Below are 56,035 nucleotides of genomic sequence, written 5' to 3'. Positions count from 1 at the left end.
ACCACGGAGGTGCCGCCGGCGCCGACCTCCCAGCAGCGCCAACCGGGGCCGACGCCGAGGGCCTCGAAGTGCCGGAAGGTGGTGGGATCGAAGAGGGCGGCGAAGGCGTCGAAACGCTCGCCGGCTTCACTCTGCCGGTTGTCCAGGAGGTACCCGTCGGTTCGCGTCATGCGGAGATCATCCCAGTTGCCCGTCTTGTCCGTAGCGGTCGACGCGCTCGGGACCCCGTTCGCGGCACGGACGCGCAACGACTTGTCCACAGCCGGGAACCAAGCGGAACGGCTTGCTCCCACAGGGCCGCCCGGCTCCCGCGGCGAACTGGCAGACTGGCGCGACCAGCGCGGGAAGGCGGCGCGAGGAGATCCACCCGAGGAGATCCACATGTCCATGGCAGGAAATCTGCGGAAGGTCACGAGCCTCCGTACGGTCGGCGGGCTGCGCAGGATGGCGCGGCTGGCCCGGCGCGGCCGCCGGCGGGTCGACCTGAGTCACCCGGCGCGCTCCCCGCTGGGTTCCTCCGTGGTGAACTGCGTGAGTTATCGCGAGGGTGTCCGGGTCCCCGCGAGAGGCGATCTGGTCGACACCGTGGAACGGGTGCGCAAGCACGGTGACGGTTTCGTCTGGCTCGGCCTGCACGAGCCCACGGTCGAGGAGTTCGCGGGCATCGCCGAGCTCTTCGAACTGCATCCGCTGGCCGTCGAGGACGCGATCGAGGCCCATCAGCGTCCGAAGCTGGAGCGCTACGACGACACCCTGTTCGCGGTGTTCAAGACGGTCTGCTACGTCGAGCACGAGGAGCTCACGGCGACCAGCGAGGTGGTCGACACCGGCGAGATCATGGTCTTCACCGGCCAGGACTTCGTGATCACCGTGCGGCACGGACGGCACGGCTCACTGGGACCGCTGCGCGAGGAGCTGGAGTCGGCGCCCGAGCAGCTGGCGAAGGGCCCGGCCGCGGTGCTGCACGCCATCGCGGACCATGTGGTGGACGAGTACCTGAGTGTCACGGACTCGGTGCACGCGGACATCGACCAGGTGGAGACGGAGGTGTTCGCCCAGGGGGGCGCCCGGGTCGATCCGGGCCGGATCTACCAGCTCAAGCGTGAACTGCTGGAGCTGAAGCGGGCGGTGGCCCCGCTGGCCCGGCCCCTGGAGGACCTCGCCGCCCGGCCGATACGGGTGATCGACCCCGAGATCCAGGCGTACTTCCGTGATGTCTCCGACCACCTGCTGCGGGTCAGGGAGCAGATATCGTCCTTCGACGAGCTGCTCAACTCCATCCTCCAGGCGCACCTCGCGCAGGTCACGGTCGCGCAGAACGAGGACATGCGGAAGATCACCGCGTGGGCGGCGCTGGTGGCCGTACCGACGATGGTGTGCGGGCTCTACGGGATGAACTTCGACCATATGCCGGAGCTGCACTGGAAGTTCGGCTACCCGATGGTCATAGGCGTGATCGCGGTGGCGTGCGGGACGCTGTACCGGGGCTTCCGGCGCAACGGCTGGCTCTGAGTGCGCCGCTCCCGCCCCGCCGGCACGGGCCGACGGGGCGGGAGCGGGCGGTCAGCGTGCCGCGGTCCGGGCGTAGACGCCCTCGACCCAGGCCGCGATCTGGTCGTCCGTCAGATGCTGGGCCAGGTCGGCCTCGCTGATCATGCCGACCAGGCGCTTGTTCTCGATGACGGGGAGCCGGCGGATCTGGAACTCCTGCATCTCCCGGAGGACGTCGCCGACGTCCGCGTCCGCCGCGATCCAGCGCGGAGTGCCCTGGGCCATCTCCCCGGCGGTGACCTTCGCCGGGTCGTGCCCCATGGCCACACAGCCGACAACGATGTCGCGGTCGGTGAGGATGCCGCAGAGCCGGTCGTTCGAATCGCCGATGGGCAGGGCCCCGACGCCGAGGTCACGCATCAGCTGAGCGGCGCGGTCCAGGGTCTCGTGGGCCGGGATCCACTGGGCGCCGCGATGCATGATGTCTCCGGCAGTGGTCATGAAGTACCTCCCGGTGCCGGACGGCCGGCGCGGCGCAGGACGCACCGCTAGTCCCGGCGCCCTACATTCTCGCCGCGCCGGACAGCGGCCGCACCTCAGAGGGCGAGGCGCCGACGGCGGCTCAGACGGAGAAGCCCACGACCTTGCGCGGGACGATCCGGACGATCACCCGGACCTCGTCCTCCTTCTCGGACGGCGGGTCGATGCCGAGGTACTTGTGGGAGAGCTCGCGGGGAAGCCGCTTGCCCTCGTCGGGGAGGATCTCGGCGACGCCGCGGATCTCGACGGAGGAGTAGGGGTTGGCGAGGTCGTAGACGGAGACGCTGACGCGGGGGTCGCGGCGCAGGTTGCGCACCTTCTGGCGGTCGGCGAGGGAGGAGAAGAGCACGGTGTCGCCGTCGCGTTTGAACCAGACCACCGAGTTCTGCGGGGAGCCGTCGGGACCGAGGGTGGCGACGCTGGCGAAGTTCTTGCCGTCGAGGAGGGCGCGGGTGGAGTCGTCGAAGGAGAGGTCGCTGGTGCCGGTCGAAGTCGTCATGCGGACCACCCTAGTTACATGCACGCGCATATAAAAGGGTTTTGGTGATCCCAATCCGAGATCCTCGTCCGTGATCCGATGCCGTGACCCCGATCCGAGATCCCGACCCCGACCCCGATCCCGAACGCGTGATCAGCCGTTCCAGGCGGGGTGCCGGGGGTCGTCCGCGCGGACCAGGACGTCCGCGGTGGCGGCGGGGTCGGTCTCGTCCTCGTAGCGCGCGAAGGCGGGGAGCGTCCAGTGGTCGGCCTCGGGGGTGTGGCGGCGCAGGGCGCCCGGGGAGAGACGGACGTGGACGGCCAGGTCGAAGGGGAACCAGTGCCGCAGCAGGAACGGGCCGTGCATCAGCAGGGCTCCGCCGGGCGGGAGTTGCACATAGGGGCTGCGGGTGGCGCGGTCGGCGACGGGGTCCCACAGGTCGGGCAGGACGCGGCCGTCGCCGTCGGGGTCGAGGGGGCCGAGGACCTCCCGCCATACGGCACCGGTGTCCAGCCAGCCGTCGTAGTAGGCCTCCACGTCCCGGCGGCCGTGTTCCAGGCGGATCGAGGCGGGGCGCAGGAAGCCCTCGGCGCCGACGACCAGGGAGGGGCGGCCGCGGGTCCGCAGGGCCTCACCGACGCGTTCGGCGAGGTCTCCGGGGCGGGCGGCGGGGGCGCCGTCGAAGGCGACACGCGGCCACGGGCCGCCGTCGGCGGGCTCCAGGTCGAGCAGTCGCTCGGCCAGGAGGTCGCCGAGCCGGTCCCAGGTGATCGCTTGGAGTCGCACAGGGCCCATGATGCGCCAGGGACCGGTCGGGAGGTGGTGCGGGTGCGCGCCGGAGGGAATGAACCGCGTATGGCACAGTCGGCAACTCCCGCGCGCGGCGGCGGACTTCTCGCCGTGCAGCCGCTGCGGCGGCGGTACTGCGCGGAGTGCCGGGTGGGGCCGCTGTCGCTGGTCGTGCCGGCGGACGGGACGGCCCGCTGTCCGGACTGCGCGGATCTCGGGCATCTGGTGTTCCTGCCGCGCGGGGACACCGCGCTGACCCGCCGGGCCCGGGAGGAGAGCGGTCTGTCGGCGCTGGTGGTGCGCTTCAACCGGCGCAAGGGGCGCTACGAGCGGCAGGGGGTGCTGGTCGAGGAGGCGGGGCTGGCCCGGGCCGAGGCGCGGTGCCTGGCGGATGCCGAGGCCCGGCGGCGCCGACGACTGCGGGACGCCCGGCGCAGGGCGGCCGAGGACGCGCGGTTCACGGAGGCGTTCGCCGCGGAGATACGGCGACTGTTCCCGGGCTGCCCGCCGGACCGGGCGGCCGCGACCGCAGCCCACGCCTCGGTGCGGGGCAGCGGACGGGTGGGCCGGAGCGCGGCGGGCCGGGCGCTGTCCGAGACCGCGGTGACCTCGGCGGTATCGGCGTCGGTACGGCATCTGGACACGCCGTACGACCGGTTGCTGATGAGCGGGGTGCCGCGCAACGAGGCCCGGCGGCGGATCGCGGCGACGGTGACGGCGGTCCTGGAGGGCTGGCGCGAGGGCGCGGCGGAGGCGGGCTGAGCCGGACCCTGCCGGGGGCGGCACCCACCGCAACCGGACCCACCAAGGCTGGACCCACCGCAACCGGCCCCACCGAGGCTGGACGCCCGCTTATGCGGCCGCGTCGATCGGCCATGGGATCCGGTCGCTCGGGGGAATTGACTTGTGGTGACAGGCGGGGCGGGGCAATGATCCCGGCGGCGATGAGGAGTTGACGTTCCGATGATCGATGGGCCGTACTTCGTACTGACCGTGCTGGGCGTACTGGGGACCGGGGTGGTCGCCGGGGTGTTCTGCGCGTTCTCGACCTTCGTGATGAGGGGGCTCGCCGCGCTGCCGCCCGCCCAGGGCGTCGCGGCCATGCAGGCGGTCAACGTGGCCGCGCTGGCCCCCGCCTTCATGATCGCGTTCATGGGCACCGCCCTGCTGTGCGCCGTGCTCGCCGTGGTGACGTTCGTGCTGTGGCCGGACGAGGGCGCCGTGGAACTGCTGCTGGGCAGCGCGCTCCACCTGTTCGGTTCGTTCGGGGTGACCGTGGTCGCCAACGTGCCCCGCAACGAGGCGCTGATGAAGCAGGAGCCGGGCACCCCCGAGGCCGCCGCGTACTGGACGACGTACGTCCGCGAGTGGACGGCCTGGAACCACGTCCGCATGATCGCCTCGGCCGCGGCCGCCGTCTGCTACGCGCTGGCCCTTCGCTGAGGGAAAGCGCAAGGGGCTGATGAGACGTATCGTGGCCGGAAGAGTGCCGCCCGATGACGCACGGCCCCGCCCCGCACACGAGGGAGACGGCCATGGCCGATCCCAAGGGATTCATGACCACCCCCCGCCGGGACTGGCCCCGTCGGCCCGTGGAGGAGCGGGTGCGGGACTGGGACGAGGTGTACGTGCCCGGGGCGCTGCTGCCCATCGTCAGCAGGCAGGCCGACCGGTGCATGGACTGCGGCATCCCGTTCTGCCACGATGCCTGTCCGCTGGGCAATCTGATCCCCGAGTGGAACGACCTGGTGAGCCGGGAGGACTGGCGGGCCGCCGCCGACCGGCTGCACGCCACCAACAACTTCCCCGAGTTCACCGGGCGGTTGTGTCCGGCGCCCTGCGAGGCGGGGTGCGTGCTGGCCATCAACCAGCCCGCGGTGACCATCAAGAACGTGGAGTGCGCCGTCGCCGACCGGGCGTGGGAGCTGGGGTTCAGTCCGCCGCGGCCGCCGGACCGGCTGTCCGGGCGGACGGTCGGGGTCATCGGGTCGGGGCCCACCGGGCTCGCGGCGGCACAGCAGCTGACCCGGGCCGGGCACACGGTCGTCGTGTACGAGCGGGACGACCGGATCGGCGGCCTGATGCGGTACGGCATCCCCGAGTTCAAGATGGAGAAGCGGCATCTGGAGCGGCGGGTCGAGCAGATGCGGGCCGAGGGCACCAAGTTCCGTACGTCCGTGGCGGTCGGCCGGGACGTCGGGGCGGCGGAGCTGCGGTCGCGGCACGACGCCGTGGTCGTCGCGACCGGGGCCACGGCGTGGCGCGAACTCCATGTGCCCGGCCGCGAGTTGGCAGGGATCGAGCAGGCGATGGCCTATCTGCCGCTGGCCAACCGGGTGTGCGAGGGCGACATCGAGGCGTCGCCGATGTCCGCCGCCGGGAGGCATGTCGTCATCGTGGGCGGCGGTGACACCGGCGCCGACTGTCTGGGCACGGCCGTCCGGGAGGGCGCCGCGTCGGTGACGCAGCTCGACATCTACGCCCAGCCCGGCGCCGAGCGCGACGAGGAGAACGACCCCTGGCCGACGTACCCGAAGGTCTACCGGCTCTCGGCGGCGCACGAGGAGGCGCGGGATCTGGAGAGCGCGCCGCTGGCGGACTCGGACGCCCGGCTGTTCGCCGCCTCGACGCTCCGCTTCACCGGGGACGCGGCGGGGCGGGTGCGGTTCCTGCACCTGGTCGAGGTCGACTCGGACCGCCGGCCGCGGCCGGGGACCGGGCGGGCGATCCCGGCCGATCTGGTGCTGCTCGCGCTCGGCTTCTCGGGTCCGGACCGGGAGGACGGCCTGATCGGACAGTTGGGGCTGGAACTGGAGCCCCGGGGGACGATCGCCCGGGACGCCGGCTTCGCCACGAACGTGCCCGGCGTGTTCGCCGCCGGTGACGCGGCCCGGGGGCAGTCGCTCGTCGTGTGGGCCATCGCCGAGGGCCGGGCGGTCGCCGCGGCGGTCGACCGCCATCTGACGGGCAGCTCCCGCCTGCCGGCGCCGATCTCCCCGTACGACCGCCCGATGACCGTCTGATCGGCCTGCCCGCCCGTCTGAACAGCCCGGCCGCCGATGACCGTCTGATCGGCCCGGCCGGGCAATACGCCTAGCGTTCGTCCGTGCCCGCCACCTTGCCCGTCGCCAGGGCCACCCGGTTCCAGGTGTTGATCGTGAGGATCAGGGCCAGCACCCGGCTCAGTTCCTCCTCGTCGAAGTGGGCCGCCGCCTCGGTGTAGACGGTGTCCGGGACGCCGCCGTCGGAGACCAGGGTCACGGCCTCGGTCAGGGCCAGCGCGGCCTGCTCGCGCTCGGTGAAGAAGTGACGGGCCTCGCGCCAGACCGCGACCATGTGCAGCCGGTCCTCGGTCTCACCGGCCTTGCGGGCGTCGTTGGTGTGCATGTGCAGGCAGTACGCGCAGTTGTTCAGGAGCGAGGCGCGGATCTGGACGAGTTCGACGAGCGTGGGGTCCAGACCCTCACGGGCGGCGGCGTCGAAGGCGATGAGCGCGCGGAACGCCTTGGGCGCGCTCTTGGCGAAGTTCGTCCGGGGGGCCTTGGCATCTACCAGCGTGTTCGTCGTCATGCCTCATAACCTACGGGCCCGAAAGACCCCCTGTAGGGTGCATTTTCATGGCGGATTTATGGGTCAATTCCGCGGAGCGGATCGGCGCCGATCTGCATCTGGAGCTGTCGGGGCCGGGCGGCAGACGGGCCGCGCTGATCCGTGCTCTGCGCGAGGCCGTGCGCGGCGGCCGGCTCGCCCCGGGCACCCGCCTGCCGCCGTACCGGTCGCTCGCCGCCGACCTCGGCGTCGCCCGGAACACGGTGGCCGACGCCTACGCGGAACTGGTCGCCGAGGGCTGGCTCACCGCCCGCCAGGGCTCGGGCACCCGGGTCGCCGAGCGCGCCCTGCCGCCGCGGCCCGCCGGGAACCCGCCCGTGCGGACACCGCCACGCGCCCGTGGACCGCTGCACGACCTGCGCCAGGGCACACCCGACGTGTCGGGCTTCCCGCGCGCGGACTGGCTCGCCTCCTACCGCCGGGCCCTCCAGCAGGCACCCTCGGAGGCCTTCGGGCCGGGCGATCCGGCCGGGCGCGCCGAGCTGCGCGAGGCGCTGGCCGAGTACCTCGCCCGCGCGCGCGGCGTGCGCTGCGAACCGGACCGCATCGTCGTCTGCTCCGGCTTCGGCCACGCGCTGCGGCTGCTCTTCGAGGGGCGGGTGCTGCGCGGCCCACTGGCGGTGGAGGCGTACGGGCTGCCCTTCCACCGCGAGCTGCTGGGCGGCGCCGGCGTGCGGACCGTACCGCTGCCGCTGGACGAGGACGGCGCCCGGGTCGACCGGCTGACCCGCGAACGGGGTGTACTGCTCACCCCCGCGCACCAGTTCCCGACCGGCGGTCCGCTGCACGCCGGCCGGCGCGCGGCGGTGATCGACTGGGCACGCGCGCGGGACGCGGTGGTCGTGGAGGACGACTACGACGGCGAGTTCCGCTACGACCGCAGGCCCGTCGGGGCCGTGCAGGGGCTCGACCCCGAGCGGGTGATCCTCGTCGGCTCGGTGAGCAAGAGCCTGTCCCCCGCGGTGCGGCTGGGCTGGATGGTGCTGCCCGAGCGGTACATGGCGGACGTGCTCGCGGCCAAGGGCGAGCGGGAGGCGTGGGCGGGCGTCCTGGACCAGCTGTGCCTGGCGGACTTCGTCGCGAGCGGGTCGTACGACCGTCATGTGCGGCGGATGCGGCAGCGGTACCGCGGCCGCCGGGACCGGCTCGTCGCGGCGCTCGCCCGGCGGGCGCCGCACATCGAGGTCACCGGGGTGGCGGCGGGCCTGCACGCGGTGCTGCGGCTGCCGCCGGGCACCGAGGCGGCCACCGTGGAGCGGGCCCGGCGGCTCGGGGTGGCGCTGGACGGGCTCGCCGCGTTCCGCCATCCCCAGCACCCGGAGTCGGCCGCGCCCGCCCCCGACGGCCTGGTGGTGGGGTACGCGACCCCGCCCGAACACGCCTACGCGGCGGCGCTGGACGCGCTCTGCGGGGTCTTCCCCGATCCGTGAACACCACGGGAGGCGTGCCCCGGAGCGGTGCCGGCCCGAAAGCCGTGCCGACCCGGGACACGGAGCGGCAGAATCGATGGAGCAGGGGGCGGGGCAAGGGCCTCAGGAGAGCAGGAAGTCCGCCGCTCCCGCCTTGGCGCCTTCGATGAAGGCCGTCATCTCGTCGGTGGTGTAGATCAGGGCCGGCCCGTCCGGGTCGGTCGACTGGCGGACCGCGATCCGGCCGTCGGCCAGTTTCATCGCTTCCAGGCAGTTGCCGCCGTTGCCGCCGCTCCACGGCTTGTGCCAGCCCTCGCTGCCAAACTCCCGCGCGGGCATGCCGTTGTAGACCTGCGGACGCGGCTTGATGCGATCCATTCACAGCTCCTTGCGGAGATCCATCAGGATCTCCTTCGTGCGATGTGCCGTAGCGGCCTGCGCCGCCATGCGGTCCATGACCTCGAGGTAGGTGGCCACCTCGGGGCGCGCGTCGAGATAGACGGCGCCGGTCAGGTACTCGCTGTAGACCATGTCCGGCAGTTCTGACATGGCGAATCGGAACAGCACGAAGGGCCCGTACGTGCCGGGGTGCGGTCCGCTCTCGAACGGAGCGACCTGCAGCGTCACGTTGGGCAGCTTCGTCACGTCGAGCAGCCGGTCGATCTGGGCACGCATCACCTCCGGACCGCCGATCGGGCGGCGCAGCACGGTCTCGTCCATCACGACCCACATACGGGGGGCGTCGGGCCGGGTGAGCAGGTCCTGGCGTTGCATGCGCAGCGCCACATGGCGCTCGATGTCGTCGGGTCTGGTCTGGCCGATGGCGCCGGACCTGAGCACACCGCGCGCGTAGTCCTCGGTCTGCATCAGACCGGGTACGAAGTGGGGGTCGTAGGACCGGATGAGGCTGGCCGCGCCCTCCAGGCTGACGTACATGGAGAACCAGCCCGGCAGGATGTCGTGGAACCGCTGCCACCAGCCGGGCTTGTTGGCCTCCTCGGCCAGCTGTACGAAGGCCTCGGCCTCGTCGTCCGCGACGCCGTACGCCTTCAGCAGCAGCTGGAGGTACGGGATCTTGAGGGAGACCTCGGCCATCTCCATCCGGCGGACGGTGGCGGGGGCGACCCGCAGGACGCGGGCGGCCTCCTCGCGCTTGAGCCCGGCGCGCTCGCGCAGGTCCAGCAGGCGCCGGCCGAGGACGACCTGGCCGACCGTCGGCGCGGACCGCGGCTCGCTCACCCTCCACCTCCACCCATGGTTCCCGACAGCGTTGCGACTCCTGACAGCCCTACGGCGCCATTCGAAGACCTGTTCGAAGATCCGGACGGATCTCCCTCGATCCCAATTGGCGCCGTTCCACATGCTGTTGCGAGCAGTGTGCCACGGCCATCCACCGCGTCACACAGCACTCTGCAATTTTCAGAGTGACACTTGCCAAGTGTTCACGGCGGGGAGATAGTGGCAAGCGTGATTCCGTCCGCGCCCTTAGGAACAGACGCCGCAGGCCCCTTCGGCCTCGGCGCCGCCACGGCCGTCGGCCCCCAGCGGGGGCCGTCCGAGCGCCGGTTCCGCTTCGAGCTGGCCGCACATCCGGGTTCCCCCGCACAGGCCAGACGCCTGACGAGGGCCCGGCTGACCGGCTGGTCGATCTGCGAGGACACCTGTGACACGGCGGCCCTGGTGGTCTCCGAACTCGTCACCAACGCCATCGTGCACACCGCGAGCAGGCACATCGTCTGCGAGCTGCACGACGGCGACGATCTGGTGCGCATAGCCGTGCGCGACCAGGGGTGCGCCCCGGGCGAGCCGCATCCGGCCGGGCAGCGCGGGGACGAGGAGCACGGGAGGGGATTGCTCCTCGTCGACGCCCTCTGCCACGCCTGGGGCGCCCACGAGCACGGGCCCGGACTGCTGGTCTGGGCGGAACTGCCGCGCGGGGCGGACCAGCCCCGCGAGGACGTCCCGCCCGACGGCGCCGGACCGCGGGCCGACCTGGGCTGGGGAGCCCGGCCGAAGCCCGGACCCGCCGGGGACTCCGACGGCGACGACGAGGACGGGGGGCCCGCGTGAGCGTCGCGTCCGGCAGGGGCCAGGTGCTGAGCCTGGACACACTGGTCCGGCTCCGCCGCGGGACGCGTCCCGAGGACGCCCCGCTGCGGCTGGCGGTACCGGACGGCATGACCGCGCCGCTGGGATGCGACGCCGTGGCCGTCCCCGCTCATCTCGGAGCACTGATCCTGCCCCGGCTGCCGCACGTCGGATGCGTGTACGCCGACGAGGCCCGCTGGTGGTGGATCGTCCCGTCCGACTCCGACTACGCCCTGAAGTGGCCCGAGCCGGCCCGCTACGCGACGGGCGCGGTGGTCCCCGACGAGGTGCGGCTGATCCACCGGCCGGACGGCGCCGTGCCGTACACCCCGCCGATACCCCTGTACCTGGCGATGTGCCGACTGACCGGCACGACACCTTCCTGGTCCCGGCAGGTCAGCGCGTAACCGGCGGCGCTCGCTACGCGCTCCAGGTCGAGCAGTTCACCTCACCGGCGCCCGCCCCGGACACCCGCCGCCCCGCGCTCACGCGGCCACGTCGACGGCGGCCAGGTCACCGCGCACGATGACGAGGAAGGTGTCCGTCGCGAGGTCCATCACGACCTCGGCGGGCAGGCCCTCCCCGCGCCGCGCCTGCGCGAACTCCTCCGCCGGCCACGAACCCCGCGGACCGCCGGCCGGAAAACGCCCCAGCACTGTTCGCCCGTTCACCCTGCACCTCCATGTAGCGCCGTACTCGAAGAGTTAAACGCCAACAACGGGGTGAACGCCTCGCCAAGTGACGGTACTGAGACGTAGTTGACATCCCGCCACGGCAGAGTGTGAGGCGGGTCTCAATTTTGTCCGGTTTTCCGTTACTTTCCGCCTCAGTCCTCGTACTCGTCGTGATACCGGACGCGTTCGGTTCCCGCGAGCGCCCCCAGGGTCGACGCGCGCCCCTCGGGTTTCTCCCACTCCTCCTGCCGGCCCAGCGCGGTGAGGTCCAGGAGGCTGGTGGCCGATCCCAGACCGTCCAGTCCGCGCCCGAACGTCGAGTAGGTGTGGAAGACCCGGTCGCGGTCCCTGAGAAAGCAGCTCACACCGGGTCTCTCCTCGGGTACCCCGTCACGCTCCAGGGTCACCTCGAAATCGCGGTCGAAGTCGTTGCCGTGGGAGGAGAGCCAGGGCACCGTCCAGCCCATCCTCGCCTTGAACGGCAGGATCCTGGTGTACGGCGCCCGGGAGACGGCCACCAACGAGGTGGAGCGGGACCACAGATGGGCCAGGTGCCCGATCTGGTCGAGGAAGGCCGAGCAGCGAGGGCAGCCCGCCTCCCACTCGGGCGCGAACACGAAGTGGTGGACGACGAGTTGGTGCCGTCCCTCGAAGAGGTCGAGCAACGTGGCCTTGCCGTCGCCCCCTTCGAAGACGTACTCCGTGTCGACCTCGACCATCGGCAGGCCGCGCCGCTCGGCGTTGAGCGCGTCACGCGCACGCGTGGCCGCCTTCTCCCTGACCAGTAACTCCTCGCGCGCCGCGCGCCATTGAGCACGCGAGACGATCTCCGGTAGCGCCATGGGCCCCTCCTGTACGGCGGTCCGTTCGGGGTTCTGACCGCAGCGGGGGACACAACTCATCGCCGGGCGCCAAGATTTTTTTCAGGCGTACTCGCGCACGCCCTGTTCCCGCTCCCGCAGCGCCGCGAGTTCGTCCAGCAGGCCGGTGAGCTGCCGGGTGCAGCGGGGGGTGATCCGGCCCGAGTCGTCGAGGTGGACGGCGCAGGCGGTGGTGGTGTCGACGAGCCGTTCGAGGGTGCCGGCCACCTTCTCGGTGCCCGCCGAGTGCCGTGCGAGCGCGGGGAGTTCGGCGGCGGCCAGGCCGATGGCGGCGCGGGCCTCGGCGAGCGTGCGGTACGCCTCGCGGCGCAGGGTCCAGCGGGTGGCGCGGTGGACGGTGCCGTCAGCCTCGCGCAGTACGTGCGCGAGGTACGCCCGCGCGGCGCGCTCCGCCGTCGTGAGGCGGGCCCGCACTCCCCCGCCCCGCTGTCCCGGCATCGGCAGATGCCCCACGACCAGGACGATCGCGCAGGCCAGCAGGGTCTCCCCGATACGGCTGACGGAGGCCTGCGGCTCGCCCCCGACCATGACCAGCGCCAGGACGAGGACCGTCACGACCCCGGTCTGGGCCGCGAAGTGCCGGGTGGCCACGGGAATGAGGGCGCCGCACACGGCGACGAGCGCGACGAGCCCCTCCGGCCGGGGCAGTACGGCGGCGAACCCGGCGAAGAGCACGGCCCCGAGGACGGTGCCGGCGGCCCGGCACAGCACCCGGGACACCAGCGGCCCGAGGTCCGGCTTGACCAGGAAGACGGCGGTGGCGGGCAGCCAGTACCAGTGGGTGTGCGGCCCGTACCAGCCGGAGCCGTGCAGCAGCCGCGCGAAGCCCACGGCGGCCCCGAAGCAGAGGGCGACCCGCAGCCCGTACTCCCGTCCGCCGCCACCGAGCACCGTCCGCAGGATCGTGCCGGGTGACCGCCGCCGGGTGTGCAGGTCCCCGCCGTCGGCCCGGTCGAACGCCTCGGCGGCCCGCAGCAGGGCGTCGTCGAGGGCCCGCAGCTCGGGCGCGCTCCGGGAGGGCGCCGGCAGCGGCCCGGTGACCGTGTTCGCCCGTACGGCGGCGGCGAGCCGGCGGGGTCCCTCGGCGGCCCGTTCCGGCACCGGCTCCCCGGCCCAGGCCAGCGCGGTGGCGGCCTCCGCGAGCGGGAGCGCGGCCGCGTACTGGGCGTGCAGCCGGCGTTCCGCGGAGGAGGAGGCGTACCGCCGCAGCCGGGGTCCGTCGAGGGCGTCCTGCGCGTGGTCGAGGGCGGCGGTGAGCGCGGCGCGCCGGGCGGGGGCGCCGTCCGTGCCCGCGGCGTCGAGGAGCGCGGCGATCGCGTCGTGGACGGCGGCGACGGCCTGCCGTTCCCCGTCGAAGCGGAAGTCTCCGGCGAAGGATCCCGGGCCGGGCAGCGCCAGCCGCAGCGCGAGCAGCCATCCGGCGCCGGCCAGATAGGCGAGCCCGCGCTGCCATTCCGTGCCGGGCAGTGGCATCCCGGCGCCGATCGCGGAGGCGACGAGCAGCTGGGTGCCCGCGGTGGAGGCGACGGGGCCGACGGCGCTGACGCTCCCGGCGACCAGTGCGACCAGGGTGAGCAGCAGGGTCAGGGCGACCGCTCCGAGCCGCTCCCCGCCCCAGGTCCCGATCGCCAGTCCGGCCGCCCCGGCGACCGCGGGCACTCCGAGCCGTGTGACGGCGGCCCGCCGGCTGCCGGGCCGGTCGGCGACCCCGGCGAGCATGGCGGCGATGGCCGCGACCACCCCGAAGGCGGGTTGACCTGCGAGGACGGCGCCGAGCAGGAGCGGCCCGCCGGCCAGCCCGCCGCGTATCACGGCGCTCCACGGCACGGGCCCGCGCTGGGCGCGGAAGGCGTGGGTGAGCCAGAGAGGCAGTACGGACGGGGAACGCGTCACGGGGCTCCTGTCGGGGCGAGGGCGGGATGCCTTCGGGCGACGGTGGCCGGGCGTTGATGTCCTCCCAGGGTAGATCGCACACCGGGCGATCAAGGAACGGGCGTATTTCCCGTGCGTGACATCGCCCGCGGCGGCGAGCGGTTCAGGACGGCGGTCCTCGCGCGCCGGGGACGGCGAGGGTGTCCCCGGCTAGGAAGGACCCGCCCCAGCCCCCGTCATCGCCCGCTCGAACAGTCGTCCCGCGTCCGCCACCGCGCGTGTCAGCAGCTCGGGCGATCCCTCCCCCAGGGATCCGATGATGTCGTCGACGCCGCGCAGCCCGGCGCGCTCCAGCAGCCGCTTCTCGTTGGTCACCCACTCCCCGCGCGCCGCGAGCACCGCGTGCCCGGTCTGGGCCGCCGCGGTGGCGAGGGCCCCGGCCAGCTCGGTGCGCCGGCCCGCGCGGGCGTGGTGGGCCCCGGCGTAGGCGAGGGTGGCCCGGGCGGTGCCGTACCAGCGCTCCGCCGCCGTACGCCGCAGCTCGCCCGGGTACCCGGCCGGCCGGGGCAGGTCCCCGCGCAGCACACGGTTGATCGCCAGCTCGGCGACGACCAGGTAGCTGGGGATACCGGCCAGGTGGAACAGCAGGGCTTCCACCCGGAACCGCCCCTCGGCGGCCTCGGCCAGTTCGTGTTCCACGACGTCGAGGTCGCGGTAGTGCACGTCCACCCGCCGGCCCTCGACGGTCAGCCACGCGCCCCCGTTGAAGACGCCCCCGCCCCAGCCGCCGACCTCGGAGACCTCCCCGTCCCAGCCGAGGGCACGCAGGTCGGCGGGGGCGAAGGGACCGCGGTAGTAGACCGCGAGGTCCCAGTCGCTGTCGGGCCGCTCGGTGCCCTGCGCACGCGACCCGCCGAGGGCCACCGCCCGCACCGTGGGCAGCCCGGCGAGCCGGTCGGCGACACGTTCGAGGAAGTCGGACACGGGGGCTCCCGGCTGGGTCGGAGGGGGACCTGGCGCCGTCGGGCGAGACGGGTCAGCATTCCCAGAGGTCGCGGTGGCGGTGGCGGGTCGGTGGGTGATCGAGTTCCTCGGCCACCGCGTCGAGCGCGCCCGGCGGGGCCGCGCGCAGCCGCCGCAGCGCCGCGCTCCGGAACGCCCGCAGTTCCGCCCTCGCCCGTGTCTCGTACGGGCCGCCCGGACGCTGCCCGAGCGCGCGGGGCCAGGTGTACGCGGCGAAGCTCCGTTCGATCCGCCGGGGGCGGGGGCGGCGGCCCTCGCGTGCGGCGCGGGTCGTCTCGGCGTGGGAGTGGCGCAGGTCCACGAGGGTGTGGGCGGTGCAGGGGCCCGCTGTGCCCCACGGCCAGTAGGGCGGGGCGGTCCGGTGACGGTTCGGGACGTGGTGCGCGGTGTGCGACATGAGTGGGTCCAGGGTCGCGGCGGCGCACGCCGGTGTCGACCGGATTACCGAATCCGCGAGGGTCAGCACGGGTCCGCGCGGGTCCGCGCTTCCCGCGTCGCCCTCCGGTGCGGGAAATTCGGATGCGCCGCCGCCGACCGCGGTCGAAGATCGGTGGGTTGTCCGCCGTTCGTCACCTCGTCCCGGGAGCCGCCGTGATCCAGCGTGTCATCAACCCCGCGCTCTTCCCTCCGCCCACCTACGCGCACGCCTCCGTCGTCGAGGCGGGCACGAAGATCGCGTTCCTGGCCGGTTCCGTACCGCTGGACGCCGAGGGGAAGATCGTCGGCGAGGGTGACCCGGTGCGGCAGGCGGAGCAGGTGATCGCCAATCTGCGGGAGCAGCTCGCCGGGATCGGCAGCGACCTGGCGCACGTCCTGTCCACCGACGTGTACGTGGTGAGCGCCGAGACCTCGGTGCTGTCCTCCGTGTGGGAGGTGGTCGAGGCGTCCGGACTGAGCGTCGGCCCGCACTCCTCGACCCTCCTCGGGGTCGCCTGCCTCGGCTACACCGGCCAGTTGGTGGAGATCACGGCCACCGCGGTCGTCCCGAAGACCCCGGCCTCATGAGCGAGGTACGGCTCAGGCGGGCCGCCTCCGCCGACGCGGCAGGCGTGGCCGACGTCTGGCTGCGGTCCTTCGCCGCGGCGCTGCCGACCGTGGTCCGGCCCCACTCCGACGACGAAGTGCGCGACCACTTCCGGGAGTTCGTCATCCCCCGCCAGGAGACCTGGGTCGCGGAGGCGGCCGAGGGGCTGGTCGGGGTGATGGTCCTGCACGGCGAGCGGGTCTCCCAGCTGTACCTGGACCCGGACTGGCGCGGGCGCGGCATCGGCGACCGGTTCCTGGAGCTGGCCAAGGAGCGCAGCCCGCAGGGGCTGAACCTGTGGACGTTCCAGGTCAACAAGCCGGCCCATCGCTTCTACGAGCGTCACGGCTTCGTCGCCGTCGAGCGCACCGACGGCAGCGCGAACGAGGAGCGCGAGCCGGACGTGCGGTACGTCTGGCGCCCCTGATGGCCCGCGGCGGCCCACCGGAAAAGGCCGGGTCGTCGCCGAGGGCCAGGGGCTAAGGTCGGAGCATGGCTTCCCCGGCTCCCCAGGCTTCCCCGGCAGACGACCACGAGCGCACCGCGCCGACACCCGACGCCGCGGAGGCACCCGACACGGCCGCCGCCGACACGGCCGCCGCGGAGGCGGCCGGGCCGCGGTCCGGTGAGAGCGTGCGCATCGACAGCTGGATCTGGGCGGTACGGCTGATCAAGACCCGTTCGATGGGCGCCACCGCCTGCAAGGGCGGCCATGTGCGGGTCAACGGCGAGCGGGTCAAGCCCGCGTACGCCGTGCGCGTCGGCGACGAGGTCCGGCTGCGGCACGAGGGCCGGGAGCGGGTCGTCGTGGTCAAGCGCCTGATCCGCAAGCGGGTCGGCGCCCCCGTGGCGGTGCAGTGCTACGTCGACAACTCCCCGCCGCCCCCGCCCCGCGAGGCCGTCGCCCCGGCCGGTATCCGCGACCGCGGCACCGGCCGCCCGACCAAGCGGGACCGGCGTGACCTGGAGCGTCTGCGGGCGCTGGAGAAGGGCAGCAGCCGCCCCGGCCCCCGCTGACGGCACCCGGCGTACGTCGGTCACGCCCGGCGCAGCAGCCGCAGCAGGTCCGCGTTGTGGCCGCGCCGGGCCCAGGCGACGAGCGCGAGCGGGACGATCAGGATGAGCGGCGTGGCCGCGTTCTCCCCGCCGAACACGGCGACCTGCACGACGAACGCGCCGAGCATCAGCGCGCCGAGCGCGATGCCCGCCACCGACTGGAGCACCGGGATCAACAGGGCGACGGCTCCGGCGAGTTCGAGGGCGCCGATGGTGTACATGCCCGCGCTCCCCCAGCCCAGTTCGTCGAAGGCGTCGGCGGCGCTGGAGTGCGCGATCAGCTTCGGCAGGGCGCTGGCCACGGCGAAGAACAGCGCGAGCAGGATCTGGAGCCCGCGCAGCGCGATCCGGGCGCGGCGCCCCCGCGCGGTCGCGGACTCGGCGATGACGGGAGCGGAGGCGGGGCCGGCGAGGGGGGCGGTGGTCTCGGACATGAGGTTCTCCCGGTTGCGGCGGTGTGGGTCGCGGTCAGGGATACAGACCGCCGCCCGCGCCCGAACTCATCGCCGTCACGCGGGTTTCGGCTCCTGGAGCGGAAACCAGCCGTGCCCGATGTACCAGTGCCCGCCGGCCCTGAGATGGTCGCCCACCGCCCGTTCCACGGCCGTCCGCCGGGGCAGGCCCTCGACGGGCAGATCGGGGTCGCCGAACACGAACCGCACCGGTTCGGTGTCGGACTCGTCGGTGTCCTCGCGCCCGGTCCGGAACCGTTCCTGGAAGCGGACGATGTTGGAGTCGGCCGGGAGGTACCGCTTGAGCTGCGGATCGAGCAGCCAGGAGTGGCAGACCGCGACCGGGTGTTCCTCCTCGGGGAAGTGCCGCGGAAAGAACTCCCGGGCCAGCTCCAGGGACCGGTCGCAGGCGGCCGGGGTGAGCGGTCCGTGGAAGTCGGGGATGTGCAGGTTCAGGCAGAGCGCGTCCGGCGCCAGGTCGAGCCCCGCAGCGGCGAGCACCCGCCCGGTGCGCGCCCCGGGCCGGGCCCGCTCGAACTGCAGCCGCCCCAGCTGGTACAGCTCCCCGCGGAAGTGACGGACGAGCCACCGCGGGGCCTGGACCCCGGTGCGCCCGTACCGGCGGCGGTGCCCGGCCATGTTCCGGCCGAGGTCGGCGAGGGTGCGCCGGCTCACGTCGTCCGGGATTCCGCGCTCGCGGTGGTGGGCGCGGGTGTGCGGCAGGGCGGCGACGAACACGTACACGGGGAAGCAGCGCTGGAGGGGTCCCGCGGGCCAGTCCAGCTCGGGCAGTTCGACGTCCGCGCCGACCGTCCCCGGGTCCCGGAGCAGTTCCTCCACGGAGGCGCCGAGGAACCGGCTCAGCTCGGGGTCGTCGGTGACCCGGCGGCGCATGCGGACCAGGACCTCGATGTCCTCATGGGGCACGGCGAGGTCGATCAGGGTCTCGGGCAGCTCGTCGGCGTCCGGCAACTCCATGGCACACCCCTCTTTGTGTACGCGCCTTCGGAGAGTACGTTCCGAAGGAGGAGGCCTGGTCCCTCATGCGTACGGGCAGTGAACCCACGACCGCGCGCAGTGCGCTGCGGACGCGGTTCTGGCTGAGCGTGTGGGGGCTGGTGTGGGCGGTGTTCGGCACGGTGGCGTTCGCGCTCGCGGACCGCGTCGGCTGGGCCGTCGCCTGCGGGGTGCTGACGCTGGTCGTCGCCGTGGACCTGTCCCTCATCGTCCGGCACATCCGGCAGGGCCCGCACTACCAGCCGGGCCCGGACATCCCGCCGTACCTGCCCCCGGAGGACCGCCCCTGAGGCTCAGGACTCGAACCGGGCCGCCTTCACGTACTGCGGGTTGGGGTCGAGGGCGGCCGCCAGCCGGAAGTGCCGCAGCGCCTGCTCCCCGCGCCCCTGCCGCTCGTAGGTGCGGGCGAGCGCGAAGTGGGCGAAGGCGTTGTCCGGCTCGCGCTCCAGGACGATGGTGAACTCCAGCTCCGCGGGCCGCAGTTGCGCGGCGGCGAAGAAGGCTCGGGCGCGCAGCAGGCGCGCGGCGGTGTTCTCGGGGTGCGCGGCGATGACACCGTCGAGCAGTTTCACCGCGCCCCGCGGGTCCCGTGCGGCGAGCAGGTGCTCGGCGGCACGGAAGTCGATGACATGCGTCTCCGGAGTACGTCCGGTCCATCCGCTGGTCTCGGGCACGGCACATCCCTTCCCTCACTGAAGGGCTTCAACGCCCCGGCGGGGGGCCGCTATTCCTGGGGCGCCCGGGACGCGCGGGTTTCGAGCCCGGCCCACACCTCCCGCACCCGCCGCCGGAGGCTCTCCAGGGGTACGTCGTTGTCGATGACGACGTCGGCGATCTCGCGGCGCTGTTCCCGGGTCGCCTGGGCGGCCATGCGGGCCCGGGCGTCCTGCTCGGTCATCCCGCGCAGCCGTACCAGCCGGTCGAGCTGGGTCTCGGGGCTCGCGTCGACGACGATCACCAGGTCGTACAGTCCGGCCAGGCCGTTCTCGGTGAGCAGCGGTACGTCGTGCACGACGACGGCGTCCTGGGCGGCGGCCGCCTCCAGTTCGCGGGAGCGGGTGCCGACGAGGGGGTGCACGATCGAGTTCAGTACGGCGAGCCGGTCGGGGTCGGCGAAGACGATGGAGCCGAGCCGGGGCCGGTCCAGGCTGCCGTCCGCGGCGAGGATGTCCTCGCCGAAGGCCGCCACGACGGCGGCGAGCCCGGGGGTGCCGGGCGCCACGACCTCACGCGCGATCCGGTCGGCGTCGACCAGTACGGCCCCGCACTCCACGAGCAGCCGCGACACCTCGCTCTTGCCGGCCCCGATCCCACCGGTCAGACCCACTTTCAGCATGCCCCGAGCTTAGGGCCTGCCGCCCGGAGGTCAGTTGTCGCCTTCCCGTTCCGCGAGGAACCGCTCGAACTCCAGGCCGATCTCGTCCGCGGAGGGGATCTCCACGGGCTCGGCGAGCATGTTGCCGCGCGATTCGGCGCCGGCCGCCGCGTCGTACTGGTGCTCAAGGCCCTGCACCAGCGCGACCAGGTCCTCGTCACCCTCCTGGATCTGGCGGTCGATCTCGGTCTGGGTGCGGTGGGCCTCGGTGCGCAGGGTGTGCGCGATGGCGGGGAGGACGAGTCCGGTGGCGGCCGTGATGGCCTCCAGGACGGTCAGGGCCGCGTCGGGGTAGGCGGAGCGGGCGATGTAGTGGGGGACGTGCGCGGCGACGCCGAGCACGTCGTGGCCGGCCTCCATCAGCCGGTACTCGACGAGCGATTCGGCGCTGCCGGGCACCTGGGCCTCGTCGAAGGGGCTGCGGTGCCCGGGGACGAGGTCGGTGCGGTTGCCGTGCGGGGTGAGGCCGACGGGCCGGGTGTGGGGTACGCCCATGGGGATGCCGTGGAAGTTCACGGACAGGCGGACGCCGAGCCGCTCCACGATCTGCTGCACGGCGGCGGCGAAGCGCTCCCACTCGACGTCCGGTTCGGGCCCGGACAGCAGCAGGAAGGGGGCGCCGGTGGCGTCCTGGACGAGGTGTACCTCGATGGCCGGGACCTCGTACTCGGTCCAGCGGTCGCGCTTGAACGTCAGCAGCGGGCGGCGGGCCCGGTAGTCCACGAGCCGGTCGTGGTCGAAGCGGGCCACGACCTGGTGGGGCAGCGAGTCGAGGAGCCGGTCGACGATCTGGTCGCCGGTCTCGCCCGCGTCGATGTATCCGTCGAAGTGGTAGAGCATGACAAGACCGGCCGACTCCTGCGCCAGCGCCATGTCGACGACGGCCAGGCCCTTCGGCTCCCATGCGTACAAACCCTGCGGATCAAGCACAGTGACCGCTCCTCCTCGTGTCCGTACGGAACAACACGCCCCGGAGCAGCCCCATTCCCCAGTCCAAAAATTCCCAGAGCCCCCCAACTCCCCCCGAAGGCGCGCGAGGAACTGCACGCCAAGCCCCCACCCCCAAGGGGCGCGGGGAACTGTGCGACAAGCCCCCACCGGCCGCCACCCGACCCCACACCCCTCAGCCCCCCCACCCCCCAGGGGCGCGGGGAACTGCGCGAGAACCCCCACCGGCGGCGACCCGGCCAACAACCCGCACACCCCGGGCACGCCAGAGGGGCCGCACCTCAAAAGGTACGGCCCCTCAGTGACCTGCTAAACCTCAGCGGTCAGCGTTCAGCTCTGCCCACCCGCGAGCTTCTCGCGAAGCGCGGCAAGCGCCTCGTCGGAGGCAAGCGCGCCGGAGTTGTCCGCACCCTCGGAGGAGTACGAGCCACCACCGGAAGCGACCGGAGCGGCAGCCTCGCCGCCCTCGGCGGCAGCGGCCTCGTCGGCCTCACGGGACTTGATGACCTGCTTCTGGTGCTGCTCGAAGCGGGTCTGGGCCTCCGCGTACTGGTGCTCCCACGTCTCCCGCTGGGTCTCGTAGCCCTCGAGCCAGTCGTTGGTCTCGGGGTCGAAGCCCTCGGGGTAGATGTAGTTGCCCTGGTCGTCGTAGGACGCGGCCATGCCGTACAGGGTCGGGTCGAACTCGACCGTGGCCGGGTCGGCACCGAAGGCCTCGTTGGCCTGCTTCAGCGAGAGGCTGATGCGACGACGCTCGAGGTCGATGTCGATGACCTTGACGAAGATCTCGTCGTTGACCTGGACGACCTGCTCCGGGATCTCCACGTGGCGCTCGGCCAGCTCGGAGATGTGGACCAGACCCTCGATGCCCTCGTCCACGCGGACGAACGCACCGAACGGAACCAGCTTCGTGACCTTGCCGGGCACGACCTGGCCGATCTGGTGGGTCCGGGCGAACTGCTGCCACGGGTCTTCCTGGGTCGCCTTCAGCGACAGGGAGACACGCTCGCGGTCCATGTCGACGTCGAGGACCTCGACGGTGACTTCCTGGCCGACCTCGACAACCTCGGAGGGGTGGTCGATGTGCTTCCAGGAGAGCTCGGAGACGTGGACCAGACCGTCGACGCCACCCAGGTCCACGAAGGCACCGAAGTTGACGATCGAGGAGACGACGCCGGAGCGCACCTGACCCTTCTGGAGGGTGGTGAGGAACGTCTGGCGGACCTCGGACTGGGTCTGCTCCAGCCAGGCACGGCGGGACAGGACCACGTTGTTGCGGTTCTTGTCCAGCTCGATGATCTTCGCCTCGAGCTCCTTGCCCACGTAGGGCTGGAGGTCGCGGACGCGGCGCATCTCGACCAGGGAGGCCGGGAGGAAGCCACGGAGGCCGATGTCGAGGATGAGACCACCCTTGACGACCTCGATGACGGTACCGGTGACGATGCCGTCCTCTTCCTTGATCTTCTCGATGGTGCCCCAGGCGCGCTCGTACTGGGCGCGCTTCTTCGAGAGGATCAGGCGGCCTTCCTTGTCCTCCTTCTGGAGGACCAGGGCCTCGATCTCGTCACCGACGGCGACGACCTCGTTGGGGTCGACGTCGTGCTTGATCGAGAGCTCGCGGCTCGGGATGACACCTTCGGTCTTGTAACCGATGTCGAGGAGAACCTCGTCCCGGTCAACCTTGACGATGACGCCGTCGACGATGTCGCCATCGTTGAAGTACTTGATCGTCTCGTCGATAGCGGCGAGGAAGGCTTCCTCGTTACCGATGTCGTTGACCGCAACCTGCGGGGTGGTGGCGGTGGTCTCGGTGCTGCTCGTCATGTGGGAAAGGGCTCCGGTACGGACATTGAAGTCGTAGGTACTGCTACGCCGGGAGCCCGTATCGCTCTGCAGAAGCCGGACAGCCAAGGAAGCGCCTCTCCGGCGAACCGGGGAAGACGCCTCGAGAACCGAGGGGACATACAACAGATGCGAGCGCAGCCTGCTAGGTCTGAGGTGCGCAGGCCCGCAGCGCAACTTGTAGCATACGGGGGCAGCCGGGCAGGGTCAATGCGCGAAGCCGCACACCCGGGGCGGATCGCCGCAATCCCGGCACAAAACCTGTCTCACGAGGCCACGCGCGCGTGACAGCGCCCCTTTCGTGACAGCCGCCGCGACGGGTTGGACGGAAGAGTACGACGAGGGAGCCGATCATCCAAGAGTCCGTATCCAACGAGACCGCCGCTGGGCCCGAAGCCGAGCCGGAGGCCACCCGGCGTACCGCCGGCGTCGCGGAGAGTTCCCGCGCCAACCGCGGCTGGTGGGACCGCAACGCGGACGACTACCAGGTCGAGCACGGCACCTTCCTCGGCGACGACCGCTTCGTGTGGGGCCCCGAGGGCCTGGACGAGGTGGAGGCGGAGCTGCTCGGGCCGCCGGAGGAGCTGAAGGGCCAAGACGTCCTGGAGATCGGCGCCGGCGCCGCCCAGTGCGCGCGCTGGCTGGCCGCGCAGGGCGCCCGCTCCGTCGCCCTGGACCTCTCCCACCGCCAGCTCCAGCACGCCCTGCGGATCGGCGGCGGCTTCCCGCTGGTCTGCGCCGACGCGGGCGCCCTGCCCTTCGCCGACGCCTCCTTCGACCTGGCGTGCTCGGCGTACGGGGCGCTGCCGTTCGTCGCGGACCCGGTGCAGGTGCTGCGCGAGGTGCGCCGGGTGCTGCGTCCGGGCGGCCGGTTCGTCTTCTCGGTGACCCACCCGATCCGCTGGGCGTTCCCGGACGAGCCCGGCCCCGAGGGCCTGACGCTGGCCGCCTCCTACTTCGACCGCACGCCGTACGTCGAGCAGGACGAGTCGGGCGGCGCGGTGTACGTGGAGCACCACCGGACGGTCGGCGACCGGGTCCGGGACATCGTGGCGGCCGGTTTCCGCCTGGTCGACCTGGTGGAGCCGGAGTGGCCGGCCTGGAACACCTCGGAGTGGGGCGGCTGGTCCCCGCTGCGCGGAAACCTGATCCCGGGCACGGCGATCTTCGTCTGCGTACGGGACTGAGGTGTGATCCGCCACGACGCGCTGGACGCCCTTCCGGTGCGCGGCGCCCTCCCCGGCCTGGCCGGCGCCCTGGACGCGCAGGGCACCGCGGTTCTGGTGGCGCCGCCGGGCACCGGCAAGACGACCCTCGTCCCGCTCGCGCTCGCGGGCCTGCTCGACGGGGCCGCGCCCGCGCGGCGGGTCCTCGTGGCGGAGCCGCGCCGGATCGCCGCCCGGGCCGCCGCCCGCCGGATGGCGTGGCTGCTGGGCGAGAGGCCCGGCGACAGCGTCGGCCACACGGTGCGCGGGGAGCGGGTGGTCGGCCCACGCACGCGCGTGGAGGTCGTCACGACGGGTGTGCTGCTCCAGCGTCTCCAGCGGGACCAGGAGCTGGCCGGGGTGGACGTCGTGATCCTCGACGAGTGCCACGAGCGGCATCTGGACGCGGACACGGCGGCGGCGTTCCTGTGGGACGTACGGCAGGCGCTGCGGCCGGAGCTGCGGCTGGTGGCCGCGTCGGCGACGACCGACGCGGAGGGCTGGGCGCGGCTGCTGGGCGGCGCGCCGGTGGTGGAGGCGCAGGGCGTCTCCCATCCGGTGGAGGTGGTGTGGGCGCCGCCGTCGCGCCCGGTGCGGCCTCCGCACGGCATGCGGGTCGATCCGGCGCTGCTGGCGCATGTGGCGTCGGTGGTGCGGCGGGCGCTCGCCGAGCACGACGGTGACGTGCTGTGCTTCCTGCCGGGCGTCGGGGAGATCGCGCGGGTGGCGGGGCTGCTGGGCGACCCGGGCGGGGTGGAGGTGCTCCAGGTGCACGGGCGGGCTCCGGCGGCCGTGCAGGACGCGGTGCTGGCGCCCGGGTCGGGACGCCGGGTGGTCCTGGCGACGTCCGTGGCGGAGTCGTCCCTGACGGTTCCCGGGGTGCGGGTGGTGGTGGATGCGGGGCTGGCGCGGGAGCCGCGGGTCGACCACGCGCGCGGGCTGAGCGCGCTGACGACCGTGCGGGCCTCCCAGGCGGCGGGACGGCAGCGGGCGGGCCGGGCCGGGCGGGAGGCGCCCGGCGTGGTGTACCGCTGCTGGACGGAGGCGGAGGACATCCGGCTGCCGCGGTCCCCCTCCCCCGAGATCAAGGTGGCCGACCTGACGGCGTTCGCTCTGCAGACGGCGTGCTGGGGCGACCCGTCGGCGGCCGGTCTGGCCCTGCTGGACCCGCCGCCGGCGGGGGCGATGGCGGCGGCCCGCTCGGTGCTGTCGGCGATCGGCGCGGTGGACGCGTCGGGGCGGAGCACGCAGCGGGGCACCCGGCTGGCCGGGCTCGGGCTGCACCCCCGGCTGGGGCGGGCGCTGCTGGACACCTCCGGCGCGGGCGCCGAGGCGGTGGCGCTGCTGTCGGAGGAGGCACCGCGCGAGTACGGCGACGATCTCGCGGCGGCCCTGCGCAGGGCCCGGCACGGCGGCGACGCCTACACGGCTCGGTGGCGCAAGGAGGTGCGGCGGCTGCGGGCCGCCCACGGGGACTCCGCCGCGCGGGAGGGCGACGACGCCCTGGCGGGGGCCGTGGCCGCGCTGGCGTTCCCGGAGCGGGTGGGCCGGGTCGAGGGCGGCTCGGTGCTGATGGCGTCCGGCACCCGGGCGGAGCTGGCGGAGGGCTCGCCGCTGCGCGGGGCGCCCTGGCTCGCGGTCGCCGTCGCGGACCGCCCGGTCGGCCAGGGGCACGCGCGCGTGCGGCTCGCCGCCGTACTGGACGAGGACACGGCCCGTACGGCCGCCGCCGCGCTGTACGCGGAGGGCGAGGAGGTCCGCTGGGCCGACGGGGACGTCGTCGCGCGCCGGGTGGAGCGGCTGGGCGCGATCGAGCTGACGGTGCGCCCGCTCGGGGACGCCGACCCCGCCCTCGTACGCGATGCGCTGGTGGAGGGGTTGCGGCGGGAGGGGCCGGGGCTGTTGCGGTGGTCGCCGGACGCGGTCGTGCTGCGGCAGCGGCTGGCGTTCCTGCGGGCGCGGCTGGGCGAGCCGTGGCCGGACGTGTCCGACGACGCGCTGCACGCGCGCGCGGCGGAGTGGCTGGAGCCGGAGCTGGGCCGGGCACGGCGGCGGGCGGACCTGGCGCGGATCGACGCGGGCGCGTGCCTGGTCCGGCTGCTGCCCTGGGCGTCGGGGCAGGCGGCGCGGCTGGACGAGCTGGCGCCCGAGCGGCTCACCGTGCCCAGCGGGTCCCGGATCCGTGTCGACTACGGCGACCCGGAGCGGCCCGTGCTGGCGGTGAAGTTGCAGGAGATGTTCGGTCTGCACGAGTCGCCGTCGCTGGCGGGGGTGCCGGTGCTGGTGCATCTGCTGTCCCCCGCGGGCCGCCCGGCGGCGGTCACCGCCGACCTGGCGTCCTTCTGGAAGGACGGCTACCGGGGGGTGCGGGCCGAGCTGCGGGGGCGGTACCCGAAGCATCCGTGGCCCGAGGACCCGGCGACGGCGGAGCCGACCCGGCACACGGCGGCCCGCGCCCGGCGCGAGGGGGGCGCGGGCTGAGCCGGGGCGCCGGGGGCGGTGCTCAGGCGTTGGCCGGTTCGGGTTCGGTGGCCTGGGTGGGGGTGGGGTCGTCGGGGTGGCGGCCGCGGGCCTCCAGCCAGAGGGCGAGGGCGAGCAGGCCGACGCCGAGGACGAGGAATCCCCAGGGCAGGTAGGACGTCAGCAGCAGGATGAGGGTGCGGTTGGACTTGACCAGGTCGACGGTGTGGTCGATGTAGTCCTCGCGCATCTTGACGTGGCCGGCGAAGGCGGTGACCTTGTCGCGGTCCCCGAGGAGGGTGCCGCCGCGCAGTTCCTCCTTGTGGATCTCCTCGCCGTAGACGGGGGCGCCGGTGAGGGGTTCGACCCAGAACCTGCGGACGGTGGTGTACCAGCGGGTGGTGCCGGTGTCGGCGAGGGACTCGGGGGTGATGCCCTCGACGGGCAGCTTCTCGGGGTAGGGCACCTCGGTCCACGGGACGGTCTGTTCGAAGTAGTAGACCTCGACGCCGCGGAAGTCCTCGGTGCCCCGGTAGTGGATGGGCGCGGAGGTGCGGGTCTGGGCGTCGAAGTACTCGTAGTCGCGCTTCTCCGTCAGGAAGGGCCACTTGAACTCGATGCCCTCGCGGCGCACCGGGTCCCCGTCGACCATCTCGCCGGCGGCGTGGACGGGCTCCTGGGTGTGGGCGTCGAAGATGTACCGCTCGGGGATGCTGGAGACCATCTCGCCGTCGGGGCCCTCGACGTAGGAGAGGCCGTCCCAGACGACCACGTCGCGGCCCGCGGTGCGTTCGATGCGTTCGGAGGCCTCCACGTTGCCCTTGAGGGTCTGCACGATGGTGACCTTGGAGACCTTCCGGGCCTTCATGGTGCCGTAGTCGAGGAGGGTGGCGTCCCTGGCCTCCAGGACCATGTCCTGGTACTGGTTCGCGGGGATCTTGGCCAGGCGCGGGAAGGCGTACCAGCGCAGCATCGGGGACAGCGCGGCGCAGAACACGGCGCAGGCGAGCAGGATCAGACTGGCCTTGCGGCGCATCTCGGCCTCCCTCCCGGGCGGTTACGGGTGTGCGGGCACCGTCGTCAGCAGCGGTTTCGGGGAGGTCTCGCCGGTCGGCGAGCCGAGCGCGGTGAGCGTGAACACCAGGGCGAGTGCGACGGCGAGGCCGGTCGCGGCGGCGATCAGGGCGCGCACGGGTGCCTCCCCACGGGCCGGAGCTGATACATCGTCAGATCTGGCACCGTAGCAACGGGCGGACGAGATGAGAACACGTCGCACACGACGACGGCGCCCCTCCACCGGGAGGAGCGCCGTCGGGCGGTGGTACGGGGGTTACGCGCCGGTGCTCGGCGACGGCTCGGGCGTCCCGGCCTCGGTCTCGGTCTCGGCTTCGGCCACGGTCAGTTCGACCGTGAGCGTGGCGCCGCCCGCGGTGTTGATGCGGAGCAGGAACGTGCCCTCGGTGTCGTCGGCGTACAGCTTCGGCAGTTTGAGCACACCGTCGGCGTCGGTCTCCAGGCCGGTCAGGGCGCGCACGGGGTTGCCGTCGGCGTCCTTGAAGTAGGGGCCCTTGTCGTTCTCCGCGGCGTCCTCGGCCGAGGTGATCAGGGTGGCGGTGGCCGCGACCCGGTCCGCGACGGCGCCCTCGTAGGTGGCCTTCACCTCCACCTGCTCGGCGAACTCGCCGCCCGGCACGCACGTCAGCTCGGTCTCCGTGGTGCGGGTGAGGGCGTCGGCGGCGCGTTCGGTGACCGTGGCCGTGTAGTCGAGACCGGGCACCGAACGGCCCACCACGGTGGTACGGACGATGAACTCGCCGGTCTCCTCGCCCGCCTTCAGCGCGGGAGCCACGGCCGTGCCGGCGCTGTCGGTCAGCGCGGTGGCGTACTTCTCGCCGCCCGTGAACACCGCGTCGGTGTCGCCGACGATGGTGAAACGGATCCGCACCTTGGCGACGCCCTTGCCGGCCGAGGTCTCCGCCCGGGTGCTGATCCGCTCGCCGAACGCGTCGCCCGCCATCGCCGAGAGCACGGCCGTGTCGGCGTCCTCCAGCCGCTGCACCGTGTCGGTGGGGGTGGGCGGAGTCGTCGACGGGGGCGGCGTGGGCGGCGGGGTTGTGCCGGGCGGGCTCGTCGGCGGCTCCGGCGACGGCGTACCGCCGTTCGCGGGCGGCGGCGAGGACGCCGGGGGCTCCGGCTGCGGCGACGGCGAGGTCCGCGCCCCGTCGGAGTCGTCGCTGCGGCCGCCGGGAACGGTGCCGGTGCCGTCGGGGATCTCGTCGACGCCCTTGCGGTAGTGCTCCAGCCACGCCAGGACCGTGTTCAGGTAGTCCGTGGAGTTGTTGTAGCTGAGGATCGCGCTCCGCAGGTCGGAGGGGTCGGACAGGTCCCAGCCGAAGCGGCACAGGTAGTGGCCGGCCGAGAGCGCGGCGTCGTAGACGTTGTTGGGGTCCTTCTCGCCGTCGCCGTTGCCGTCGCGGCCCGCCCACTCCCACGTCGACGGGATGAACTGCATCGGCCCCACGGCCCGGTCGAAGGCGCTGTCGCCGTCGTAGGCGCCGCCGTCGGTGTCGCCGATGTTCGCGAAGCCGTTGCCGTTGAGCTGCGGGCCGAGGATCGGCGAGGTCGTGGTGCCGTCGGCGTTCACCTTCCCGCCGCGGGCGTGCCCGGACTCGACGTGGCCGATCGCGGCGAGGAGTTCCCAGGGGAGGTTGCAGCCGGGCTTGGACTCCTGGAGCGAGGCGGCGGCCTGCTGATAGGCGTCCAGGACCGTCGCCGGGATACCGGAGTCGGAACCGGCGCCGGTGCCGCCCGTCCCGCCCGCGCTCGGCGAGGGCTTGGGGCTGTCCAGCGGCGGGAGGTCCGTGTAGTACGGCGAGTTGCCGGTCGCGCTGTCGGCGGCTTCCTCCGGGGACGGCTGGGCGTCGGACGCGGTCCGTCTGCCCTGGTCGTCGACCGTCACCCCGGGAGCCTGCGAACCGGACAGCGCCGCGACCGCCAACGCGGCCACGGCGGCGGTGGCCGCACCCTTGTACAGCCTCCTGCCGAATTGCGCCGACATAAAGTGAACCCCTCCCGTGGACGCCCGAGCGCCCGTCCTGGTCTGTCCCGTCGCCCTGTTCTGACGAACGACCCGCCCAAGGGGTTGCGCCCGCCCAGCCGTTCGGCCGTCGCCCGCGACCATCCGTCCGGCTTTGTCCCTGTGTCGGCCACGCTCCCCGCGCGCCAACCCAAGCGACCCTACGACAACTTCACCGCCACGGGCACCCGTTCGTGACCGCAGTTCACCACTTGTCCATACGTGATACTGGGCCCGTCCACGACTGTCTCGGCGAGGAGCCCCGGTGCCGTTCACGCTCAGCCACGCGGCGGCGGTGCTGCCCGCCGTACGCACCGACGGAAGCGGCCGCGGGCGGCTCGTTCCGGCCGTCCTCGTCGCCGGGTCCTTCGGCCCCGACCTCACCTATTACGCGGCCAGCGCGGTACCCGGCGCGATGGAGTTCGGTGACGTCACGCACTCCCTCGTGGGCGTGTTCACGGTCGATGTCGCCCTCGCCTGGGCGCTGGTGGGGCTCTGGCTGCTGATCCGTGAACCTCTCGTGGCGCTGCTGCCGCCGGGGCGGCGGGGCAGGGTCGCCGCGCTGCTGCGCTGCGGTGCGCCTCGCGCGCGTGTGCGGCCGGAACTGGTCGCACGCTGGTACGTCTCCGCGGTGGTCGGTGCGCTGACCCACGTCGTGTGGGACGCCTTCACCCATCTCGACCGGTGGGGGATGCGGCTCTTTCCCGTCCTCGGTGACGAGTTCGCGGGGTGGCCGCTGTACTGGTACCTCCAGTACGGGGGGTCGGCCGTGGCGGCCGTCGTCATCGGGGGGTTCCTCGTGGTGGCGCTGCGGCGGGTGCCGGCGGGGGTCGTGGGTGCGGGGATCCCCGTGCTGTCCTCGCGGGACCGGTGGGTGGGCGGGGCGGTGCTGCTCGGGTGTGCGGCGGTGTGTGCGGTGCTGCGGGCCGAGCGGTGGTGGGAGTACTGGGGCTCGCGCGCCAAGCCCTGGGAGCTGATTCCTACCCTGTGCTTCGGGGCGGGGGCGGGGCTGGTGGTGGGGGTGCTGGTGTATGCGGTGGGGGTCAGGGTGTGGCGTCCGGCACCGGCGCCGGTGGCCGCGCCGGGGGCGGATTCGGAGCCCGCGTTGCGGTGAGCTCCGCCCATGGCAGGTGGCGGAACTCGTGTGGGCGCGGGGTTGCGGGGCCGTGGTGGGGTGCGGGAGCGCTGTGGCTTGTCGCGCCCGCGCGGCGGAAGCCGCAGATCGATACAGCCCCGCGCCCCTGGGGGAGATGGTGTGCGCCTGGGGTTCTTTCGGGCCGTTGGCACAGCGAGGTGGTGCCTGCGGGGCCGTAGTCGGGTGCGGGACCACTGTGACTGGTCCCGCCCGCGCGGCGGAAGCCGCAGATCGATACAGCCCCGCGCCCCTGGCGGGGTATGTGTTCGCCTGAGATGTGAAGAGCCGTAGGGGCGCGGAGGGTCCCGCGCCCCTACGGGGGCTAGTGGGCCGCTGATTCCCAGTTGGGGCCGTCGCCCACCGAGACTCCCAGGGGGACGTCCAGGGTCACTGCCGTGGACATCTGGTCTCGGACCAGTGTTTCCGCCTGCTTGCGTTCGCCCGGGGCGATCTCCAGGACGATTTCGTCGTGGACCTGGAGGAGCATGCGGGACTTCAGGTCCGCCGCGCGCAGCGCCTCGTCGACCTTCAGCATCGCGATCTTGACGATGTCGGCAGCCGTGCCCTGGATCGGCGCGTTCAGCGCCATCCGCTCGGCCGCCTCCCGGCGCTGCCGGTTGTCGCTGTTGAGGTCGGGGAGGTAGCGGCGGCGGCCGAAGAGCGTCGCCGTGTAGCCCGTCGCCCGGGCCTCGTCGACCGCCCGGCGCAGATAGTCCCGTACGCCGCCGAAGCGCTCGAAGTAGGCGTCCATCAGGGCGCGGGCCTCGCCCGCCTCGATGTTCAGCTGCTGGGAGAGACCGAACGCCGACAGGCCGTACGCCAGGCCGTACGACATCGCCTTGATCTTGCGGCGCATCTCCGCGTCCACCGCGGCCGGCTCGACGCCGAAGACCTGGGAGGCGGCCGTGGTGTGCAGGTCCTCCCCGGAGGTGAACGCCTCGATCAGGCCCGCGTCGGCGGACAGGTGCGCCATCACCCGCAGCTCGATCTGGCTGTAGTCGGCCGTCATGAGGGACTCGAAGCCCTCGCCGACGACGAAGCCCCGGCGGATCGCGCGGCCCTCGTCCGTACGGACGGGGATGTTCTGCAGGTTCGGGTCGGTCGAGGAGAGCCGGCCGGTCGCGGCGACCGTCTGGTTGAACGTGGTGTGGATACGGCCGTCCGCGGCGATCGTCTTGATCAGGCCCTCGACCGTGACCCGCAGCTTCGCCTGCTCACGATGCCGGAGCATGATCACCGGGAGCTCGTTGTCGGTCTGGCCGGCCAGCCAGGCCAGCGCGTCGGCGTCGGTGGTGTAGCCGGTCTTGGTCTTCTTCGTCTTCGGCAGCCCCAGCTCACCGAAGAGGACTTCCTGGAGCTGCTTGGGCGAACCGAGGTTGAACTCGTGCCCGGCAGCCGCGTGCGCCTCCTTCACCGCCTGCTGCACGGCGCCCGCGAACATCTGCTCCATCGCCTCCAGGTGCGCCCGGTCCGCGGCGATGCCGTGCCGCTCCATCCGGGCCAGCAGCGCGGAGGTCGGCAGCTCCATGTCCCGCAGGAGATCGGCCGCGCCGACCTCCTGAAGCCGGCTCTCGAACGCCTCCCCCAGGTCCAGGACCGCGCGGGCCTGCACCATCAGCGCCTCGGCCTCCGCGCCCTCGTCGGCACCGAAGGCGAGCTGCCCGTCGGCCGCGGCGGCCGGCGCCAGCTCACGGTGGAGGTACTCCAGGGACAGCGCGTCCAGGTCGAACGAGCGACGCCCCGGCTTGACCAGGTACGCGGCCACAGCGGTGTCCATGCTCACGCCCGCCACGGTCCAGCCGTGCTCGGCGAAGACCCGCATCGCGCCCTTGACGCTGTGGAAGACCTTCGGCCGGCCGGCGTCGGCCAGCCACGCAGCGAACGCCGTCTCGTCGGCCTCGTCCAGCTGCGACGGGTCGAACCAGGCCGCCGCACCGCCCGCCGCGGCCAGCGCCACCTCGGCGACCGACCCGGCACCCAGCGCCCAGGTGTCGACGGTGGCGACACCGAGCGGACCGTCACCGTGCCCGGCCAGCCACGGCGCCAGCTCACCCGTGCCCAGGACCGTGCCGTCCAGCTCCACGCCCTCCGCTACGACCGGCGCCTCCTCTGCCTCCTCGGCACCCGGGTCCACGGCCAGCAGCCGCTCCCGCAGCGACGGGTTGCGGATCTCCAGCGTGTCCAGGACCATCGCCAGCGCCTTGCGGTCGTACGCGGCCCGCTCCAGGTCGGTGACCGCCTTCGGCAGCTCCACCGTGCGCACCATCTCGGTCAGGCGACGGTTCAGCTTGACCGCCTCCAGATGGTCCCGGAGGTTCTGCCCCGCCTTGCCCTTGACCTCCTCGACCCGCTCGACCAGCTCGGCGAACGAACCGAACTGGTTGATCCACTTCGCGGCGGTCTTCTCCCCCACCCCCGGGATACCGGGCAGGTTGTCGGACGGGTCACCGCGCAGGGCCGCGAAATCGGGGTACTGCGTCGGCGTCAACCCGTACTTCTCGAAGACCTTCTCCGGAGTGAACCGGGTCAGCTCCGACACACCCTTCGTCGGGTACAGCACCGTGGTGTGCTCGCTGACCAGCTGGAAGGAGTCCCGGTCGCCGGTGACGATCAGCACCTCGAAGCCCTCGGCCTCGGCCTGGGTGGCGAGCGTGGCGATCACGTCGTCGGCCTCGAAGCCGTCGACCGCGAAACGCGACACGTTCATCGCGTCCAGCACCTCGCCGATCAGCTCGACCTGCCCCTTGAACTCGTCCGGGGTCTTGGAGCGGTTCGCCTTGTACTCGGTGAACTCCTCGGACCGCCACGTCTTGCGGGACACGTCGAAGGCGACCGCGAAATGCGTGGGCGCCTCGTCGCGCAGCGTGTTCGCCAGCATCGACGAGAAGCCGTAGACGGCGTTCGTCGGCTGCCCCGTCGCGGTCGTGAAGTTCTCCGCGGGCAGCGCGAAGAACGCGCGGTACGCAAGGGAGTGCCCGTCCATGAGCATCAGCCGCGGACGGCTGCCGCCGGGGTTCGTCTCGGTCTTCTTCGCTGCTGTCTCTGCCACGTCCCCGATCCTGCCACGCCCCACTGACAGTCGGAGCCGCCCGCGGCCGGTGCCCCGACCGCCACCGCTCGCGCGCACACTTCGCTTGCGGCCCGCGTCGCCCCCCGCACCGGACGCCGTCACCGACCCGTGCGAGGATCGAAGACGTACCCCTACGCAGCCGTGAGGAGAGCGTGCGATGGCGACGAAGCCGCCCCAGGGTGACCCGGTCCAGGACGCACCGCAGGTCACCGGGAAGCAGCACGCCGCCGCGGGACTCCCCGCCATCGGCCACACCCTGCGCATGGCCCAGCAGCAGATGGGCGTGAAGCGGACCGCCCTGACCCTGCTGCGCGTCAACCAGAAGGACGGCTTCGACTGCCCCGGCTGCGCCTGGCCCGAACCCGAGCACCGGCACACCGCCGAGTTCTGCGAGAACGGCGCCAAGGCCGTCGCCGAGGAGGCCACCCTGCGCCGGGTGACCCCGGAGTTCTTCACCGCGCACTCCGTCACCGACCTCGCCAGCCGCAGCGGCTACTGGCTCGGCCAGCAGGGCCGGCTGACCCACCCCATGTACCTGCCCGAGGGCGGCGACCACTACGAACCGGTCACCTGGGAACGCGCCTTCGACATCGTCGCCGAGGAACTCACCGCGCTCGCCTCCCCCGACGAGGCCCTCTTCTACACCTCCGGCCGCACCAGCAACGAAGCCGCCTTCCTGTACCAGCTGTTCGCCCGCGAGTTCGGCACCAACAACCTCCCCGACTGCTCCAACATGTGCCACGAGTCCTCGGGTTCCGCCCTCAACGAGACCATCGGCATCGGCAAGGGCAGCGTCCTGCTGGAGGACCTCTACCGGGCCGACCTGATCATCGTGGCCGGCCAGAACCCCGGCACCAACCACCCCCGCATGCTCTCCGCGCTGGAGAAGGCCAAGGCCGGCGGCGCCAAGGTCATCAGCGTCAACCCGCTGCCCGAGGCCGGGCTGGAGCGCTTCAAGAACCCGCAGACCGCACAGGGCATGCTCCGCGGCGCCGCGCTCACCGACCTGTTCCTGCAGATCCGCATCGGCGGCGACCAGGCCCTGTTCCGGCTGCTGAACAAGCTGATCCTCGCCGAACAGGAACGCGACCCCGCCTCCGGCGCCGTCGACGAGACCTTCATCCGCGAACACACCCACGGCTACGAGGAGTTCGCCGCCGCCGCCCGCGACGCCGACTGGGACGAGACCCTCACCGCCACCGGACTCACCCGCGAGGAGATCGAGCGGGCGCTGCGGATGGTCCTCGACTCCGAACGGACCATCGTGTGCTGGGCGATGGGCCTCACCCAGCACAAGCACTCCGTGCCGACCATCCGCGAGGTCGTCAACCTCCTGCTGCTGCGCGGCAACATCGGACGGCCCGGCGCCGGCGTCTGCCCGGTCCGCGGCCACTCCAACGTGCAGGGCGACCGCACCATGGGCATCTTCGAACGGCCCGCACCGGCCTTCCTCGACGCCCTGGAGCGGGAGTTCGGGTTCGCGCCCCCGCGCGAACACGGCTACGACGTCGTCGAGGCCATCCGCGCGATGCGCGACGACCGCGCGAAGGTGTTCTTCGCGATGGGCGGCAACTTCGTGTCCGCCTCCCCCGACACCGAGGTCACCGAGGCCGCGATGCGCCGCGCACGGCTCACGGTCCACGTGTCGACCAAGCTGAACCGCTCGCACGCCGTCACCGGCGCGCGGGCCCTGATCCTGCCGACGCTCGGCCGCACCGAACGCGACCTCCAGGACAGCGGCGAGCAGTTCGTGACCGTGGAGGACTCCATGGGCATGGTGCACGCCTCCCGCGGACGCCTCGAACCGGCCGGCACCCACCTGCTGTCCGAGCCCGCGATCGTCTGCCGGCTCGCCCGACGGGTCCTCGGCACGAACAGCCGCGTCCCGTGGGAGGAGTTCGAGAAGGACTACGCCACCGTCCGCGACCGCATCGCACGCGTCATCCCCGGCTTCGAGGACTTCAACACCCGCGTCGCCCACCCCGGCGGGTTCGCCCTGCCGCACGCCCCGCGCGACGAACGCCGGTTCCCCACCGCCACCGGCAAGGCCAACTTCACCGCCGCCCCCGTGGAGTACCCGCACCTGCCCGAGGGACGCCTGCTGCTGCAGACCCTGCGCTCGCACGACCAGTACAACACCACCATCTACGGCCTCGACGACCGCTACCGCGGAATCAGGAACGGCCGCCGCGTCGTCCTGGTCAACCCCGAGGACGCCCGCGCCCTCGGCGTGGCGGACGGCTCCTACGTGGACCTCGTGGGCGAGTGGCGGGACGGCGTCGAACGGCGCGCCCCCGGGTTCCGGATCGTGCACTACCCGACGGCCCGGGGGTGCGCGGCCGCCTACTACCCGGAGACCAACGTGCTCGTACCGCTGGACTCCACCGCGGACACCAGCAACACCCCGGCCAGCAAGTCCGTGATCGTGCGTCTGGAACAATCGGCAACCGACTGAGCGTTTGCTCAGGTGCCGGCGGACGCCGGACCGGATCGACGAACGGAGTCAGGCCCCATGGGCGAGCAGCAGCAGGTGAAGTTCCCGCAGGAGATCATCGACGAGTACGCCGCGCTCGGAGTCGATCTGCCGGCGCTGTTCTCCGCCGGGCACCTCGGCGACCGCATGGGCGTCCAGATCCTGGAGGCCTCCGCCGACCGCGTCGTCGGCACCATGCCCGTCGAGGGCAACACCCAGCCCTACGGCCTCCTGCACGGCGGCGCCTCCGCCGTCCTCGCCGAGACCCTCGGATCGGTCGGCTCCATGCTCCACGGCGGCTCCTCCAAGATCGCCGTCGGCGTCGACCTCAACTGCACCCACCACCGCGGCGTACGATCCGGCCTGGTCACAGGTGTCGCCACCCCCGTGCACCAGGGCCGCTCCACCGCCACGTACGAGATCGTCATCACCGACGAGAACGACAAGCGGGTCTGCACCGCCCGTCTGACCTGCCTCCTGCGCGACGTACGCCCCGGCGACGGAGCCCCTGTCGGCGCCACCGGCTGACCCGCACCCCCTTACGCACCCGGCGAGGCCCGGCCCGACACCCCGGGCCGGGCCTCGCCCCGTCACTCCGGGCGCTACACGCGTAGTCACCCCCGCCACGGCCCGCACACCCTCCCGACCTCCGGCGATCAAGAACGTGTCGCCCCTCGCACCCCGGCCCGCCAACGTCACCACACGGGACCGCCCCGACCTCAAGAAACCCTCAACTCCCGCACCACCAGCGGCAGTTCCCCCAACAGCAAGCCCCTCCCGCCCGGCCCCGACGTCACCCAGCGGGTCACCGGCCCCGCACGCGAGGAGCAACGCGCCCGCACCACCCCGCAACCCCAGTTGACCCCGACCACGGCACAACTCGGCGGAACGCGGCGGAGGTTTCCGTATCCGACTCTTCGGAACTGCCCCTTAATGCCACCCTCCCCCTCCCCGACGTAACGCTGCGTAACACCCGCGCAATACGGGGCCACCACCTCACACCCGGCGACGCAATCCCGAGAGCCCCCCTCCGGCCTCCCCCGCCGGACCCACACCCCCGAACCCGCCCGACCTGGCCCACTGCCAACCGGAAGTGCGGGTTCTCAGAATGCGGACCGAGTGGAAAATCCGCCAAACCGGCCGAGAGCACCCCCCGCCGAAGCCACGGGTCCACCACGTCATAACAAGAGAGTCACAAGGAAGCTCGCCCCGATGCCCAGCTCTACAAACCGGGCTTAGAGTCACGGCCAGTCACCGCTCCATCGGGAGTTCGGTACCAGCGCGGCACCCGCCGCCCCCACCGGGGCGGGCGTGACTGCGGAAAGGACTGATTGTGCGACGTTCCTTGGTGATACTTACCTCCGTCCTCGCGACCGGAGCTCTGTCCCTCACCGCCTGCGGCTCCCGAGACGACAACGGCGGCGGCGACAACAACGGCGGCAGCGAGACCACCACGCTGACCATCGGTGTCGACGCCCCGCTCTCCGGTGAGAACTCCACCACCGGCCTCGGCATCCAGTACGGCGCCCAGATCGCTGTCGACGACGCGAACAAGAACAAGCTCGTCCCCGGCGTCACCTTCAAACTGAAGGCCTACGACGACAAGGCGCAGCCGGCCACCGGCCAGACCAACGCCACCGCCATCACCGGCGACAAGACGGCCGTCGGCGCCGTCGGCCCGCTGAACTCCGGCGTCGCCCAGACCATGCAGCAGGTCTTCGCCTCCGCCAAGATGGTCCAGATCTCCCCGTCCAACACCAACCCCGAGCTCACCCAGGGCAAGGACTGGCAGGGCGAGAAGAAGCGGCCGTTCGACACCTACTTCCGCACGGCCACCACGGACGAGCTCCAGGGCGGCTTCGCCGCGGACTACGCCTACAACGGCCTCAAGAAGAAGAGCGTCTTCGTCGTCGACGACAAGCAGACGTACGGCGCCGGCCTGGCGAAGATCTTCAGCGAGCAGTTCAAGAAGCTCGGTGGCAAGGTCGTCGAGACGGACCACGTCAACACCGGTGACAAGGACTTCGGTTCGCTCGTCACCAAGATCAAGAACTCCAAGGCCGACATCCTCTACTACGGCGGCCAGTACGACGAGTCCGCGCTGCTCACCAAGCAGATGAAGGACGGCGGCGTGAAGATCCCGCTGTTCGGCGGTGACGGCATGTTCGCCACCACCTACATCGAGGCCGGCGGCAAGCCCACCGAGGGCGACCTCGCCACCGCGATCGGTGTCCCCGCCGACACCCTGCCCGCCGCCAAGACGTTCATCGAGACGTACAAGTCCAAGGGCTACAAGGGTGACTACGGCGCCTACGGCGCGTACTCCTACGACGCCACCACCGCCATCATCAAGGCCGTGAAGGCCGTCGTCGACGCCAACGACGGCAAGGTCCCCGGCGACATCAACGACCTGCGCGCCAAGGTCGTCGCCGAGGTTCAGAAGTCCGACTTCGAGGGCCTGTCCGGCAAGGTCTCCTTCGACGAGTACGGCGACACCACCAACAAGCAGCTGACCGTCTACCAGGTCGAGAACGGCGAGTGGAAGGCCGTCAAGACCGGCACCGCCGACCTCGGCTGACCCAGGCAGCCCATCAGCAACGCGGGCCGCGCGGGAGGGGACCCCGACCGCGCGGCCCGTTCTCACACCCACACACGCACAGTTCAGTGCACCCACGACCTTGCACGCGACCAGTGCACACGACATCCAGCGACATGGAGGCCATGCGGTGAACACCCTGCCGCAGCAGCTGGCCAACGGGCTGCTTCTAGGCTCGATGTACGGGCTGATCGCCATCGGCTACACGATGGTGTACGGCATCGTCCAGCTCATCAACTTCGCGCACGGCGAGATCTTCATGACCGGCGCCTTCGGCGCATTCACGGTCTACTTCTACATCCTTCCCGACGGCACCGCGATGGCCGTCGCCGTCCCCCTGATGCTGATAGGCGGCGGCCTCGTCGCCATCCTCATCGCCGTCGGGGCGGAACGGTTCGCCTACCGACCACTGCGCGGAGCACCACGACTGGCACCGCTCATCACCGCGATCGGCCTCTCCCTGGCCCTCCAGGAAGTCGTCCGGAACTTCTACCCCGGCGCCGACCGAGCCATCGCCTTCCCCGGCCTCGACGCCACCCACGAGATCGGCTCCGTCACCATCAAGGACGCCGACATCTTCCTGATCGTCGCCGCCCTCCTGTGCATGGCCTCCCTGGCCTTCTTCGTCCGCAAGAGCCGCACCGGCCGCGCCATGCAGGCCACCGCCCAGGACCCGGACACCGCCCAGCTCATGGGCATCGACACCAACCGCATCATCGTGATCGCCTTCGCGATCGGCGGCTTCTTCGCCGCCGTCGCCGCAGTCGCCTACGGCCTGAAGTACGGCAACATCGACTACCGCATGGGCTTCCTCATGGGCCTCAAGGCGTTCACCGCGGCCGTCCTCGGCGGCATCGGCAACATCTACGGCGCCATGCTCGGCGGCCTCGTCCTCGGCGTCGCCGAGACCCTCGCCTCCGCCTACATCGACGAGATCCCCGGCATGCAGCAGCTCGGCGGCCAGAGCTGGGCCAACGTCTGGGCCTTCGGCCTCCTCATCCTCGTACTCCTGGTCAGGCCACAGGGCCTGCTCGGCGAGCGCGTCGCGGACAGGGCGTGATCACGTGACCGAGATCAAGAAGACGACCCCGGACACCGAAGCGGCCCCCGCAGCCCCCGCCACCCGCGGCCTGCTCCCCTTCCCGCTCGCCACCGCACGCGCCCTCCTCCTCGCAGGCGGCATCGCCACCGCGGCCTCCGCCTTCCTCGCCTGGACCTGGACCTCCGAGTTCCCCGGCGACCTCACCTACTACGGCTACCCCGGCGGCCTCCAGTGGCTGACCTTCGTCGCCGGCCTCCTCACCACGCTCTTCGCGCTCTCCGCGTACGGCGTCCGCGGCCTCGGCTGGCTCCTGCCCGCCAAGAACAACTCGCCGCTCACGCTCACCGCACTCGGCGGCCTCGCCACCACCTGGTTCACCGTCATCTCGATCTGCGTCGAGCTCGGCGGAGTCGTCAACCTGGAGCCCGGCGGCTACATCGCCGCCATCGCCTCCCTGCTGCCGGTCCTCGGCGCCCTCTCCCTGCCCGAGCAGCTCGGCGAGAACACCAAGGACAACCTCAAGGCCTACGTCACCAAGGCCGAGCGGATCCCCGCCGCGAAGCCCCTCGCCCCCTGGGCGGAGCGGGCCGTCATCACCGCGGTCACCGCACTCGGCCTCTTCGTCTTCACCTACGGCATCGACACCGAGTACGGCGAACTCTTCGTCGGCTACCTGATCCTGGTCACCTTCTCCCTGTGGGCCCTGCACGCCGGCGGCGTACTCGACCACTTCTCCCGGATCGTCGCCCACAACCGCAGCTTCACGCTCGCCATGGGCTTCGTCGCCGCCATCGCGTTCCCCTTCACCCAGACCGACGACCACTACGCCAACCTCGGCGTGAACATCCTGATCTTCGGAACGGTCGCCCTCGGTCTGAACATCGTCGTCGGCCTCGCCGGCCTGCTCGACCTCGGCTACGTCGCCTTCCTCGGCGTCGGCGCCTACACCGCCGCCCTGGTCTCCGGCTCCGAGTTCTCCCGCTTCTCCGGCGTCCAGTTCCCCTTCTGGGCCGCCGCCCTCACCGGCGCCGCAGCCTCCCTGCTGTTCGGTGTGCTCATCGGCGCCCCGACCCTGCGACTGCGCGGCGACTACCTCGCCATCGTCACCCTCGGCTTCGGTGAGATCTTCCGCATCGCCGTCAACAACATGGACGGCGACTCCGGCCCCGACATCACCAACGGCCCCAACGGCATCCCGTCCATCCCCGACCTGAACTTCTTCGGGTTCAACATGGGCGAATCGCACGACATCGCAGGCTTCACCCTCGGCCGCTTCGCCAACTACTACCTGCTGATGGTGCTGATCATGGCCATCGTCGTCCTCGTCTACACGCGCGCCGCGGACTCCCGCATCGGCCGCTCCTGGATCGCCATCCGCGAGGACGAGACCGCCGCCACCGCCATGGGCATCAACGGCTTCCGGGTCAAGCTCGTCGCCTTCGCCCTCGGCGCCGCCCTCGCCGGCCTCGCCGGCACCGTCAGCGCCCACGTCACGTACTCCGTCGTCCCGACGCCGTACCAGTTCGCCGGCTCCACCCCGCCCAACTCGGCGTTCCTGCTCGCGGCCGTCGTCCTCGGCGGCATGGGCACCGTCGCCGGCCCGCTCCTCGGCGCCGCACTGCTCTACCTCCTCCCGGAGAAGCTCAACTTCCTCCAGGAGAAGTCGCTGCTCGCCTTCGGCATCGCGCTGGTGCTGCTGATGCGCTTCCGCCCGGAAGGCATCATCGCCAACCGCCGCCAGCAGCTCGAATTCCACGAGACCGGCCAACTCGACGTACCACAACAAGCGACGCTGACCGACGAACCGGCCGTCACCAAGGCAGGGGCGTAACGAACCATGACGACACCTGTACTCGAAGCACGCGGCGTCACCATGCGCTTCGGCGGCCTCACCGCCGTCCGCTCGGTCGACTTCACCGTCAACGCAGGCGAAATCGTCGGCCTCATCGGCCCCAACGGCGCCGGCAAGACCACCTTCTTCAACTGCCTCACGGGCCTGTACGTCCCCACCGAGGGAACGGTCTCCTACAAGGGCACGGTCCTGCCGCCCAAGCCGCACCTGGTCACCAAGGCCGGCATCGCCCGCACCTTCCAGAACATCCGCCTCTTCGCCAACATGACGGTCCTCGAGAACGTCCTCGTCGGCCGCCACACCCGCACCAAGGAAGGCCTCTGGTCGGCACTCCTGCGCGGACCCGGCTTCAAGAAGGCGGAAGCGGCCAGCGAGGAACGAGCCATGGAACTCCTCGAGTTCATCGGCCTCGCCCACAAGCGCGACCACCTCTCCCGCAACCTCCCCTACGGCGAGCAGCGCAAGCTCGAGATCGCCCGCGCCCTCGCCTCCGACCCCGGCCTGCTGCTCCTCGACGAGCCCACGGCCGGTATGAACCCCCAGGAGACGCGGGCCACCGAGGAACTCGTCTTCGCCATCCGCGACAAGGGCATCGCCGTCCTCCTCATCGAGCACGACATGCGCTTCGTCTTCAACCTCAGCGACCGCGTCGCCGTCCTCGTCCAGGGCGAGAAGCTCGTCGAGGGCACCTCCGAGGTCGTCCAGGCCGACGAGCGCGTCGTCGCCGCCTACCTGGGCGAGCCCTTCGAGGGCGCGCCCGGCGCCGCCGAGGCAGCCGAGGTCGAGGCCGCCGAAGCCGGCACCGCCACCCCGGCCGCGGAGACCACGGACGAGACCGAGACCGAGTCCGAGGACTCCGCCGAGGCCACGGACTCCGCCGACAACGACGCCACCGAGGACGAGGCGCCGAGCACCACCAGCACCAAGGGAGAAGCCCAGTGACCGCACTGCTAGAGGTCGAGGACCTCAGGGTCTCCTACGGCAAGATCGAAGCCGTCAAGGGCATCTCCTTCAGCGTCGAAGCAGGCCAGGTCGTCACCCTCATCGGCACCAACGGCGCCGGCAAGACCACGACCCTGCGCACCCTCTCCGGCCTGCTCAAGCCCACCTCCGGGAAGATCCTGTTCGACGGCCAGCCCCTCACCGGCGTCGCCGCCCACAAGATCGTCGCACTGGGCCTCGCCCACTCCCCCGAAGGCCGGCACATCTTCCCGCGCCTCACCATCTTCGAGAACCTCCAGCTCGGCGCCTTCCTCCGCAAGGACAAGGACGGCATCGAGAAGGACATCCAGAAGGCGTACGACCTGTTCCCCATCCTCGGAGAGCGCCGCAACCAGGCGGCCGGCACCCTCTCCGGCGGTGAACAGCAGATGCTCGCCATGGGCCGCGCCCTCATGTCGCAGCCCAAGCTGCTCATGCTCGACGAGCCCTCCATGGGCCTCTCCCCGATCATGATGCAGAAGATCATGGCGACCATCGCCGAGCTCAAGTCCCAGGGCACCACCATCCTGCTCGTCGAGCAGAACGCCCAGGCGGCGCTCTCCCTCGCCGACCAGGGCCACGTCATGGAGGTCGGCAACATCGTCCTGTCCGGCACCGGCCAGGACCTCCTCCACGACGAGTCGGTCCGCAAGGCCTACCTCGGCGAGGACTGATCCCCCATCCACGGCGAAGGCCCGCACCCCCCACGGGGTGCGGGCCTTCGCCGTACACACTCGGAACTCAGTCCTTCGCGGCCTTCTTCTCCGCCGCGTCCTGAATGACCGCCTCGGCAACCTGCTGCATCGACATCCGCCGGTCCATCGACGTCTTCTGGATCCACCGGAACGCCGCCGGCTCGCTCAGCCCGTACTCCGTCTGCAACACCGACTTCGCGCGGTCCACCAGCTTGCGCGTCTCCAGGCGCTGGGTGAGGTCGGCGACCTCCTTCTCCAGCTCCCTCAGCTCCGTGAACCGCGACACCGCCATCTCGATCGCCGGCACCACGTCACTCTTGCTGAACGGCTTCACCAGGTACGCCATCGCACCGGCGTCCCGCGCCCGCTCCACCAGGTCGCGCTGCGAGAACGCGGTCAGCATCAGCACCGGGGCGATGCTCTCCTCCGCGATCTTCTCCGCGGCGGAGATACCGTCCATCTTCGGCATCTTCACATCGAGGATGACGAGATCGGGCCGGTGCTCCCGGGCCAGCTCGATCGCCTGCTCACCGTCACCGGCCTCGCCCACGACGGAGTAGCCCTCTTCTTCGAGCATCTCTTTGAGGTCGAGCCGGATCAGCGCTTCGTCCTCGGCGATGACGACACGGGTCGTCAGCGGAGGCACGTGCGACTTGTCGTCGTCGGGCACGTCTACGGGCTGGGGCGACTCGGGGGCGGTCACTTGGGGCTCCTCGTTCAGGGGCAGGGGTGCTGCTCCCAAGAGCCTACCTAGCTGCGGTATGGTGGGTCCGCCTGGGGGTTGTGATTCCCCTGCTTTTCTAAGGCCCCAGTACTCCAACCGGTTAGAGAGGCCGCTCTCAAACAGCGGACAGTGTGGGTTCGAATCCCACCTGGGGCACTTTTCCTTGGATTCCAAGGTCGGCATTGGCAAGCGGATGTCCACATTCTCGTGAACATCCGCTTTTTGCTGCGTGCCGCGGGCGCACCTTTAACAGGGTGTGCACATGAACTCCTATGGCACTCAAGTGCGACAGAGGGCACTGACACTCCTGCGTGACGGAATGAGCAATGCCGACGTGGCGCGCGGTCTCAAGGTGCCCGTCGGAACGATCAGCTACTGGAAGCACCTGGACCGCGCGAAACGCGGCGAGTGTCCCGGCGCGCACGATCCGAAATGCCCCCGGTGCGACGGGCGGGAACTCGACGAGTCGGCCTACAGCTATCTTCTCGGCCTCTACCTCGGCGACGGTCACATCAGCCAGTACGCGGGGCATCGCGTACCGAATCTGATGATCACCTGCGCCGACTCCTGGCCCGGCCTGATGAACGACTGCGAGCAGGCCATGCGCGCGGTCTTCCCGGGCAACTCCGTATGCCGCGTCCGCAAGACCGGCTGTCACAACGTGAAGGTGTACTCGAAGCACCTGCACTGCCTGTTCCCACAGCACGGTCCCGGCAAGAAGCACGAGCGCCGAATCACGCTCAAACCCTGGCAGCAGCGCATCGTCGACGCCCACCCATGGGAGTTCATCCGTGGGCTCATCCACTCCGACGGATGCCGCGTCATCAACTGGACCACTCGCCTCGTAGCGGGAGAGCGCAAGCGCTACGACTATCCGCGGTACTTCTTCGCCAACAAGTCCGACGACATCCGGAAGCTCTTCGCGGACACCCTCGACAAGGTCGGTGTCGAGTGGACGACCCTGGCGCGCGGCAGCGACCCGTTCAACATCTCCGTCGCCCGCAAAGCCTCGGTAGCCCTCCTGGACCTCCATGTCGGCCCCAAGCACTGAACCCCGTCATCAGGGGTGTGCGTATGTACAACCGGAGCACCCGCGAGCAAGCCCTGGCTCTGCTGGCACAGGGCCGCAGCCTGAACTCCGTGAGCAAGGAGACCGGCATATCCCGGGCCGCAATTCGCTCATGGCAGAACCGAATCGACCCGCTGCCCCGCATACAGCAGACCCCTTGCGCCCGCTGCGGCCCCGCGCCGGAGCCGCCTGCCGACAAAGCCGCGTACAGCTATCTGCTCGGCCTGTATCTGGGTGACGGCTGCATCAGCCCTTCCAAGGCGGGCCATTACCTGCGCATCGCCTGCGCCGACGCCTGGCCCGGCCTCATCGAGGCGTGCGCAGCGGCGGTCGCGGCGGTCAATCCGAGTGGACGGGCGAGCCGGGTCCAGGCTGTCGGCTGCACGTCCGTGGTCGGGTACAGCAGGCACTGGCCCTGCCTGTTCCCCCAGCACGGCCCCGGCAAGAAGCACGAGCGTCGGATCGCGCTCGAACCCTGGCAGCAGGACCTGGTCGACGCTCATCCATGGGAGTTCGTCCGAGGACTCATTCACTCCGACGGAAGCCGGATCACCAACTGGACCACGCGAACCGTCGGCGGTGAGCCCAAGCGCTACGAATACCCGCGGTACTTCTTCACCAACGTCTCCGACGACATCCGTCGGCTCCACACCGACACCCTGGACGGACTCGGCGTCCCATGGACGCGTTCGTCGCACAACATCTCCGTGGCCAGGAAGGCGTCCGTCGCCCTCCTGGACCTTCATGTCGGTGCCAAGCACTGAGCCCGCACCGACGGCTACTTGGGGCTGTCGTCCTCGCCGATGTGGTGGACGCGGACGAGGTTGGTGGAGCCGGAGACGCCGGGGGGTGAGCCCGCCGTGATGACGACGATGTCGCCCTTTCTGCAGCGGCCGTACTTGAGGAGGAGTTCGTCGACCTGGTCGACCATCGCGTCGGTGGAGTCGACGTGCGGGCCGAGGAAGGTCTCCACGCCCCAGGTGAGGTTGAGCTGGGAGCGGGTGGCCGGTTCGGGGGTGAAGGCGAGGAGCGGGATGGGTGAGCGGTAGCGGGAGAGGCGGCGGACGGTGTCGCCGGACTGGGTGAAGGCGACGAGGTACTTGGCGCCGAGGAAGTCGCCCATCTCGGCGGCGGCGCGGGCGACGGCGCCGCCCTGGGTGCGGGGTTTGTTGCGTTCGGTGAGTGGGGGCAGGCCCTGGGCGAGGAGGTCTTCCTCGGCGGCTTCGACGATGCGGGACATGGTGCGGACGGTTTCGATGGCGTATTTGCCGACGCTGGTCTCGCCGGAGAGCATCACCGCGTCCGTGCCGTCGATCACCGCGTTGGCGACGTCGCTGGCCTCGGCCCTGGTAGGGCGGGAGTTCTCGATCATGGAGTCGAGCATCTGGGTGGCGACGATGACGGGTTTGGCGTTGCGCTTGGCGAGTTTGACGGCGCGCTTCTGGACGATGGGGACCTGTTCCAGGGGCATTTCGACGCCGAGGTCGCCGCGGGCGACCATGATGCCGTCGAAGGCGGCGACGATGTCGTCGATGTTGTCGACGGCCTGGGGTTTTTCGATCTTGGCGATGACGGGGAGGCGGCGGCCTTCCTCGTCCATGATGCGGTGGACGTCGTCGATGTCGCGGCCGCTGCGGACGAAGGAGAGGGCGATGACGTCGAATCCGGTGCGCAGGGCCCAGCGGAGGTCTGCTTCGTCCTTGTCGGAGAGGGCGGGGACGGAGACGGCGACGCCGGGGAGGTTGAGGCCCTTGTGGTCGGAGACCATGCCGCCTTCGACGACGGTGGTGCGGACGCGGGGGCCGTCGACCGCGGTGACTTCGAGGCAGACCTTGCCGTCGTCGACGAGGATGCGTTCGCCGGGGGTGACGTCGGTGGCGAGGCCGGCGTAGGTGGTTCCGCAGGTTTCGCGGTCGCCTTCGGCGCCTTCCTCGACGGTGATGGTGAAGGTGTCGCCGCGTTCAAGGAGTACGGGTCCTTCGGTGAAGCGGCCGAGGCGGATCTTCGGGCCTTGAAGGTCGGCGAGGAGGCCGACGCTGCGGCCGATCTCGTCGGAGGCCTTTCGTACGCGGTGGTAGCGCTCCTCGTGTTCGGCGTGTTCGCCGTGGCTGAGGTTGAAGCGGGCGACGTCCATTCCGGCTTCGACCAGTTCCTTGATCTGGTCGTACGAGTCGGTGGCGGGGCCCAGAGTGCAGACGATCTTTGCTCGGCGCATGTTTCGAGCCTATGTCTTACCGGTGGGTAGTGAATTGGTGGTGCATGACCACCCAACAACCTTTTCGTGAAGGGCTATTGACAAGTGTTGAATTGTGCAGGGGGGCGCTCCGATGAGCATTCGATTTTCGACTGGGTTTTCTTGAAATGCCCCGAGGACCCGGGTTCACAGTCGTGGGGGTGCCATGGTGAAGCGGGCGTTGACTTCGGCGTGGACGTGTTGGCGCTGGGGTTCGAGGTCGAGGGCGGCGGGGGTGTCTTCGGCGGCTTCGGAGTAGGCCATGGTGCGCATGCGGTGGTGGGCGGGGGCCATGTGAGGGGTGTCCTCGGTGCCGAGGTCGGCGAGTTCGAGGAGTGCGGTGAGTGTGGTGCCGAGTGCTTCGGCGTATTCGCGGGCGCGCTGTACGGCGTCCTGGACGGCTTGCGCGCGTGCTCGGCGGTGGGTGGGTGAGTCGGGGCGCAGGTCCCACCAGGGGCCGTCGACGCGGGTGAGGGTCAAGTCGGCGAGTCGGGTGGTGAGTTCGCCGAGGGCGGTGAAGTCGGTGAGTTCGGCGGTGAGGTGGACGGTGCCGTGGTGGGTGCGGATGCGTTCGCCGCGGCCGTGTTGGGTGAGTTCGGGGCTGATGGAGACGGTGCCGGTTTCGATGTGCCGTACGGCGTCGCCGTAGGACCTGATGAGGTCGAGGGTGTGGGTGTTGCGGTGGGTGAGGTCGTCGAGGGTGGTGCGGCGGTCTTTGCCGCGTGAGGTGAGGGTGATGCCGATGCGGGCGATTTCGGGGTCGACTTCGAGGTGGGCTTCGCCCCGGACGGTGAGGCGGGGGGCTTCGGGGGTGCCGTAGGGGGTTGGGGGCGGGGCTTCTCGGGGTGTGGTCATACGTCCCACTGTGTCAGTTCTTGTTGGGTTCCGGTCCGGTGGATTCACAGGTTCGGTCACCAGATCGCAACGTCGTGGGCCTGTTGCCGGTCGTTTGGGCGCGTCAGAATCTACGCGCGTCGGTCCCGGACCTGTCCGGGGTCTACGCGCGTCATGAACCATCCGGAGGAGAGCCCAGACATGCCCCTGAACCGTCGGAAGTTCCTGAAGAAGTCGGCTGTGACCGGAGCGGGGGTCGCCTTCGCCGGTGCCGTGTCGGCTCCGGCGGCGCAGGCCGCGGAGTCGAAGAAGGGTCCGAAGCCGGTGAAGCGGTATGCGCTGACGGTCATGGGCACCACCGATCTGCACGGCAACATCTTCAACTGGGACTACTTCAAGGACGCGGAGTACTCCGACGCGAAGGGCAACGCCAAGGGTCTGGCCCGGGTGGCCACGCTGGTGGAGCAGGTCCGTGCGGAGAAGGGCCGTGCCAACACCCTGTTGATCGACGCGGGTGACACGATCCAGGGCACGCCGCTGACGTACTACTACGCGAAGGTCGACCCGATCACCGCTCCGGGTGGCCCGGTTCACCCGATGGCGCAGGCGATGAACGCGATCGGGTACGACGCGGTGGCGCTCGGCAACCACGAGTTCAACTACGGCATCGAGACGCTGCGCAAGTTCGAGGAGCAGTGCGACTTCCCGCTGCTGGGTGCGAACGCGTTGGACGCGAAGACGTTGAAGCCGGCGTTCCCGCCGTTCTTCATGAAGACGTTCCGGGTGAAGGGCGCGCCGCCGGTGAAGGTGGCGGTGCTGGGGCTGACGAACCCGGGTATCGCGATCTGGGACAAGGCGTATGTGCAGGGGAAGATGACGTTCCCGGGTCTTGAGGAGCAGGCGGCGAAGTGGGTGCCGAAGCTGCGGTCGATGGGTGCGGACGTGGTGATCGTGTCGGCGCACTCGGGTTCCTCGGGTACGTCCTCCTACGGTGACCAGTTGCCGTACATCGAGAACTCGGCGGCTCTGGTGGCTCAGCAGGTTCCGGGTATCGACGCGATCCTGGTGGGTCACGCGCACACGGAGATCGCGGAGTTGAAGGTGACGAACGAGCGGACCGGGAAGACGGTCGTGCTGTCGGAGCCTCTGTGTTACGCGCAGCGGTTGTCGTTGTTCGACATCGAGTTGGTGTTCCGCAAGGGCTGCTGGTCGGTGGAGTCGGTGGCGGCGAGTGTGCGTGACTCGAAGACGGTCGCCGACGATCCGAAGATCGCCAGGCTGTTGCAGGACGAGCACGACATCGTGGTGGAGTACGTCAACCAGGTGGTCGGTACGGCGACGGCGACGCTGACGACGGTGGAGGCCCGGTACAAGGACGCGCCGATCATCGACCTGATCACCAGGGTCCAGGAGGACGTGGTCAGGGCCGGGCTGGCGGGCACCGAGTACGCGGCGCTGCCGGTGATCGCGCAGGCGTCGCCGTTCTCGCGGACGTCGGCGATCCCGGCGGGCGAGGTGACCATCCGGGATCTGTCGAGCCTGTACGTGTACGACAACACGCTGGTCGCGAAGTTGCTGACGGGTGCGCAGGTGAAGGCGTACCTGGAGTACTCGGCGGAGTACTTCGTGCAGACGGCGGCCGGTGCGGCTGTGGACGTGGAGAAGCTGACGAACGCGGGTGGCCGTCCGGACTACAACTACGACTACGTGTCGGGGCTGTCGTACGACATCGACATCGCTCAGCCGGCGGGTTCCCGGATCAGGAACCTGACCTATGGCGGGGCGGCGCTGGACGAGGCGCAGCGGTTCGTGTTCGCGGTGAACAACTACCGGGCGAACGGTGGTGGCGCGTTCCCGCATGTGGCGTCGGCGCAGGAGCTGTGGTCGGAGTCGACGGAGATCCGTACGCGGATCGCCGAGTGGGTGACGGCGAAGGGTGTGCTGGATCCGGCTGAGTTCGCCTCGGTGGACTGGAAGCTGACGCGGGACGGTGTGCCGGTGTTCTAGTCGGTGGGTCCCGCGGGGCCTTCGGGGAGCCTCAGATCCCGTCCAGCAGTGGTGTCAGTGCCTTCGGGCGGCGCGCGGACGGGATCTGGGGCTGTCGTGTTTCCAGGCCGAAGTGGGTGAAGGCGGTGCGGGTGGGGAGGGGGTAGGGGTTGTTGCCGGTGAGGGTGTTGAGGATGGTGGCGCCGCGCCAGGCGGCGAGGCCGAGGTCGGGGGTGCCGACGCCGTGGGTGTGGCGTTCGGCGTTCTGGACGTAGATGTGGCAGCCGGCTCCGGTGACGGCTGGGTCGAGGTCGAGTCGGAACTGTGCGTCGACGCGGGGGCGGTCGCGGCTGTCGCGGCGGAGGTAGGGGTCGAGTCCGGCGAGGAGGCGGTCGAGGGGGCGTTCGCGGTAGCCGGTGGCGAGGATGACGGCGTCGGTGGTGAGTCGGTCGCGGGTGTTCTGTTCGGTGTGTTCGAGGTGGAGTTCGATGCGGGTGTTGGCGATGCGGCCTGCGGTGCGGACGTGGACGCCGGGGGTGAGGCGGGTGTCGGGCCAGCCGCCGTGGAGGGTGCGTCGGTAGAGCTCGTCGTGGATGGCGGTGAGGGTGTCGGTGTCGATGCCCTTGTGGAGTTGCCATTGGGTGGTGTTGAGGCGGTCGCGGACGGGTTCGGTGAGGGCGTGGAAGTAGCGGGTGTAGTCGGGGGTGAAGTGTTCGAGGCCGAGTTTGGAGTACTCCATGGGGGCGAAGGCGTGGGTGCGGCCGATCCAGGTGAGGCGTTCTTGGCCGGTGGGGCGGGCGCGGAGCAGGTCGAGGAAGATCTCGGCTCCGGACTGTCCTGATCCGACGACGGTGATGTGGCCGGCGTTGAGGAGTTCGGCGCGGTGGTGGAGGTAGTGGGCGGCGTGGTGGACGGGTACGCCGGGGGCGTCGGCGAGGGGTTTGAGCGGGTCGGGTACGTAGGGCTCGGTGCCGATGCCGAGGACGATGTTGCGGGTGTGGGTGCGGCCGAGGGCTTCGGCTTCGCCGTCGGTGTCGAGTTGGGTGAAGTCGACTTCGAAGAGGTCGCGTTCGGGGTTGAAGCGGACGGCGTCGACCTGGTGGCCGAAGTGGAGGGCGGGGAGGTTCTGCGATACCCAGCGGCAGTAGGCGTCGTATTCGGCGCGGTGGGTGTGGAAGCGCTCGGCGAAGTAGAAGGGGAAGAGGCGGTCGCGGGTTCTGAGGTAGTTGAGGAAGGTCCAGGGGCTGGTGGGGTCGGCGAGGGTGACGAGGTCGGCGAGGAAGGGGACTTGGACGGTGGTGCCTTCGATGAGGAGGCCGGGGTGCCAGTCGAAGGTGGGGCGCTGGTCGTAGAAGACGGCGTCGAGTTCGGTGAGGGGGTGGGCGAGGGCGGCGAGGGAGAGGTTGAAGGGGCCGATGCCGATGCCGACGAGGTCGCGGGGGGTTTCGGGGGTGGGGTTCATCGGGGGGTGGTTCTTTCTGCGAGTTCGAGCAGGGTGGTGAGGTCGCTCGGGTGGGTGTGGGGGTTGAGGAGGGTGGCTTTGAGCCAGAGTCGGCCGTCGAGGTGGGCGCGGCCGAGGACGGCTTGTCCGTCGGTGAGGAGGTGGCGTCGTAGGGCGGCGACGGTGTCGTCGGTGGCGGCTGCCGGCCGGAAGAGGACGGTGCTGAGGGTGGGCCGGTGGTGGAGTTCGAAGCGGGGGTGGGCGTCGATGAGGTCGGCGAGTTCGGCCGCGCGGTCGCAGACCTGGTCGACGAGGTGTCCGATGCCTTGGCGGCCGAGGGTTTTGAGGGTGGCGGCGATTTTGAGGATGTCGGGGCGGCGGGTGGTGCGGGGGGAGCGGGCGAGGAGGTCGGGGAGGCCGGCTTCGGTGTCGTCGTCGGCGTTGAGGTAGTCGGCCTGTTGGTGGAGGGCTTGCAGGTCGGTGGGGTCGCGGACGACGAGGAGGCCGGCGGCGACGGGTTGCCAGCCGAGTTTGTGCAGGTCGAGGGTGATGGTGGCGGCGGTGTGGAGGCCGTTGAGGAGGTGGCGGCGGCGGTCGCTGAAGAGGAGGCCGCCGCCGTATGCGGCGTCGATGTGCAGGCGGGCGTGGTGGCGGGCGCAGACGGCGGCGAGGGCGGGGAGGGGGTCGATGTGGCCGGCGTCGGTGGTGCCCGCGGTGGCGGCGACGAGGTGGGGGCCCGGTAGCCGGGTGAGGGTTGCGTCGAGGGTCGTGGGGTCGAGGGTGCCGGTGGGGGCGGGTACGGCGACGGGTTCGGGGAGGCCGAGGAGCCAGGCTGCTCTGGGGAGGGAGTGGTGGGCGTTGGTGCCGTGGATGAGGCGTACGCCGGGGTGGGTCTCGCGGGCGAGGAGCAGGGCGAGTTGGTTGGACTCGGTGCCGCCGGTGGTGACGAGGGCGTCGGGGGTCGGCCCGGTGTCGGCCCTGGGGTTTCCGTCGGGGTCTCCCCCGGCGCCTTTGGCACGGTCGCGCCCGGGGTTCAGGGTGAGCCGGGCGAGTTCGCGGGTGAGGAGGGTTTCGAGTTCCGAGGCGGCGGGGGCCTGGTCCCAGGAGTCGAGGGAGGGGTTGAGGGCGCTGGCGGCGAGGTCTGCGGCGGTGGCGACGGCGAGGGGTGGGCAGTGCAGGTGGGCCGCGCAGAGGGGGTGGGCGGGGTCCGCCGAGCCTTCGGTGACGGCGCGCACGAGGGTGTAGAGGGCGTCGGGGTCGCCTTGCTCGGGGAGGATCTCGCCGAGGGCGTGGCGCAGGCGTGCGGCGACGGTGTCGGGTCCGCCGGCGGGGAGTGGTCCGCCGCGGGCGTGGGTGCCGTCGTGGAGGGCGGTGAGGACGGTGTCGAGCAGCGGCCTCAGGGCGTGGGGGCCTTGGGGGCCCGAGGCGAGGGGTGGCGGCGTGCTCATGAGGTCCAGCTTGTACGCCGTTGCCGTGTGGTGTCCGAAAAGCCCGGCGAGCGAACCCGAAAGGGGGTAGTTCGGGTGCCCGGGAGGGGCCGTGCCGGCCCCCTCCCGTCGCGTGGGGTTACTGCTGTCGCACGCGCAACGCGCGGCTGAGGTCGTCGAGTTGGTCGGTCAGCTTGCGGCGCAGTGCGGGGATGAGGTTCGGGTCGTCGAGGGTGGCTTCGCCGAGGCGGAGTGTCTCGGTGTCGACGGCGTGCACGGGGAAGGCCCAGCGGCCGAGGACGTCGGCGATGGCGGGGCCGCGGCGGTCCGCGACGGCGACGGCGTCGGTGTAGAAGCGGGCGACGTACGGCTGGAGGAGTTCGGCCTGTTCGGGTTGCCAGAAGCCCTGGGCGGTGGCGGTGAGGAGGTAGTTGGAGAGGTCGTCGCCGTTGAACATGGCGTCCCAGGCGCGGGCTTTGGAGTCGGGGTCGGGGAGGGCGGCGCGGCAGCGGGCGGCGCCTTCCTGGCCGGTGGCGCTGGGGTCGCGTCGCAGTTCGGCGGCGATGGTGGCTTCGTCGGTCTCGCCGAGGACGGCGAGTCGGCCGAGGATGCGCCAGCGCAGGTCGGGGTCGAGTTCGGGTCCGCCGGGGACGGTGCCGTCGGCGAGCCAGGTGGCGATGGGTTCGGGGTGGGTGGCGGCGTCGATGCAGTGGCGTACGGCGATGAGGCGCAGACCGGGGTGGTCGCCGTCCTCGGTGCGGCGGATGAGGTCGCGGCACAGGGTGGTGAGGGTGGTGAGGGCGGCGGGGCGCTGTTCGGGGGTGAGGTAGCGGTCGGCGACCTGGGTGGAGGCGAAGCCGAGGACGCCCTGGACGAGGGCGAGGTCGGTTTCCCGTGGGAGGTGGGTGCGGGCGGTGTCGAGGTAGGCGGTGGCGGGGAGTTCGCCGTCGCGTACGGCGTCCCGGAGGGCGTTCCAGACGACGGCGCGGCTGAGGGGTTCGGGGAGTCCGGACAGGGCGGTGCGGACGCCGTCGAAGGAGTGCGGGTCGAAGCGGACCTTGGTGTAGGTGAGGTCGCCGTCGTTGAGGAGGAGCAGGGTGGGGCGTTTGCCGATGGGCTGTGGTTCGTGCTGGGGGATGTCGAGGTCGAGGCGTTCGCGCAGGGCGAGGTGGTGGCCTTCGTCGGCGATGTCGAGGTCGTAGAGGCCCACGGTGATGCGGTGGGGGCGGCTGCCGGTGTGCTGGATGTGGAGGGTGTGGGTGCCGTCGGTGCCGCGGGTGACGGTGGGGGTGAGGGTGTCGACGCCGGTGGTGCGGAGCCAGGCGTCGGCCCAGGCGTGGACGTCGCGGTCGGTGTGGGCGGCGAGGGAGTCGATGAAGTCGGCGAGGGTGGCGTTGGCGAACCTGTGGCGTGCGAAGTGGGTGTTGATGCCGGCGAGGAAGTCCTTCTCGCCGAGCCAGGTGACGAGTTGGCGGAGTGCGGAGGCGCCCTTGGCGTAGGAGATGCCGTCGAAGTTGAGGAGGGCGGAGGCGGTGTCGTCGACGGCTTCGGGTGCTACGGGGTGGGTGGAGGGGCGTTGGTCGGCGTCGTAGCCCCAGCCTTTGCGGACGACTCCGAAGTCGGTCCAGGTGTCGGTGAAGCGGGTTGCCTCGGTGAGGGTCTGGTAGCCCATGTACTCGGCGAAGGACTCGTTGAGCCAGATGTCGTCCCACCAGGCGAGGGTGACGAGGTCGCCGAACCACATGTGGGCCATCTCGTGGGCGATGACCATGGCGCGGGTCTGGCGTTCGGTGTCGGTGACGGCGGAGCGGTAGACGAATTCGTCGCGGAAGGTGACGAGGCCGGGGTTCTCCATGGCGCCGGCGTTGAATTCGGGGACGAACGCCTGGTCGTAGGAGTCGAAGGGGTAGGGCTCGTCGAACTTCTCGTGGTAGCGGTCGTAGCACTGCTTGGTGATCTCGAAGAGTTCGTCGGTGTCGGTGTCGAGGTGGGGGGCGAGGGAGGCCCGGCAGTGGAGGCCGAAGGGCAGTCCGCGGTGCTGGGTGGTGACGGAGTGCCAGGGGCCTGCGGCGACGGCGACGAGGTAGGTGGAGATCAGGGGGGTGGGGGCGGCTTTCCAGAGGCCGTCGGTGTGTTCGGTGATGCTGTTGGCGAGGACGGTCCAGCCTTCGGGGGCCTTGACGGTGAGGTCGAAGACGGATTTGAGGTCGGGCTGGTCGAAGGCGGCGAAGACGCGTTGGACGTCGTTCATGAAGAGCTGGGTGTAGACGTAGGTCTCGCCGTCGCTGGGGTCGGTGAAGCGGTGCATGCCTTCGCCGGTGCGGGAGTAGCGCATGGCGGCTTCGACGCGGAGTTCGTGGTCGCCGGCGGTGAGGTGCTCGAGGGGCAGGCGGTTGCCGTCGAGGGTCTCCGGGTCGAGGGGGTGTCCGTCGAGGGTGACCGAGCGCAGTTCCGCGGGCTTGACCTCGACGAAGGTGTCCGCGTCCGCGCGGGTGGTGAAGCGGATGACGGTGGTGGAGTCGAAGGTCTCGTCGCCGGTGGTGAGATCGAGTTCGATCGTGTAGCGGCGGACGTCGAGGAGTTGGGCACGGGTCTGCGCTTCGTCGCGCATCAGTACGGACATGCAGGACATGCTGCCTGATGGGCGGGGTCGGGCACAGGGGCGGATCGGTACGCGGTCTATGTCCTGTCCTGCGCCGGGCGGGCGCCGGTGGTGTCGCGTTGCGGGGGTACGCGGGGGTCGGGGCGGGGTGCGGCGGGTGTGCTGTCGGCTTCGTGGGGTGCGGTGCGGGCGCGGAGTTCGCGGATCTCGGCCTGGAGGGCGCGGTGGCGCTGGTGGGTGTCGTAGAGGTAGCGGACTTTGGTGCGCAGGACCCAGGGGTCGATGGGTTTCATGACGAGGTCGGCGACGCCGAGGTGGAAGGCGGTGGAGGTGAGTTCCTGGTCGGGGCCGAAGCCGGTCAGGAGAATGACCGGAATGTGTTGGGTCTGTTCGAGGCGGCGCATGTAGCGGACGACGTCGAGTCCGCCGGCGTCGGGTTGGCGGACGTCGAGGAGGAGGAGGCCGACGTGTCCGCGCAGGACCTGTTTGAGGGCGTCGTCCGCGGTGGTGGCGCGGCTGAGGTGGTGGCCGAGGGGGGCGAGTGCGCTCTCCAGGGCGTAGAGGGT

Annotated in this window: 53 protein-coding genes and 1 tRNA gene (2 of these 54 cut by a window edge); 25 read left to right on the top strand and 29 right to left on the bottom strand. The window is 71.3% G+C overall.

What is annotated here, in order from left to right; genetic code table 11:
- Window positions 1-170, bottom strand: the 5' portion of a protein-coding gene (locus tag ABT296_RS14620) for a methyltransferase (protein ID WP_351926985.1). Its footprint begins 625 nt before the window's first position; only the first 170 of its 795 coding nucleotides appear in the window; its start codon is at window positions 168-170; its stop codon lies off the left edge, out of view.
- A gap of 211 nt (window positions 171-381) precedes the next feature.
- On the opposite strand from ABT296_RS14620, the gene ABT296_RS14615 reads away from it, so the two are divergent.
- A complete protein-coding gene (locus ABT296_RS14615) occupies window positions 382-1,512 on the top strand; it encodes a magnesium and cobalt transport protein CorA (RefSeq protein ID WP_351926983.1) in 1,131 nt (376 codons plus the stop codon).
- Window positions 1,513-1,563: 51 nt separating this feature from the next.
- Here the strand turns inward: ABT296_RS14615 and ABT296_RS14610 are convergent, their stop codons facing one another.
- From ABT296_RS14610 to ABT296_RS14600, 3 genes are all read right to left on the bottom strand, one after another.
- Window positions 1,564-1,992 carry a CBS domain-containing protein gene (locus ABT296_RS14610; RefSeq protein ID WP_351926982.1) on the bottom strand — a complete coding sequence of 143 codons (429 nt, stop codon included), beginning with the start codon at window positions 1,990-1,992 and terminating at the stop codon, window positions 1,564-1,566.
- Window positions 1,993-2,113: 121 nt separating this feature from the next.
- The gene (locus ABT296_RS14605; protein ID WP_351926980.1) at window positions 2,114-2,530 is read right to left on the bottom strand and encodes a PPOX class F420-dependent oxidoreductase; all 417 of its coding nucleotides are present in this window, start codon (window positions 2,528-2,530) and stop codon (window positions 2,114-2,116) included.
- Window positions 2,531-2,662: 132 nt separating this feature from the next.
- Entirely contained in the window at window positions 2,663-3,304 is a 642-nt protein-coding gene (locus ABT296_RS14600; protein WP_351926978.1) for a nucleoside/nucleotide kinase family protein, read from the bottom strand.
- Between the two features lie 60 nt (window positions 3,305-3,364).
- On the opposite strand from ABT296_RS14600, the gene ABT296_RS14595 reads away from it, so the two are divergent.
- The 3 genes from ABT296_RS14595 to ABT296_RS14585 all read left to right on the top strand — a co-directional run bounded on the left by ABT296_RS14595 (window position 3,365) and on the right by ABT296_RS14585 (window position 6,321).
- A complete protein-coding gene (locus ABT296_RS14595; protein ID WP_351926976.1) occupies window positions 3,365-4,060 on the top strand; it encodes a DUF2293 domain-containing protein in 696 nt (231 codons plus the stop codon).
- 201 nt (window positions 4,061-4,261) lie between these two features.
- A complete protein-coding gene (locus tag ABT296_RS14590; protein WP_351926974.1) occupies window positions 4,262-4,741 on the top strand; it encodes an anthrone oxygenase family protein in 480 nt (159 codons plus the stop codon).
- A gap of 92 nt (window positions 4,742-4,833) precedes the next feature.
- Complete coding sequence (locus tag ABT296_RS14585) at window positions 4,834-6,321, top strand: glutamate synthase subunit beta (RefSeq protein WP_351926972.1); 1,488 nt, start codon at window positions 4,834-4,836, stop codon at window positions 6,319-6,321.
- A gap of 70 nt (window positions 6,322-6,391) precedes the next feature.
- Here the strand turns inward: ABT296_RS14585 and ABT296_RS14580 are convergent, their stop codons facing one another.
- Window positions 6,392-6,868, bottom strand: a complete 477-nt coding sequence (locus ABT296_RS14580) for a carboxymuconolactone decarboxylase family protein (protein WP_351926970.1) — start codon at window positions 6,866-6,868, stop codon at window positions 6,392-6,394.
- Between the two features lie 47 nt (window positions 6,869-6,915).
- Here ABT296_RS14580 and pdxR point away from each other — a divergent pair, with 47 nt between their 5' ends.
- A complete protein-coding gene (pdxR, locus tag ABT296_RS14575) occupies window positions 6,916-8,337 on the top strand; it encodes a MocR-like pyridoxine biosynthesis transcription factor PdxR (RefSeq protein WP_351926968.1) in 1,422 nt (473 codons plus the stop codon).
- A gap of 102 nt (window positions 8,338-8,439) precedes the next feature.
- Here pdxR and ABT296_RS14570 read toward each other — a convergent pair whose 3' ends face one another.
- On the bottom strand, window positions 8,440-8,694 hold the full coding sequence (locus ABT296_RS14570) for a DUF397 domain-containing protein (protein WP_351926966.1): 255 nt from the start codon (window positions 8,692-8,694) through the stop codon (window positions 8,440-8,442).
- Entirely contained in the window at window positions 8,695-9,555 is an 861-nt protein-coding gene (locus ABT296_RS14565; protein ID WP_351926964.1) for a Sco1979 family transcriptional regulator, read from the bottom strand.
- Between the two features lie 219 nt (window positions 9,556-9,774).
- Here ABT296_RS14565 and ABT296_RS14560 point away from each other — a divergent pair, with 219 nt between their 5' ends.
- Both ABT296_RS14560 and ABT296_RS14555 read left to right on the top strand, forming a co-directional pair.
- The gene (locus tag ABT296_RS14560; RefSeq protein ID WP_351926962.1) at window positions 9,775-10,386 is read left to right on the top strand and encodes an ATP-binding protein; all 612 of its coding nucleotides are present in this window, start codon (window positions 9,775-9,777) and stop codon (window positions 10,384-10,386) included.
- A complete protein-coding gene (locus ABT296_RS14555) occupies window positions 10,383-10,811 on the top strand; it encodes a hypothetical protein (protein ID WP_351926960.1) in 429 nt (142 codons plus the stop codon). Before ABT296_RS14560 ends, ABT296_RS14555 begins: the two co-directional genes overlap by 4 nt.
- Window positions 10,812-10,889: 78 nt before the next feature.
- Here ABT296_RS14555 and ABT296_RS14550 read toward each other — a convergent pair whose 3' ends face one another.
- From ABT296_RS14550 to ABT296_RS14530, 5 genes are all read right to left on the bottom strand, one after another.
- Window positions 10,890-11,075 carry a DUF8839 family protein gene (locus ABT296_RS14550; RefSeq protein WP_351926958.1) on the bottom strand — a complete coding sequence of 62 codons (186 nt, stop codon included), beginning with the start codon at window positions 11,073-11,075 and terminating at the stop codon, window positions 10,890-10,892.
- A gap of 155 nt (window positions 11,076-11,230) precedes the next feature.
- The gene (locus ABT296_RS14545; RefSeq protein ID WP_351926956.1) at window positions 11,231-11,920 is read right to left on the bottom strand and encodes a DUF899 domain-containing protein; all 690 of its coding nucleotides are present in this window, start codon (window positions 11,918-11,920) and stop codon (window positions 11,231-11,233) included.
- An 81-nt stretch (window positions 11,921-12,001) separates the two neighbouring features.
- Window positions 12,002-13,852, bottom strand: a complete 1,851-nt coding sequence (locus ABT296_RS14540; RefSeq protein WP_351926954.1) for an FUSC family protein — start codon at window positions 13,850-13,852, stop codon at window positions 12,002-12,004.
- 189 nt (window positions 13,853-14,041) lie between these two features.
- Window positions 14,042-14,815: a nucleotidyltransferase domain-containing protein gene (locus tag ABT296_RS14535; protein WP_351926952.1), complete on the bottom strand. Its 774-nt coding sequence runs from the start codon at window positions 14,813-14,815 to the stop codon at window positions 14,042-14,044.
- A 52-nt stretch (window positions 14,816-14,867) separates the two neighbouring features.
- A complete protein-coding gene (locus ABT296_RS14530; protein ID WP_351926950.1) occupies window positions 14,868-15,251 on the bottom strand; it encodes a hypothetical protein in 384 nt (127 codons plus the stop codon).
- Window positions 15,252-15,445: 194 nt separating this feature from the next.
- On the opposite strand from ABT296_RS14530, the gene ABT296_RS14525 reads away from it, so the two are divergent.
- From ABT296_RS14525 to ABT296_RS14515, 3 genes are all read left to right on the top strand, one after another.
- The gene (locus tag ABT296_RS14525; RefSeq protein ID WP_351926948.1) at window positions 15,446-15,859 is read left to right on the top strand and encodes a RidA family protein; all 414 of its coding nucleotides are present in this window, start codon (window positions 15,446-15,448) and stop codon (window positions 15,857-15,859) included.
- The gene (locus ABT296_RS14520) at window positions 15,856-16,305 is read left to right on the top strand and encodes a GNAT family N-acetyltransferase (protein WP_351926946.1); all 450 of its coding nucleotides are present in this window, start codon (window positions 15,856-15,858) and stop codon (window positions 16,303-16,305) included. The genes ABT296_RS14525 and ABT296_RS14520 overlap by 4 nt, the downstream gene beginning before the upstream one ends.
- A 65-nt stretch (window positions 16,306-16,370) precedes the next feature.
- Window positions 16,371-16,895, top strand: coding sequence for an RNA-binding S4 domain-containing protein (locus ABT296_RS14515; RefSeq protein ID WP_351926944.1), 525 nt, complete (start codon window positions 16,371-16,373; stop codon window positions 16,893-16,895).
- 20 nt (window positions 16,896-16,915) lie between these two features.
- On the opposite strand, the gene ABT296_RS14510 is transcribed toward ABT296_RS14515, so the two are convergent.
- Both ABT296_RS14510 and ABT296_RS14505 read right to left on the bottom strand, forming a co-directional pair.
- Window positions 16,916-17,368 carry a DoxX family protein gene (locus ABT296_RS14510; RefSeq protein ID WP_351926942.1) on the bottom strand — a complete coding sequence of 151 codons (453 nt, stop codon included), beginning with the start codon at window positions 17,366-17,368 and terminating at the stop codon, window positions 16,916-16,918.
- 75 nt (window positions 17,369-17,443) lie between these two features.
- A complete protein-coding gene (locus ABT296_RS14505) occupies window positions 17,444-18,364 on the bottom strand; it encodes an acyltransferase domain-containing protein (protein ID WP_351926940.1) in 921 nt (306 codons plus the stop codon).
- Window positions 18,365-18,429: 65 nt separating this feature from the next.
- Between ABT296_RS14505 and ABT296_RS14500 the strand changes: the two genes are divergently transcribed.
- The gene (locus ABT296_RS14500; protein WP_351926938.1) at window positions 18,430-18,693 is read left to right on the top strand and encodes a DUF6343 family protein; all 264 of its coding nucleotides are present in this window, start codon (window positions 18,430-18,432) and stop codon (window positions 18,691-18,693) included.
- A gap of 3 nt (window positions 18,694-18,696) precedes the next feature.
- Here ABT296_RS14500 and ABT296_RS14495 read toward each other — a convergent pair whose 3' ends face one another.
- The 4 genes from ABT296_RS14495 to rpsA form a co-directional block, all read right to left on the bottom strand.
- Window positions 18,697-19,077 carry a tetratricopeptide repeat protein gene (locus ABT296_RS14495; RefSeq protein WP_351926936.1) on the bottom strand — a complete coding sequence of 127 codons (381 nt, stop codon included), beginning with the start codon at window positions 19,075-19,077 and terminating at the stop codon, window positions 18,697-18,699.
- Between the two features lie 50 nt (window positions 19,078-19,127).
- Window positions 19,128-19,739 (bottom strand): dephospho-CoA kinase, encoded by a 612-nt coding sequence (coaE, locus tag ABT296_RS14490; RefSeq protein ID WP_351926934.1) that lies wholly within the window; start codon window positions 19,737-19,739, stop codon window positions 19,128-19,130.
- A gap of 30 nt (window positions 19,740-19,769) precedes the next feature.
- A complete protein-coding gene (locus ABT296_RS14485; RefSeq protein ID WP_351926933.1) occupies window positions 19,770-20,708 on the bottom strand; it encodes a PAC2 family protein in 939 nt (312 codons plus the stop codon).
- Window positions 20,709-21,056: 348 nt separating this feature from the next.
- Window positions 21,057-22,550 (bottom strand): 30S ribosomal protein S1, encoded by a 1,494-nt coding sequence (gene rpsA / locus ABT296_RS14480; protein WP_351926931.1) that lies wholly within the window; start codon window positions 22,548-22,550, stop codon window positions 21,057-21,059.
- A gap of 368 nt (window positions 22,551-22,918) precedes the next feature.
- Between rpsA and ABT296_RS14475 the strand changes: the two genes are divergently transcribed.
- On the top strand, window positions 22,919-23,755 hold the full coding sequence (locus ABT296_RS14475; RefSeq protein ID WP_351927039.1) for a class I SAM-dependent methyltransferase: 837 nt from the start codon (window positions 22,919-22,921) through the stop codon (window positions 23,753-23,755).
- Window positions 23,756-23,758: 3 nt separating this feature from the next.
- Window positions 23,759-26,254, top strand: coding sequence for an ATP-dependent helicase HrpB (gene hrpB / locus ABT296_RS14470; protein WP_351926929.1), 2,496 nt, complete (start codon window positions 23,759-23,761; stop codon window positions 26,252-26,254).
- 22 nt (window positions 26,255-26,276) lie between these two features.
- On the opposite strand, the gene pgfA is transcribed toward hrpB, so the two are convergent.
- From pgfA to ABT296_RS14455, 3 genes are all read right to left on the bottom strand, one after another.
- Window positions 26,277-27,269 carry a cell envelope lipid trafficking protein PgfA gene (gene pgfA, locus ABT296_RS14465; RefSeq protein ID WP_351926927.1) on the bottom strand — a complete coding sequence of 331 codons (993 nt, stop codon included), beginning with the start codon at window positions 27,267-27,269 and terminating at the stop codon, window positions 26,277-26,279.
- 21 nt (window positions 27,270-27,290) lie between these two features.
- Window positions 27,291-27,425, bottom strand: coding sequence for an SPW_0924 family protein (locus tag ABT296_RS14460; RefSeq protein WP_188291589.1), 135 nt, complete (start codon window positions 27,423-27,425; stop codon window positions 27,291-27,293).
- A 138-nt stretch (window positions 27,426-27,563) separates the two neighbouring features.
- Complete coding sequence (locus ABT296_RS14455) at window positions 27,564-29,291, bottom strand: lytic transglycosylase domain-containing protein (RefSeq protein WP_351926925.1); 1,728 nt, start codon at window positions 29,289-29,291, stop codon at window positions 27,564-27,566.
- A gap of 283 nt (window positions 29,292-29,574) precedes the next feature.
- Between ABT296_RS14455 and ABT296_RS14450 the strand changes: the two genes are divergently transcribed.
- On the top strand, window positions 29,575-30,423 hold the full coding sequence (locus ABT296_RS14450) for a DUF4184 family protein (protein WP_351926922.1): 849 nt from the start codon (window positions 29,575-29,577) through the stop codon (window positions 30,421-30,423).
- Window positions 30,424-30,766: 343 nt separating this feature from the next.
- On the opposite strand, the gene polA is transcribed toward ABT296_RS14450, so the two are convergent.
- On the bottom strand, window positions 30,767-33,493 hold the full coding sequence (polA, locus tag ABT296_RS14445; RefSeq protein ID WP_351926920.1) for a DNA polymerase I: 2,727 nt from the start codon (window positions 33,491-33,493) through the stop codon (window positions 30,767-30,769).
- A 178-nt stretch (window positions 33,494-33,671) separates the two neighbouring features.
- Here polA and ABT296_RS14440 point away from each other — a divergent pair, with 178 nt between their 5' ends.
- The 7 genes from ABT296_RS14440 (at window position 33,672) to ABT296_RS14410 (ending at window position 43,132) form a co-directional block, all read left to right on the top strand.
- On the top strand, window positions 33,672-35,969 hold the full coding sequence (locus ABT296_RS14440; protein WP_351926918.1) for an FdhF/YdeP family oxidoreductase: 2,298 nt from the start codon (window positions 33,672-33,674) through the stop codon (window positions 35,967-35,969).
- A gap of 57 nt (window positions 35,970-36,026) precedes the next feature.
- On the top strand, window positions 36,027-36,515 hold the full coding sequence (locus tag ABT296_RS14435; protein ID WP_351926916.1) for a PaaI family thioesterase: 489 nt from the start codon (window positions 36,027-36,029) through the stop codon (window positions 36,513-36,515).
- Between the two features lie 817 nt (window positions 36,516-37,332).
- Window positions 37,333-38,565, top strand: a complete 1,233-nt coding sequence (locus tag ABT296_RS14430; protein WP_351926914.1) for a branched-chain amino acid ABC transporter substrate-binding protein — start codon at window positions 37,333-37,335, stop codon at window positions 38,563-38,565.
- Between the two features lie 148 nt (window positions 38,566-38,713).
- A complete protein-coding gene (locus ABT296_RS14425) occupies window positions 38,714-39,643 on the top strand; it encodes a branched-chain amino acid ABC transporter permease (protein WP_351926912.1) in 930 nt (309 codons plus the stop codon).
- A gap of 4 nt (window positions 39,644-39,647) precedes the next feature.
- Window positions 39,648-41,456: a branched-chain amino acid ABC transporter permease gene (locus tag ABT296_RS14420; RefSeq protein ID WP_351926910.1), complete on the top strand. Its 1,809-nt coding sequence runs from the start codon at window positions 39,648-39,650 to the stop codon at window positions 41,454-41,456.
- A gap of 6 nt (window positions 41,457-41,462) precedes the next feature.
- Window positions 41,463-42,419: an ABC transporter ATP-binding protein gene (locus ABT296_RS14415; protein ID WP_351926908.1), complete on the top strand. Its 957-nt coding sequence runs from the start codon at window positions 41,463-41,465 to the stop codon at window positions 42,417-42,419.
- Window positions 42,416-43,132 carry an ABC transporter ATP-binding protein gene (locus ABT296_RS14410; protein ID WP_351926906.1) on the top strand — a complete coding sequence of 239 codons (717 nt, stop codon included), beginning with the start codon at window positions 42,416-42,418 and terminating at the stop codon, window positions 43,130-43,132. Before ABT296_RS14415 ends, ABT296_RS14410 begins: the two co-directional genes overlap by 4 nt.
- A gap of 67 nt (window positions 43,133-43,199) precedes the next feature.
- Here ABT296_RS14410 and ABT296_RS14405 read toward each other — a convergent pair whose 3' ends face one another.
- Window positions 43,200-43,856 carry an ANTAR domain-containing response regulator gene (locus tag ABT296_RS14405; RefSeq protein WP_351926904.1) on the bottom strand — a complete coding sequence of 219 codons (657 nt, stop codon included), beginning with the start codon at window positions 43,854-43,856 and terminating at the stop codon, window positions 43,200-43,202.
- Between the two features lie 102 nt (window positions 43,857-43,958).
- On the opposite strand from ABT296_RS14405, the gene ABT296_RS14400 reads away from it, so the two are divergent.
- The 3 genes from ABT296_RS14400 to ABT296_RS14390 all read left to right on the top strand — a co-directional run bounded on the left by ABT296_RS14400 (window position 43,959) and on the right by ABT296_RS14390 (window position 45,710).
- Window positions 43,959-44,033: transfer RNA gene (locus ABT296_RS14400), tRNA-Leu, on the top strand.
- Between the two features lie 106 nt (window positions 44,034-44,139).
- Window positions 44,140-44,928, top strand: coding sequence for a helix-turn-helix domain-containing protein (locus ABT296_RS14395; RefSeq protein ID WP_351926902.1), 789 nt, complete (start codon window positions 44,140-44,142; stop codon window positions 44,926-44,928).
- Window positions 44,929-44,951: 23 nt separating this feature from the next.
- A complete protein-coding gene (locus tag ABT296_RS14390; protein ID WP_351926900.1) occupies window positions 44,952-45,710 on the top strand; it encodes a helix-turn-helix domain-containing protein in 759 nt (252 codons plus the stop codon).
- A 14-nt stretch (window positions 45,711-45,724) separates the two neighbouring features.
- Here ABT296_RS14390 and pyk read toward each other — a convergent pair whose 3' ends face one another.
- A complete protein-coding gene (gene pyk, locus ABT296_RS14385) occupies window positions 45,725-47,161 on the bottom strand; it encodes a pyruvate kinase (RefSeq protein ID WP_351926898.1) in 1,437 nt (478 codons plus the stop codon).
- Window positions 47,162-47,326: 165 nt separating this feature from the next.
- Entirely contained in the window at window positions 47,327-48,034 is a 708-nt protein-coding gene (locus tag ABT296_RS14380) for an SIMPL domain-containing protein (protein WP_351926896.1), read from the bottom strand.
- Window positions 48,035-48,214: 180 nt separating this feature from the next.
- On the opposite strand from ABT296_RS14380, the gene ABT296_RS14375 reads away from it, so the two are divergent.
- Entirely contained in the window at window positions 48,215-50,020 is a 1,806-nt protein-coding gene (locus ABT296_RS14375; protein ID WP_351926894.1) for a bifunctional metallophosphatase/5'-nucleotidase, read from the top strand.
- A gap of 31 nt (window positions 50,021-50,051) precedes the next feature.
- Here ABT296_RS14375 and ABT296_RS14370 read toward each other — a convergent pair whose 3' ends face one another.
- From ABT296_RS14370 to ABT296_RS14355, 4 genes are all read right to left on the bottom strand, one after another.
- Window positions 50,052-51,461, bottom strand: coding sequence for a lysine N(6)-hydroxylase/L-ornithine N(5)-oxygenase family protein (locus ABT296_RS14370; protein ID WP_351926892.1), 1,410 nt, complete (start codon window positions 51,459-51,461; stop codon window positions 50,052-50,054).
- Entirely contained in the window at window positions 51,458-52,888 is a 1,431-nt protein-coding gene (locus tag ABT296_RS14365) for a pyridoxal phosphate-dependent decarboxylase family protein (RefSeq protein WP_351926890.1), read from the bottom strand. Before ABT296_RS14365 ends, ABT296_RS14370 begins: the two co-directional genes overlap by 4 nt.
- 118 nt (window positions 52,889-53,006) lie before the next feature.
- Window positions 53,007-55,490, bottom strand: a complete 2,484-nt coding sequence (gene pepN / locus ABT296_RS14360) for an aminopeptidase N (RefSeq protein ID WP_351926888.1) — start codon at window positions 55,488-55,490, stop codon at window positions 53,007-53,009.
- A 56-nt stretch (window positions 55,491-55,546) separates the two neighbouring features.
- A protein-coding gene (locus tag ABT296_RS14355; protein ID WP_351926886.1) for a response regulator crosses the window boundary here: on the bottom strand, window positions 55,547-56,035 show its 3' portion. It continues 45 nt past the right edge of the window; the window shows 489 of its 534 coding nt (coding positions 46-534); its start codon lies off the right edge, out of view; the stop codon is at window positions 55,547-55,549.

It is taken from the genome of Streptomyces sp. NPDC000983 (genome assembly GCF_040299205.1).
In the GTDB taxonomy this organism is placed as follows: Bacteria; Actinomycetota; Actinomycetes; order Streptomycetales; family Streptomycetaceae; genus Streptomyces.
This window is presented reverse-complemented; position numbering and strand designations above follow the sequence as displayed.

Excerpts from the sequence above, each read along its gene's own strand:
- ABT296_RS14615 (WP_351926983.1), top strand. The coding sequence starts at position 382 with ATGTCCATGGCAGGAAATCTGCGGAAGGTCACGAGCCTCCGTACGGTC.
- ABT296_RS14610 (WP_351926982.1), bottom strand. The coding sequence starts at position 1,992 with ATGACCACTGCCGGAGACATCATGCATCGCGGCGCCCAGTGGATCCCG.
- ABT296_RS14605 (WP_351926980.1), bottom strand. The coding sequence starts at position 2,530 with ATGACGACTTCGACCGGCACCAGCGACCTCTCCTTCGACGACTCCACC.
- ABT296_RS14600 (WP_351926978.1), bottom strand. The coding sequence starts at position 3,304 with ATGGGCCCTGTGCGACTCCAAGCGATCACCTGGGACCGGCTCGGCGAC.
- ABT296_RS14595 (WP_351926976.1), top strand. The coding sequence starts at position 3,365 with ATGGCACAGTCGGCAACTCCCGCGCGCGGCGGCGGACTTCTCGCCGTG.
- ABT296_RS14590 (WP_351926974.1), top strand. The coding sequence starts at position 4,262 with ATGATCGATGGGCCGTACTTCGTACTGACCGTGCTGGGCGTACTGGGG.
- ABT296_RS14585 (WP_351926972.1), top strand. The coding sequence starts at position 4,834 with ATGGCCGATCCCAAGGGATTCATGACCACCCCCCGCCGGGACTGGCCC.
- ABT296_RS14580 (WP_351926970.1), bottom strand. The coding sequence starts at position 6,868 with ATGACGACGAACACGCTGGTAGATGCCAAGGCCCCCCGGACGAACTTC.
- pdxR (WP_351926968.1), top strand. The coding sequence starts at position 6,916 with ATGGCGGATTTATGGGTCAATTCCGCGGAGCGGATCGGCGCCGATCTG.
- ABT296_RS14570 (WP_351926966.1), bottom strand. The coding sequence starts at position 8,694 with ATGGATCGCATCAAGCCGCGTCCGCAGGTCTACAACGGCATGCCCGCG.
- ABT296_RS14545 (WP_351926956.1), bottom strand. The coding sequence starts at position 11,920 with ATGGCGCTACCGGAGATCGTCTCGCGTGCTCAATGGCGCGCGGCGCGC.
- ABT296_RS14530 (WP_351926950.1), bottom strand. The coding sequence starts at position 15,251 with ATGTCGCACACCGCGCACCACGTCCCGAACCGTCACCGGACCGCCCCG.
- ABT296_RS14520 (WP_351926946.1), top strand. The coding sequence starts at position 15,856 with ATGAGCGAGGTACGGCTCAGGCGGGCCGCCTCCGCCGACGCGGCAGGC.
- ABT296_RS14515 (WP_351926944.1), top strand. The coding sequence starts at position 16,371 with ATGGCTTCCCCGGCTCCCCAGGCTTCCCCGGCAGACGACCACGAGCGC.
- ABT296_RS14510 (WP_351926942.1), bottom strand. The coding sequence starts at position 17,368 with ATGTCCGAGACCACCGCCCCCCTCGCCGGCCCCGCCTCCGCTCCCGTC.
- ABT296_RS14505 (WP_351926940.1), bottom strand. The coding sequence starts at position 18,364 with ATGGAGTTGCCGGACGCCGACGAGCTGCCCGAGACCCTGATCGACCTC.
- ABT296_RS14500 (WP_351926938.1), top strand. The coding sequence starts at position 18,430 with ATGCGTACGGGCAGTGAACCCACGACCGCGCGCAGTGCGCTGCGGACG.
- coaE (WP_351926934.1), bottom strand. The coding sequence starts at position 19,739 with ATGCTGAAAGTGGGTCTGACCGGTGGGATCGGGGCCGGCAAGAGCGAG.
- rpsA (WP_351926931.1), bottom strand. The coding sequence starts at position 22,550 with ATGACGAGCAGCACCGAGACCACCGCCACCACCCCGCAGGTTGCGGTC.
- pgfA (WP_351926927.1), bottom strand. The coding sequence starts at position 27,269 with ATGCGCCGCAAGGCCAGTCTGATCCTGCTCGCCTGCGCCGTGTTCTGC.
- ABT296_RS14455 (WP_351926925.1), bottom strand. The coding sequence starts at position 29,291 with ATGTCGGCGCAATTCGGCAGGAGGCTGTACAAGGGTGCGGCCACCGCC.
- ABT296_RS14440 (WP_351926918.1), top strand. The coding sequence starts at position 33,672 with ATGGCGACGAAGCCGCCCCAGGGTGACCCGGTCCAGGACGCACCGCAG.
- ABT296_RS14435 (WP_351926916.1), top strand. The coding sequence starts at position 36,027 with ATGGGCGAGCAGCAGCAGGTGAAGTTCCCGCAGGAGATCATCGACGAG.
- ABT296_RS14415 (WP_351926908.1), top strand. The coding sequence starts at position 41,463 with ATGACGACACCTGTACTCGAAGCACGCGGCGTCACCATGCGCTTCGGC.
- ABT296_RS14395 (WP_351926902.1), top strand. The coding sequence starts at position 44,140 with ATGAACTCCTATGGCACTCAAGTGCGACAGAGGGCACTGACACTCCTG.
- ABT296_RS14390 (WP_351926900.1), top strand. The coding sequence starts at position 44,952 with ATGTACAACCGGAGCACCCGCGAGCAAGCCCTGGCTCTGCTGGCACAG.
- pyk (WP_351926898.1), bottom strand. The coding sequence starts at position 47,161 with ATGCGCCGAGCAAAGATCGTCTGCACTCTGGGCCCCGCCACCGACTCG.
- ABT296_RS14380 (WP_351926896.1), bottom strand. The coding sequence starts at position 48,034 with ATGACCACACCCCGAGAAGCCCCGCCCCCAACCCCCTACGGCACCCCC.
- ABT296_RS14375 (WP_351926894.1), top strand. The coding sequence starts at position 48,215 with ATGCCCCTGAACCGTCGGAAGTTCCTGAAGAAGTCGGCTGTGACCGGA.
- ABT296_RS14370 (WP_351926892.1), bottom strand. The coding sequence starts at position 51,461 with ATGAACCCCACCCCCGAAACCCCCCGCGACCTCGTCGGCATCGGCATC.
- ABT296_RS14365 (WP_351926890.1), bottom strand. The coding sequence starts at position 52,888 with ATGAGCACGCCGCCACCCCTCGCCTCGGGCCCCCAAGGCCCCCACGCC.
- pepN (WP_351926888.1), bottom strand. The coding sequence starts at position 55,490 with ATGTCCGTACTGATGCGCGACGAAGCGCAGACCCGTGCCCAACTCCTC.